We start from the raw sequence: 57,671 nt of genomic DNA on the forward strand, positions 1-57,671 counted from the left end.
GACTGTCGGGATGCAGATTCGTTGACCAAAGCTATCGTCAGGGATGCCCGAACACCCGCCGCAGGCGGGTTCCGGGGGGGGGCCCACCCCCCCCCCCCCCCCCCCCCACGAAATGATCAGGTAAGGGAATCAAGAAAGCGGGTGATCGCCGCGACCGTGGTGGGCGAGTGCTCCTCGAGGATGGAGAAGTGCTCACCGGGCACGTCCACGGCCTCGTGCGGCGTCGCCCAGTACGCCTGCCATCCGGTGGGGTCGTCCGGGTCGATGATGGTGCGCCGCAGCGGGTCGGCCGCCCGGACGAGCAGGGTCGGCGCCTCGACCGGCTTGGCCTGCCAGCCGTCGAAGATCTTCACGTAGGCGCCCATCGTGGTCAGGCTGGCGTCGCTCCAGACCATCTGGTAGCGCTCGACGCGGTCCAGCATTCCCGTGATCATCGCGGGCAGCCACCAGTCCGCCATGCCCTCGCGCACCGCGCTCTCCGGCGGGTAGCTGTCGACGAGGATCAGGCCGGCCGGCCGGACGCCCGCACTCTCCAGCTCGGCCGCCACCGCGTGGGCGACGACGCCACCCATCGAGCGCCCGACCAGGACGAACGGTGTGCCGTCACCCGCCAGCCTGGTCACCTCGCGCACGTGCGAGCCGATGTAGGTGGGCTCGTCCGCGGGCAGGTGGTCGTCCTCGGCATAGCCGGGGGAGGGCAGGACGAACACGTCCCGTTGGCCGCGCAGCAGCGTGCCGAGGCGGGCGTACTCGTGCGGTCCCGAGATCGCGCTCATCGCGGGGAAGCAGATCAGCCGGTGCCGGGCCGGCCCCTCGGCGAGCGCAAGCGTCGCCTTGGTGTGTGCGTCGCCGGCGGTGGCGTCGAAGGTGGGCCGCAGATGGGACGCGACGACCAGCAACTGTGCCGCCGCGCCGAACTGGTCGCGGGCGCACAGTGCCTGGTAGAGCGCGGACAGCGGCCCCTCCTGCGGCCCCACCACCCGGATCCCGGTAGCCCCCGCGTCCTGCGGCGTGCCGGGGCCGCCCGCTCCCGGCACCGTGCCTGCCGTGCCTGCCGGGACGGTCGGCGGTGCCGTGGCGAGCTGCTCGGCGAGGTAGGCGGCGAGATCCGCGGCGGTGGGATGGTCGAAGGTGAGCGTGGCCGGCAGCCGCAGCGCGGTGGCCGCGTTCAGCCGGTTGCGCAGCTCCACGGCGGTCAGCGAGTCCAGGCCGAGCTCGCCGAAGTCCCGGCCGGCCTCGATCGTCTCCACGCCGGAGTGCCCGAGGACGTTCGCGACCTGGGCCCGGACGTGGTCGAGCAGGACCGCCACCCGCTGGTCCGCGGTGGTGGCCCCGGCCAGCAGCCCGCGCAGCGCGGCGGCGTCCGCGTCGCCGCCCGCCGCCCGGTTCGCCGCGCCACCCCGGCGCCGCGCCGAGGGCCGGCCCGTGCGGACCAGGTCCCGCAGCAGCGCCGGGACCGGCACATCCGAGGCCGCCCGGGTCCGGATCCCGCCGAGGTCGAGCCCGGCGGGGACGACCAGGGGCTGGCCGAGGGCGCCGGCGGCGTCGAACAGCGCGAGTGCGTCGGCGGCCGGCAGGGCCCGCAGTCCGCTGCGCGCGATCCGGCGCTGGTCGGCCGCGCCGAGACCGGCCGTGAAGGAGCTGGTGTCCGCCCACAGACCCCAGGCGAGGCTGGTGGCGGGCAGTCCCAGGGCGTGCCGATGCTGGGCGAGGGCGTCGAGGAAGCTGTTGGCCGCCGTGTAGCTGGCCTGCCCCGGCCCGCCGGTGAGTCCGGCGACGGAACTGTAGAGGACGAACGCGCCCAGCGGCAGGTCGCGGGTGGCGTGGTGCAGGTTCCAGGCGCCGTCGACCTTCGGCGTGAGAACGGCACGCAGGCGCTCCGGGGTGATGCCGGTGAGGGCCGCGTCATCGCTGGTACCGGCGGCGTGGACGACGGCGGTCAGGGGATGGTCGGCGGGGATCGCCGCGACCAGCCGGGCCACGGCGTCCGGGTCGGCGAGATCGGCGGCGGTGATCGTGACCGTCGCGCCGAGTCCCTCGAGCTCACCGCGCAGCGCCTGCGCGTTCGGGTGGTCGGATCCCTGGCGGCTGGTCAGGTGCAGATGCCGGATGTGATGGTGGCCGACCAGGTGGCGGGCGAGATGCCCGGCCAGCGTCCCGAAGCCACCGGAGATCAGGACCGTGCCCGCGCGGTCGAGGTTCCAGCCCGCCTCGACGCCCGGCCCGGCGTCACCAGCCGTGGTGTCGCCAGCCGTCGTGGTGTCACTGGTCGTCGTGGTGTTACTGGTCGTCGTGGTGACGGGGACGAGTCGGGGTGTGCGGACGGTGCCGGCCCGCAGGGCGAGCTGCGGTTCGTCGAGGTCGACAGCGGCGGCGAGTGCCGCGGGCAGGGCGGCCGCGGAAGCGGGGTCGCGGTCGATGTCGACGAGCAGGATGCGGCCGGGGTGTTCCGCCTGGGCGCTGCGGACAAGTCCCCATACCGGCGCGGCGGACAGATCGACCTCCGTCGCCGCGGCCCCGGCGGAAGATCCGAGTACCTGCTCGCGTTCGTCCCCGACTCCCACCGCGCGAAAGGTGAGTACCCCAAGGCGGGTGGACTCCAGACGCGCGTCGGCCAGGTAGCTCCGCAGCAGAAGCAGCGTGTGCTCCGTCGTGGCCCGTGCGGCGCCAGCGACGTCGTGGTCGTCCCCGAGATCGTTCTCGGCGTCGTCCGGTCGACGCAGGCCGAGACCGTCTCCGCCGTAGCCGTTGTCCCCGCCGCCGTCCCCACCGTCGCTGGCACCGTCGCTGGCACCGGCACCGGCACCGGCACCGGCGCTGGCGGTGGCGCTGGCGGTGGCCGAGACGAGGACCAGGTCGGGGGCGGCCGTGCCGGACTCGAGGGCCGAGCCGAGGGCGGCAAGATCGGGGTAGGTGGTCACGGTGACGCCCTGGACGTCGGTGCTCTGGACGTCGGTGCTCTGGACATCCCCGCCGAGCACCGCCGGGAGCGCGGCGGCCGTCTCGTCGCCGACGACCGCCCAGGCGGATGCCGTCGGCGCGGGTGGGATCCGCCGCAGCGGCGGCCAGTTGAGCTGGTACAGGGAGTCCCGCCGGGCTCGACGGGACGCGGCGAGTTGCCTCGCGGAGACCACCCGGGCCAGCAGCGCGTCCACGGTGACCACCGGTGCGCCGGTGGGATCAGTGGCCCGCAGGGAGATCTCGTCGTTGCCCTGGACGCCTAGATGGACCCGCAGCTCGCGGGCGCCGGTGGCGTACAGGCGAACGCCGTTCCAGGCGAAGGGCAGCCGGCTGCTCCCGGCCGGCACGTCGGCCAGCCCGTGGAACACCGACAGGTGCACGGCCGCATCGAGCAGCGCCGGGTGCGCGCCGAAGTCCGCCGCCGGACCTGCCTGCCCCTCGGGCAGGACGATCTCGGCGTAGAGGTCGTTCCCATCGCGCCACGCTGCCCGCAGACCCTGGAAGGCGGGACCGTAGGCCAGCCCGGAGGCACGCAGGATGGCGTAGATCTCCTCGACCGGTTCGGCGACCGGTTCCGCCCCGGGCGGCGGCCAGGCGGCCTGGGCGCCCGGAGCCAGTCCGGCATCGCCGGTGCCGGTGCCGGTGCCGGCGCTGGTGGCGGCGATGCTGGTGGCGGTGGTCTCGCTGGCGGTGGGCTCGCCGTTGACGGTCGGACCGGTGATGAACAGCCCGCTGGCGTGCCGGGTCCACTCGGCGTCGGGCTCGTCCGCGTCCTGCGGCCGGGAATGGACGGCGACGGGACGGCGCCCGGTGTCGTCGAGCGCGCCGACGCTGACCTGCAGCGCCACGGCGCCGCGGGCGGGCAGGAGGAGCGGAGTCTCGAAGACGAGCTCCTCGAGCTCCGTGACGTCGAGCTCGTCTCCGGCGCGCAGAGCCAGCTCGACGAAGACCGTGCCGGGCACGAGCACGTTGCCCTGCACCACGTGGTCGGCGAGCCACGGCTGCGTCGCCAGGGAGATCCGTCCCGAGAGCACCACCCCGTCCTGGTCGGCGAGCCCCAGGGCCGCGCCGAGCAGGGGATGGCCCGCGGTGGCCAGGCCGAGCCCGGCGGCATCCCGCGCACCCGTGGCCGCCTCCTCAAGCCAGAAGCGCTGCCGCTGGAAGGGGTAGGTGGGCAGGGTGGCGGCGAGCGGACGGGGGTCGTGGCCGGCCTCGGTGGGCGGGGTGAGGCCGGTGCCGGTGGGCGTGTGGCCGTGGGCATGCAGGGTGGCGAGGGCGGCCGGCAGGGTGGAGGTGGCGGGCTGGTTACGTCGCAGCGTGGGGATGAGTGTCGGCGAGAGGACGTCGGCGCCGCGGCTGGAGTCGCCCGAGCCGCTGGGGTTGCCCGTGTTATCCGTGTTACCCGTGTTACCCGTGTTGCTGGGGTTGTCTGTGTTGCTGGTGTTGCCATGATCGGACTGGCCGGCGCGGGCGGGCACGGGGGCCCGGGTGGTGAGGATCTGGGTGGCGAGGCTGGTCAGTGTGGTGTCGGGGCCGAGCTCCAGGTAGGTGGTGACGCCGAGGTCGGCGAGGGTGGTCACGCCCGCGGCGAAGCGGACGGTGCGCCGGACGTGCTCGGCCCAGTAGTCAGGGGTGGTCAGCTGCTCGGGGGTGGCGGGCGTGCCGGTCAGGTTGGAGATGATCGGGATGGTGGGGGAGTGGTAGGTGACGGTCGCGGCCGTGGTGTGGAAGTCGTCGAGGATGGGGTCGGTCAGCGGGCTGTGGAAGGCGTGGCTGACGGTGAGGTGACGGGTCCTGGTGCCGGCGGCGGTGGCGGCCTCGGCGAGGGCGTCCAGGGTGGCGCGGGGGCCGGCGAGGACGGTGTTCGACGGGCTGTTGACCGCGGCGAGGTCGATCTGGCCGAGGTCGAGCTCGGGGCGTCGCCGGCCGAGCTCCTCGACGAGCGCGCGGGTGGTGGCCTCGTCGGCGTGGACGGTGAGCATGCCGCCGCCGGCGGGAAGGCTGCCGAGCAGGCGGGCGCGGGTGGCGACGAGCCGGGCCGCGTCGGCCAGGGTGAACACCCCGGCGAGGTGAGCGGCGGTGATCTCGCCGAGGCTGTGGCCGATCAGGTGGTCCGGGGTGATGCCGTGGAACGCCAGGGTCCGGTAGAGCGCCACCTGCAGTGCGAACAGGGTGGGCTGGGTCCACTCGGTCTGATGGATCAGCTCGGCGTCGGGGCTGTCGGGTTCGGCGTGCAGCACCGAGAGTAGCGGCTGGTCCAGGTACGGGTCGAGCTCGGCGGCGACCTCGTCGAGCGCGGCCTGGTAGACCGGGTGGGTCAGGTAGAGGCCGTGGCCCATGCGGGGGCGCTGGCTGCCCTGGCCGGAGAACAGGAAGGCCAGTGGTCCGCCGGTCTCGGTCCCGGTGATCACGTCCTGGTGGCGCCGGCCGTCGGCGAGTGCGTCGAGGGCGTCGAGCAGGCCGGTCTGGTCGGTGGCCAGGGCGACGGCACGGTGTGGGAAGACGGTGCGGGTCGCGAGCGCCGCCGCCAGCAGCTCGATCCGGATGTGGTCGTCGACGGGTTCGTCGACGGCGGGCCGGTCGGGTCGGGTGTCACGCAGGTGGCTGGCCAGTCGTCGGGCCTGGTCGTGCAGCGCGGGTACGGAGCGCGCCGACAGCGGTACGAGCACCGGCGTCTCCGCGACGTTCGCCGCGGCCGGGCCGACGCCCGTGGCCGGGTCGGAATCCGCGGTGGTCGGGTCGCCGGTTGCCGTGGTCAGGCCGGGTACCGCGGGGGCCTGCTCCAGGATGATGTGGGCGTTGGTGCCGCTGACTCCGAACGCCGAGATCCCGATCCGCCGGGGAGCGTCCGTCTGTGGCCAGGGGCGGCCCTCGCGGAGCAGTTCGACGCTGCCAGCCGTCCAGTCGACGTGGGGGGTCGGCTCGTCGATGTGCAGGGTGCGGGGCAGAAAGCCGTGGCGCAGGGCGAACACGGCCTTGATCGCGCCCGCCGCTCCGGCGGCGGCCTGGGTGTGGCCGATGTTGGACTTCAGGCTGCCCAGCCACAGGGGTCTGTCGGCGGGCCGGGCCTGCCCGTAGGTGGCGAGGATGGCCTGCGCCTCGATCGGATCGCCGAGCGAGGTGCCGGTGCCGTGCGCCTCGACCGCGTCGACGTCACCCGGGGCGAGCCGGGCGCTGGCGAGGGCGGCGCGGATGACGCGTTGCTGGGCGGGTCCGTTGGGGGCGGTCAGGCCGTTGGAGGCGCCGTCGGAGTTGACGGCGCTGCCCCGCAGCACGGCGAGGACGGGGTGCCCGGCCCGCTGGGCGTCGCTGAGCCGCTCGACGAGCAGCACGCCGATGCCCTCGGACCAGCCGGTGCCGTCCGCCGTGGCGGCGAATGCCTTGCACCGTCCGTCCGCGGACAGGCCACGCTGGCGGGAGAACTCGACGAACGGCGCCGGTGACGACATCACCGCGACCCCGCTGGCCAGCGCCAGATCGGCCTCGCCGCTGCGCAGGGCCTGGGCGGCCAGGTGCAGGGCGACGAGCGCGGACGAGCAGGCGGTGTCGACGGTGACCGACGGTCCCTCGAAGCCGAACGTGTAGGACACCCGGCCGGACAGCACACTGCCGAGCGTGCCGAGGGCCGTGTAGGCCTCCAGCTCGTCGGGGATCTGGTGCAGGCGGGAGGCGTAGTCCTGCCCGGCGATGCCGGCGAACACGGCGGTGCGGCTGCCGCGCAGGGTGGTCGGGTCGATGCCGGCCCGCTCGAACGCCTCCCAGCTCGTCTCCAGCAGCAGCCGCTGCTGCGGGTCGATGGCCACCGCCTCGCGGGGGGAGATGCCGAAGAACTCCGGGTCGAACTCGGCGGCGTCGTGCAGGAAACCGCCGTGCCGGGTGTAGGACTTGCCGGGCGCGCCCGGGTCGGGATCGTAGAGGTCGTCGACCGCCCAGCCGCGGTCGGTGGGGAACTCGCTGATCGCGTCCCGTTCATCGACGACCAGGTCCCACAGGTCCTCCGGGGTGCGCACGGCGCCGGGCAGCCGGCAGGCCATGCTCACGATCGCGATCGGCTCCCGCCGGCTGGACTCGACCTCACGCAGGCGCTTCTGCGCCGCGCGCGCGTCACCGAGCGCCCGCTTGAGGTATTCGCGAAGCTTGGCGTCATCGGCCATGGCCAGTGGCTCCCTTGCGGAGTGTGGGCGGAAAGGGCAGCGGAAGGGCAGCGGAAGGGCGAGGCGGGCGAGCGCGGTCAGAGGGACTCGGTGCTGTTGTTGTCGACCAGGGCGAACAGCTCGTCGTCGCTGGCCGAGTCGAGGTCGAGCGGGCCGTCGAGGGTGTCGTCGACGGACAGCTCGGCGCCGCCGCCGACATCCCCCCACCGGTCGAGCAGCGCCCGCAGCCGCAGGACGGCCCGCGCGGTGTCGCTGTTGTCGCCGCCGGTGGCTTCCAGCGCCGCTTCGAGCTGGTCCAGGGCCCGCGAGGGGGACGAGACGCGCCCTGAGCCGTCAGGGGAGGCGGCGGAACCCAGCTCTTCGGCGAGGAACGCGGCGATCGCGACGGGCGTCGGATGGTCGAACACCAGGGTGGCCGGCAGGGTGAGCCCGGTCGCGGTGTTCAGCCGATTGCGCAGGTCGACGGCGGTCAGCGAGGTGAGTCCCAGGTCACGGAAGGCGCGGGTGGCGCCGACCGTCGCCGGGCTGTCGTACCCGAGTACCACCGCCGTCTCGGCCCGCACGACGTCGAGCAGCAGCTCGTCGCGTTCGGCCGGGTCCAGCGAAGCGAGCCGTTCGGCCAGGCTCGGCCCCGTGGCGGCGGCGCTCAGTCCCGCCAGCGCCGCCGTCGTGGCCGCGCTGGCGACGAGCTCGCCGTCGACCACCCGCAGCGGCGTCGCCTCCAGCCAGTAGCGGCGGCGCTGGAAGGCGTACGTCGGCAGGCTGACCTGTCGCCGTACCGGGTGCCGTGCCCCGGAGTCGAGTGCTGTGCCGCCGAGTTCTGTGCCGCCGAGTGTTGTGGTGCCGAGTGTGGTGGTGCCGGGTGTCTCGCCGACGAGAACGGTCTGCCAGTCGACCGGCGCGCCCCGCACCCAGGCCTCGGCGAGTGCCCGGTGGAACGTGGCCAGCCCGCCGGCGTCGCGTCGCAGCGTTTCGGCGATCGCGAGCGTGTCGATGGTCTCGGCCAGGGCCGTGGTGAGGCCGGGATGCGGGCTGATCTCGAGGAACAGGTCGTGGCCGGCGCCGTGCAGCGCCCGGGCGGCGGGTTCGAACAGGACGGGCTGGCGCAGGTTGGCGTACCAGTAGTCGGCGGTCAGGTCCGCGGCATCGATCCAGTCACCGGTGACGGTGGACAGCATGGGGATGGCCGCCGGCCGCGGTGTGATCTCGCCGAGAGCGGCGATCAGGTCGGCGCGGATCGCCTCGACGTGCGGCGAGTGCGAGGCGTAGGTGACGGGCAGCGCGCGGGTGCGGACATCCTCGGCGCGCACCTCGCTGAGCAGAGCGGTCAGCTCGGCCGCGTCCCCGGCGACGATGGTGGTCGCCGGGCTGTTGACCGCCGCCACCGACAGGCCCGGGGTGAGCCGCGTCGTGATCTCCGCGGCGGGCAGGTTGATCGAGGCCATCGCGCCCGGGGTGCCGATCGTGGTGATCGCCCGGCTGCGAAGGGCGACGATGCGGGCGGCGTCGTCGAGGGTGAGGGCGCCGGCGATGTGCGCGGCGGCGATCTCACCCTGGCTGTGGCCGACGACGGCGCTGGGGGTGACGCCGTGGTGTTGCCAGAGCCGCGCCAGCGCGACCAGCATCGCGAACAGGGCCGGCTGAACGACGTCCACCCGGTCCAGGCCGGGCGCGTCCGGCCGTTCGTGCAGGACGTCGAGCAGGTTCCAGTCGGTGTGCGGCGCGAGGGCGGCGGCGACCGCTTCGATGTGCTCGGCGAAGACGGGGCTCGCGGCGAGCAGCTCGCGGGCCATCCCCGGCCACTGGCTGCCCTGGCCGGGGAACACGAACACGGTGGACGCCGAGGTGTCGGCGACGCCGCGCACCACCCGGGCGCTCGCCGACGCGTCGGCCAGCGAGCGCGCCGCCTGATGCAGGCCGTCGTGGTCGGCGGCGAGCAGCACGGCGCGCTGCTCGAACCGGGTGCGACGGGTGAGCGCGTCCCCGATGTCCGCCGGGTCGAGCCCCGCCGCGTCGTCCGAGCTGGCGAAGGCGGCCAGCCGGTCGGCCTGTGCGCGCAGCGCGTCCGGGGTGCGTGCCGAGAGGATCCACGGGATGGACCTGTCGCCGCCGGCCGTCCCCGGGTCGGGGCGGCCCGCGTCTGCCTCGGCGGGTGCGGTCGGGGCCGGCGCGGCTGGACCCTGTTCGATGTTGGGGCCCTGCTCGATGATGACGTGAGCGTTGGTGCCGCTGATCCCGAAGGAGGAGACCGCGGCCCGGCGCGGGCGGCCGGTGTCCGGCCAGGCCTGGGCGCTGGTCAGCAGCGCGACGGCGCCGGCGGACCAGTCGACGTGCGGGCTGGGCCGCTCGGCGTGCAGGGTCGGCGGAAGGGTGGCGTGCGCCAGGGCGAGGACGGTCTTGATGATGCCGGCGGTGCCGGCGGCGGCCTGGGTGTGGCCGACGTTGGACTTGAGGCTGCCCAGCCAGACCGGCTGATCGGCGGGCCGGTCCTGGCCGTAGGTGGCGAGGATGGCCTGCGCCTCGATCGGGTCGCCGAGCGGCGTGCCGGTGCCGTGCGCCTCGACGGCGTCGACGTCGGCGGGGGTGAGCCCGGCCGCGGTCAGCGCGGTGCGGATGACGCGCTGCTGGGCGGGCCCGTTGGGGGCGGTCAGGCCGTTGGACGCGCCATCCTGGTTCACGGCGCTGCCCCGGACGACGGCGAGCACCCGATGGCCCTTGGCGCGGGCGTCACTGAGCCGTTCGAGCAGGATCATGGTGGCGCCTTCGGCCCAGCCGGTGCCGTCGGCGTCGGCGGAGAAGGCCTTGCACCGGCCGTCGGGGGCGAGGCCCCGCTGGCGGGAGAAGTCGATGAACGCCGCCGGGGAGGCCATCAGCGCGACGCCGCCGGCCAGGGCCAGATCGGTCTCGCCGCCGCGCAGGGCCTGGGCCGCCAGGTGCACGGCGACCAGCGACGACGAGCAGGCGGTGTCGATGGTGACCGACGGCCCCTCGAACCCGAACGTGTAGGAGATCCGGCCGGTGGCGATCGCCCCGGCGTTGCCGTTGCCGAGATGCCCTTCCAACTCCGCCGGCACCGCATACACCCGCTGCAGGTAGTCGTGGTACATCACGCCGGCGTAGACGCCGGTGTTCGAGCCGCGTAGCGCGGTCGGGTCGATGCCCGCGCGTTCGATGGCCTCCCAGGAGATCTCGAGCAGCAGCCGCTGCTGTGGGTCGGTGGCCAGCGCGTCGCGGGGGGCGAGGCCGAAGAACTCGGCGTCGAAGTCGGCGGCGTCGTGCAGGAAGCCGCCGTGGCGGGTGTAGGACCGGCCGGTCGCGTCCGGATCCGGGTCGTACAGTTCCTCGACGTCCCAGCCGCGGTTCACCGGGAACTCGCTGATCGCGTCGGTGCCGCTGGCGACCAGCTCCCAGAGCTGCTCGGGGGTGCTGACGCCGCCGGGTAGCCGGCAGGCCATTCCCACGATCGCGATCGGCTCGTCGTCGCGAGGCCGCGCCCGGCGGGTCGCCTCGCCGTCCGCGCGGGCCGGCGAGGCCCCGAGCAGTTCGGTGCGCAGCAGGTCGGCGACGGCGGCGGGGTTCGGATGATCGAAGGTGAGGGTGGCGGGCAGCCGCAGGCCGCTGGCCTCGTTCAGCCGGTTGCGCAGCTCGATGGCGGTCAGCGAGTCCAGCCCGAGGGTGGAGAAGGCCCGGTCGGCCGGCACCGCGGCGGGGCCGGCGTGCCCGAGGACCCCGGCCACCTCGGTCCGCACCAGCTCGACCAGCAGTGCCGTCGCCTCCGCCGCGGCGAGGCCCGAGAGCCGGCCCGCCAGCGCGGATGTGCCCGCGGACCGCCTGGGCGCCCCGGCCGCCACCGCGCGCCGGGCCGGGGGGACCAGGCCGCGCAGCAACGGCAGGACGCCGTGCCGGGCCGCCCGGGCGCGCAGGGCCGCGAGGTCCAGATGCACGGGGGCGAGCACGGCGTCGGCGGGCTGGGCGCCCGCCTCGTCGAACAGGCGCAGGCCGGTCTCGGTGGTCAGCGGGCGCACGCCGGCGCGCGAAATGCGCCCGAGATCGGTGTCGCCGAGGGCGGCGGTGAGGGTGCTGGTGTCGTGCCAGAGGCCCCAGGCGAGGCTTGTGGCGGGGAGGTGGTGGGTGTGGCGGTGGTGGGCGAGGGCGTCGAGGAAGGTGTTGGCGGCGGCGTAGTTGGCTTGGCCGGCGTTGCCGGTGAGGCCGGCCAGGGAGCTGTAGAGGATGAAGGCGCGCACGGTGGTGAGGTCGCGGGTGGCTTCGTGCAGGTTCCAGGCGCCGTCGATCTTGGGGGCGAGTACGGTGTCGAGCCGGTCGGGTGTGAGCCCGGCGAGGGTGGTGTCGTGGGTGGTGCCGGCGGTGTGGATGACGGCGGTGAGCGGGTGCGCGGGCGGGATGGCGGCGAGCGACGCGGCGAGGGCGTCGCGGTCGGTGATGTCGGTGGCGGCGAGGGTGACGCTGGCCCCGAGCGCCGCGAGTTCGGCGCGGACCAGGCCCGCGTCCGGGTGGTCGGGGCCCTGGCGGCTGACCAGGTGCAGGTGGCGGGCGCCGTGGCGGGTGACGAGGTGGCGGGCCAGATGACGGGCCAGGGTGCCCAGCCCGCCGGTGATGAGCACAGTGCCGTCCGGATCGAGGTCCCAGCCGGCCGCGGGGGTGGACCTGTCGGCGTGTCCAGCGTCGCCGGCGAGGACGGCGTCTTCGGCGATGGTCAGCCGTGGCGCGTGGGCGACTCCCGCCCGGATGGCCACCTGCGGTTCGTCACCGCTTCGCGCCGCGGTGACGGCGCCGGGCAGAGCGGCGAGGCTGGCCGGGTCGTCGTCGGTGTCGACGAGCAGGAAGCGTCCCGGGTTCTCCGTGGCAGCGGTGCGCACCAGGCCGGTGAGGGCGGCGGTGGTGAGATCCACCGCCTCGCCGGCAACGCTCACCGCGCCCCCCGTGACCACGACGAGGGTCGCGTCCTGCCAGTCGTTGTCGCCCAGCCAGTCCTGGAGCAGTGCCAGGACATCGGCCGTGGTGCCGCGGGCCAAGGCCGGGATCTCGGCCGCGCTGGACGATCGGGGTGCCACGGGCGCCAGCACGATCTCCGGTGCCCGCTGCGCGGCTGTGCGCCGCAGCGCCGGCAGGTCAGGCGCGGACAGCACCTCGACGCCCGCCTCGCCCAGCCCGGTGGCCAGAGAGGCAGCGAGCGTGGTGCCGAACACGGTGGTCAGCGCCGTGGCCGGCGCACCCACATCCTCGCCCAGCACCGCCCAGCTCACCCCGGATCCGGCCGTCTCGCCCGCGGGCCTGGACGTCGATGTGGACGCGGACGGTAGCGGCGACCAGGCGAGCTGGTAGAGGGCGTCGGGCCGCGCGCCGGCCGCGCCGTCGCGCCGGTGCGCCGCCACCTGCGCGCCGGACACCAGCCGGGACACCAGGGAGTCGACCGTGATGACGGGGCTGCCCGCCGGGTCGGTGGCGTGCAGGGAGACCTCGTCCGGCCCGCGCAGGGCGAGGCGGACGCGCAGGGCCGCCGCGCCGGTGGCGTGCAGGCGTACGCCGGTCCAGGCGAACGGCAGTCGGCTGTGGCCGTCCGGCACGTCCGGCAGGCGGTGCAGCGCGGCCGCGTGGAGGGCGGCGTCGAGCAGGGCCGGGTGAATGCCGAAGCCGGCCGCGGCGGCGCCGGTCCCGGTGTCTGCGTCTGTGCCGTCAGCCAGGCTGATCTCGGCGTAGAGGGTGTCGCCGTCCCGCCAGGCGGCACGCAGGCCCTGGAAGACGGGGCCGTAGGCGAGGCCGGACGCGGCGAGAGTGTCATAACCGGCGTCGAGATCCACCGCGACCGTTCCCTCGGGCGGCCAGACCTCGGAGTCGCCGGGCGGCCAGGCTCCGGACGCACCCGCCCCCGTTGTGGGGGTGGGCAGCGGGGGCGGGGCGGACCACAACGCGCCGACGGCGTGCCGGATCCAGGTCTCGGTCACCGATCCGGTGTGGATCCCCACCGGGTCCGCGACGTCGTCGGCCAGCAGGTCACCCTCCGGCTGCTCGCCGTCCGATCGGGACGGCGCACCGCCGTCCAGGCGCGAATGGGCACCGCCGTCCAGGCGCGAGGGCGCACCGCCGTCCAGGCGCGAATGCACACTGACGGGACGGCGACCGGACTCGTCCGGGGCACCGACGGTGACCTGGATCGCCACCGTCGCCCGCTCGGGTAGCACCAGCGGCGTCTCGACGACGAGGTCGTCGAGCAGGTCGGCGCCGAGCTCGTCGCCGGCCCGCAGCGCGAGCTCGACGTACGCGGTGCCGGGCAGTACGACCGAGCCGTGCACCGTGTGGTCGGCGAGCCAGGGGGAGGTGGCCAGCGACAGCTGGCCGGTCAGCACCACGGTGTCCTCGGCGGCGAGCCGGACGGTGGCCGCGAGCAGCGGATGGCCGGCCGCGCGCAGGCCCGCCCGGGATAGGTCGCCGGTGCCACGCACGGTGCTGTCCAGCCAGAAGCGCTGGTGCTGGAACGGGTAGGTCGGCAGGTCGGCGGCGAGGCGCCGCGCTGCCTGGCCGTCGGCTTCCGTGGCGCCGGTGGTGCCGGTGTCGGCGGTGTCGGCGGTGTCGGCGGAGTCGTTGTGCACGCGAGCGGCGGGGAGAGTGAGGGTGGTGCCGGTGGGCGTGTGGCCATGGACGTGCAGGGCGGCCAGGGCGGCGGCCAGCGTCGTGGTCGCGGGCAGCGAACGGCGCAGGGTTGGGATGGTGATCGGAGCACCGGCGCGGGCCGGGTCGGCGGCACTGGCCGGGCCGACGGCGCCGTCCGGGCTGACGCCGGGGGAGGCGTCGCGGGCGAGGGTCTGGGTGGTCAGGGTGGTCAGGCTGGTATCCGGGCCGAGCTCGAGGTACGTGGTCACCCCGAGGTCGGCGAGGGCGGTGACACCGTCGGCGAACCGGACGGCGTGGCGGAGATGGTCGGTCCAGTAGTCCGCCGAGGTGAGCTGGTCGGCGGAGGCGAGCGTTCCCGTCACGTTGCTGATCACCGGGATGGTGGGGGCCTGGTAGGCGACGGCCGCCGCGGCGGCGTGGAAGTCGGCCAGGATCGGGGTGGTCAGCGCGCTGTGGAAGGCGTGGCTGACGGTAAGCCGCCGCGTTCTGATCCCGCGGACGGTGGCGGCCTCGGCCAGGAGATCGAGGGCGCCGACGGGCCCGGCGAGAACAGTGTTGTCGGGGCTGTTGACGGCCGCCACATCCACGTCACGGAGGCCGGCGTCGGCAGGGCCGGCGTCAGCGGGGCCGATGTCAGCAGGGCCGGAAGGCCGGGCGCCGTTGTCGGCCGGGGTGCTGTGCCCAGCCCGGACGACCTCACCCAGGAGCTCGCGGGTGGTCGACTCGTCGGCGTGCACCGTGAGCATCCCGCCGCCGGCGGGCAGGCTGCCGAGCAGCCGCGCCCGGGTGGCGACCAGCCGGGCCGCGTCGGGCAGGCTGAGCACGCCGGCGACGTGGGCCGCGGTGATCTCCCCGAGCGAGTGGCCGATCAGGTAGGCCGGGGTGACCCCGTGCGAGACGACCGTGCGGTAGAGGGCGACCTGCAGGGCGAACAGGGTCGGCTGGGTCCAGCGGGTGTGGTGGATCAGGTCGGCGTCGGGCCCGTCCGGATCGGCGTGCAGCACGGACAGCAGCGGCCGGTCGAGATGCGGATCGAGCGCGGCGGCGACCTCGTCCAGGGCGGCCCGGTAGACCGGGTGGGTGGCGTGGAGGCCCTCGCCCATCCGGGGGCGCTGGCTGCCCTGGCCGGAGAACAGGAACGCGAGCGGTCCGCCGGTGGCCGTCGCGGTGATGACCCGGGCGTCGGCTCGTCCGTCGGCGAGTCGGTCCAGCGCGGCCAGCAGCTCGTCGGGTTCGGTGGCAAGGGCGACGGCGCGGTGGGTGAACGTGGTCCGGGTCGCCAGGGCCGCCGCCAGCCGGCGCACCGCGCGCTCGTCCGGCCCGCCGTCCGCCAGCCCGCCGTCGCCCGGGTCGGTCAGTCGGGTCCGGGGCCGGGACCGCAGGTGGCTGGCGAGCTGGCGGGCCTGCTCGCGTAGCACCTCGGCGGAGCGGGCCGACAGCGCCACCAGCGCCGGTCCGGCGAGCGTGGTGCCGCCGGCGCTCTGCCCCGCGGTCGGCTCGGCGGCCGGCGCTGTCGGCGCCGGAGCCTGTTCCAGGATGACGTGGGCGTTCGTGCCGCTGACGCCGAACGCGGAGACACCGGCGCGGCGCGGTTCGCCCGTCTGCGGCCAGGCCCGGGTCGCGGTGAGCACCGCGACCTCACCGACGGACCAGTCCACCCGCGTCGACGGCTCGTCGACGTGCAGGGTCGGCGGCAACTCACCGGCCCGGATCGCCTCGACGATCTTGATGATGCCGGCGGCACCGGCGGCGGCCTGGGTGTGGCCGATGTTCGACTTGACCGAGCCGAGGTAGAGCGGTCGGCCGGCCGGCCGGTTGCGGCCGTAGGTGGTCAGCAGTGCGTGCGCCTCGATGGGGTCGCCCAGCGACGTGCCGGTGCCGTGGGCCTCAACCGCGTCGACCTGCGTGGGGCGCAGGCGGGCGGCGGCGAGAGCGGCGCGGATGACGCGTTGCTGCGAGGGCCCGTTGGGGGCGGTCAGGCCGTTGGAGGCACCATCGGAGTTGACGGCTGTGCCGCGGACGATGGCGAGGACGGGGTGTCCGTTGCGCTGGGCGTCGCCCAGCCGCTCGACGAGCAGCACCCCGGCGCCTTCCGCCCAGCTGGTGCCGTCAGCGGCGGAGGAGAACGCCTTGCATCGCCCGTCGGGGGCGAGTCCACGCTGGCGGGAGAACTCGATGAACGCGGCGGGCGAGGACATCACCGTCACCCCGCCGGCGAGCGCCAGATCGGCCTCGCCGCCCCGCAGGGCCTGGGCGGCCAGGTGCAGGGCGACGAGCGCGGACGAGCAGGCGGTGTCGACGGTGACCGACGGTCCCTCGAAGCCGAACGTGTAGGAGACCCGGCCGGACAGCACACTGCCGAGGCTGCCCAGGCCCAGGTATGCCTCGAGTTCGGGCGGCGGGGTCGCCCCGGGGGCCTTGACCCCGGCGGCGTAGTCCTGCCCGTTCGTCCCGGCGAACACGGCGGTGCGGCTGCCACGCAGGGTGGTCGGGTCGATGCCAGCCCGCTCGAACGCCTCCCAGCTCGTCTCCAGCAGCAGCCGCTGCTGCGGGTCGATGGCCAGCGCCTCGCGGGGGGAGATGCCGAAGAACTCGGCGTCGAAACCGCCCGCGTCGGCCAGGAAGCCACCGTGGCGGGCGTAGGACTTCCCGGTCGCGTCAGGGTCGGGGTCGTACAGCTCGTCGACGTTCCAGCCGCGGTCGGAGGGGAACTCGTCGATCGCGTCCCGTCCGGAGCGCACCAGCTCCCACAGGTCCGCCGCGGAGCGCACCCCGCCGGGAAAGCGGCAGGCCATGCCCACGATCGCCAGCGGCTCGTGCCGGGCCTCGCGGGAGACCCGAAGCTGCTCGCGGGTCTCGTGCAGCTCGGCGGTGACCCGCCGGAGGAGGTACCGGATCTGGTCGTCGCTCATGGTCCACCTGCTTTCGTCGGGTCGGGCGTCGGCGAGGGTCAGGAGATGCCGAGGGTCTTGCCGATGAAGTCGATGAGTTCGGCGTCGGAGGCGTCGGAGAGCTCCGCGGCCACCGCCGGTTCGGCCGGCGCGTCCGCGGGGGTGCGCAACCGGGCGAGCAGGTCCTGCAGCCGGTCCACCGCCGCGGACCGGTCCGGTCCGGTGACCAGAGCGGCGTCGAGCGCCACTTCCAGCCGGTCGATCTCGGTGAGCACCACGGACAGGCCGGTCGGTTCGGCCGGGACCAGCTCGTCGAGCAGGAAGTCCGTCAGGGCCGACGCGGACGGATAGTCGAAGATCAGGCTGACCGGCAGGGGCAGCCCGGTCTCCCCGATCAGCAGGTTGCGCAGGTTCACGGCGGCGAGCGAGTCGAACCCCTGGTCGCGGAACCCGCGGTCGACGTCGACCTGGTCCGGTCGGGCCAGTCCCTGCACCGCCGCGACGTGGCCGCGCACGAGGGTCAGTAGCTCCACCCGGCGCTGCGTGCCATCCAGTCCGGCGAGCCGGGCGGCGAGGTCCGGTCGGGCCGTCCCGGCGCCGTCCGTTCCAACGGTGGCTGCCCGTGCGGCCTGCGCGGCCCGTTCCGCGGCCACGACAGGCAGGTCGTGGACCAGCGGATGCGGGCGTGCCCGGTAGAACGCCGACCAGTCGGCGTCGAGGACGGCGAGGTGCGTCTCGTCGTGGTCCAGCGCGCCGGCCAGCGCGCGCAGCGCCGGCTCGGGGTCCATCCCGCGCAGGCCGTAGCGGGCGAGGGTCCGCTGGGCGGCTTCGTCCGCGAGGCCTTCGCCGGTCCACTGCCCCCAGGCGATCGAGGTGCCGGGCAGGCCGGCAGCCCGGCGGTGATGGGCGAGGGCGTCCAGGTAGGCGTTGCCCGGTGCGTAGTTGCCCTGGCCCGGGACACCCGCGGATCCGGCGATCGAGGAGAACAGCACGAACGCGTCCAGGTCGGTGCCGGCGGTCAGCTCGTGCAGGTTGCGGGCACCGTCCACCTTGACGCGCAGCACGGCGTCGATCTGCGCCGGCGTCAGCTCGGCGAGCAGGCCGTCCTCGACCACGGCCGCGGTGTGCACGACCGCGCGCAGGGGCAGCCGCGGCGGGAGCCCGTCGAGCAGCCGGGAGAGCGCGTCGCGGTCCGCGACGTCGACGGCCGCGATCGTCACCTGGGCGCCCAGTTCCTCCAGCTGCGCGGTGAGCTCGGCGGCGCCCGGCGCCTCGGGTCCACGTCGGCTGGTCAGCAGCAGGTGCGGTGTGCCGGCCTGCGCGAGCCACCGGGCGACATGCTGGCCGAGCGCCCCCGTGCCGCCGGTGACGAGCACAGTGCCGCGCGGCGCCCAGCTCCGGGGCTCCGTTTCCGCCGACGGTGTTCCCGGGGATGCCGGCTCAGCGGCGGGCTCCAGCCGGCGGGCCAGGAGCCCACTGGGACGGATGGCCAGCTCCGACTCGCCGGTCTCGCCGCGCAGGGCCGCGGCGAGCTGGTCGGCGGTGTGCGGGCCGGGCTGCTCGGGCAGATCGACCAGGCCGCCCCACTGGTCCGGATGCTCCACCGCCGCGATCGCGCCGAATCCCCACAGCAGCGCCTCGGCGGGCCGGATGACCGTGTCCGCGGCGGAGGCGGCCACGGCCGCGCCGGTCACGACCCACAGCGGCACGGCCAGGCCGGAACCTGGGCCGGAACCTGGGCCGGAACCGTGGCCGACATCGAGCAGGGCCTGCAGCAGCGCGACGGTCGCCGCGAACCCGGACGGGGTCGACGGGGCCTGCGGGAGCGGCGTGTCATCGAGGGAGAGCAGCGAAAGCACCCCCGCGAGCGGCTCGCCCGCGGGTTCGGGCGCCCCCGGCACCCGCTGTGCTGCGTGCCCCTCGTGCGCGCCCGGTGCCAGACGGCCGAGTTCGGCGGCGAGACTGGCGCGGTCGGCGGCGGACGGGTCCACCGCCAGGATGCGGACCTCGACATCCTCGTGCGTCAGCGCCTGGCGGGCGAGGTCGACCCGCGGGTGGTCGCGGTGCCGCGCGGGCACCACCACCAGCCAGGAGCCGGCGCGTCGGGGGGCGTCGGCATCGGGGCGCCGAAAGGCCGCGGCAGCCTCATCCGGGTCCGGGGCGTCGAGGGGCACCGGTCGCCAGGTGAGCCGGTAGCGCCAGGAGTTCGCGGTCGTGTCGACGACCCGGCGGTTCCACCACGAGCCCAGCGCCGGCAGCACGGTGGCGAGCGCGGTCTGGTCGCCCGGATCGGAGATCCCCAGCGTGCCGGCGAGCGTCGCGGCGTCCGCGCGTCCGACGGCGGCCCAGAACTCGGCGCCGACCGCTTCCGACGGGCTCGCCGCCGCCGGTGGTGCGGGCAGCGCGGGAACCTCCGGCCGGTCCTCCAGCCAGTAGCGCTGCCGCTGGAACGCGTAGGTGGGCAGCGTGGCGGCGAGGTGGCGGGGATGCAGCCCGAAACGGTCACGCCCAGCGGCGTCGCCCTGGTCCCGCGGGCCGCTCTGGTCGTCCGCCGACGGCGTGAGAGTGGTGCTCGTCGGGGTGTGACCGTGGACGTGCAGGGTGGCGAGCGCGGTGGCGAGCGTGACGGCGGACGGATGGCGGCGGCGCAGCGTGGGAATGACCGTCGCCCCACCGCGGCGACTGCCGGTGCTGTCCCCGCCGGTGCTGTCCCTGGTGGCGTCGTCCCGGCTGGCGAGGGTCTGGGTGGTGAGGGTGGTGAGGGTGGTGTCGGGGCCGAGTTCGAGGTAGGTGGTGACGCCGAGCTCGGCGAGGGTGGTGACGCCTGCGGCGAACCGGACGGTGTGCCGCACGTGGCGGATCCAGTAACCCGGCGAGGTGAGCTGCTCGGGGGTGGCGAGCGCGCCGGTGAGGTTGGAGATGATCGGGATGGTGGGGGCGTGGTAGGTGACCGAGCCCGCGGTCGCAAGGAAATCGTCGAGGATGGGCTCGGTCAGCGGGCTGTGGAACGCGTGGCTGACGGTCAGGTGACGGGTGCGCAGCCCGCGGGCGGTAGCGGCGTCGGCGAGGGCGTCCAGCGTGGTCCGGGGCCCGGCGAGCACGGTGTTCGTGGGGCTGTTGAGCGCGGCGATGTCCACCGCGCCGATGCCGTCGAGCCAGGGATGGTCGTCGAGGAGCGCGCGGGTGGTGGGTTCGTCGGCGTGGACGCTGAGCATGGCCCCGCCGTCCGGTAGCGAGCCGAGCAGCCGGGCGCGGGTGGCGACGAGCAGGGCCGCGTCGGGCAGTGCCAGGACACCGGCGAGGTGGGCGGCGGTGATCTCGCCCAGGCTGTGGCCGATCAGGTAGTCCGGGGCGATGCCGTGGAAGGCCAGGGTGCGGTGCAGCGCGACCTGGAAGGCGAACAGGGTCGGCTGGGTCCAGGCGGTCTGGTGGATGAGAGCGGCGTCGGGGCCGTGTGGGTCGGCGTGCAGGACCGACAGCAGCGGCCGGTCGAGATGCGGATCGAACGCGGCGGCGACCTCGTCCAGGGCCGCGGTGTAGACGGGATGCGTGGTGTACAGGCCGTGGCCCATGCCGGGGTACTGGCTGCCCTGACCGGAGAACAGGAACGCCAGCGGCCCGCCGGACCCGACGACGGCGCCGGTGACCACCCCGGCCGAAGGCTGTCCCTGCGCGAGCGCGTCGAGCGTGTCGAGCAGACTGGCCTCGTCGGACGCGAGGGCGACCGCGCGGTGGGCGAAGGCGGTCCGGGTCGCCAGGGCCTGCGCGAGCCGTTCGACGGCGAGGCGTCCCGAGGTCCCCTCGGTCACCGCACGCAGGTGTATGGCCAGCCGCCGGGCCTGTCCGCGCAGCGCCGGCCCGGACCTGGCCGACAGCGGCACCAGAACCGGTGCCGCCACCAGATCGCCGGGCGACGGCTGCGACGGCTGCGACGGCTGCGCCGCCGGGACGGGAACGTCCGCGTCGAGCTCGTCCGACCCGGAGTGGTCGGGAGCCTGCTCGAGGATGACATGGGCGTTGGTGCCGCTGATCCCGAAGGAGGACACGGCGGCGCGCCGGGGGCGGCCGGTCTGTGGCCATGGCTGGTTCTCGGTGAGCAGCGTGACCGCGCCGTCGGACCAGTCCACGTGCGGAGTCGGCACGTCGGCGTGCAGCGTCGACGGCAGGGTGGCGTGGTGCAGAGCGAGGACGGTCTTGATGATGCCGGCGGTGCCGGCGGCGGCCTGGGTGTGGCCGATGTTGGACTTGAGGCTGCCCAGCCAGACCGGCTGATCGGCGGGCCGGTCCTGGCCGTAGGTGGCGAGGATGGCCTGCGCCTCGATCGGGTCGCCGAGCGGCGTGCCGGTGCCGTGCGCCTCGACCGCGTCGACGTCGGCCGCCCCGAGCCCGGAGTCGGCCAGCGCGGTGCGGATGACACGCTGCTGGGCGGGCCCGTTCGGAGCGGTCAGGCCGTTGGAGGCGCCATCCTGGTTCACGGCACTGCCCCGCACGACGGCGAGGATCGGATGGTTGCGGGCCCGGGCGTCACCGAGGCGCTCCAGCAGGAGCATGCTGGCGCCCTCGGCCCAGCCGGTGCCATCGGCGTGGGCGGAGAAGGCCTTGCACCGGCCGTCGGGGGCCAGGCCCCGCTGGCGGGAGAACTCCACGAACTCGGTGGGCGTGGCCATCACCGCGACGCCGCCGGCCAGCGCCAGGTCGGCTTCGCCGCTGCGCAGGGCCGCCGCGGCGAGGTGCACGGCGACCAGCGAGGACGAGCACGCCGTGTCGATGGTGACCGCCGGGCCCTCGAAGCCGAACGTGTACGCGACCCGGCCGGACGCGACGCTGCCGGCCACCCCGGTCCCCAGATATCCCTCCAGGTCCGGTGGAACGGCGCGCAGCTTCGTCCCGTAGTCGTGGTACATCACGCCGACGTAGACGCCGGTGGTGGAGCCGCGCAGGTCGGTGGGGTCGATGCCGGCGCGTTCGATGGCCTCCCAGGCGGTCTCCAGCAGCAGACGCTGCTGCGGATCGGTGGCCAGCGCCTCGCGCGGCGTGATGCCGAAGAACTCGGCGTCGAAGTCGGCGGCGTCGTGCAGGAAGCCGCCGTGGCGGGTGTAGGAGTGGCCGCTCGCGTCCGGGTCCGGGTCGTACAGGCCGACGAGGTCCCAGCCACGGTTGGTCGGGAACGTGGAGATCGCGTCTGTTCCGGACACGACCAGCTCCCAGAGCTGCTCCGGGGTGCTGACGCCGCCGGGTAGCCGGCAGGCCATCCCGACGATCGCGATCAGGTCGTCGTCGGTCCCCGGTGCGCCGGAGCCGCCGGCCTCGCCGGTGGTGCTGGCGGCGGCGCCGGGTGCGTTCCTGGCAGCACGGCCGTTCCTGCCAGCGCGGCCGTTCCTGCCAGCGCGGCCGTTCTTGGCGGCACGGTCGTCCTGGGCAGCGCGGTCGTCCTGGGCAGCGCGGTCGTCCTGGGCGGCGCGGTGGCCGCCCGTGGCGGTCGCGGTGTCGGCGAGGCTGTGGTCGAGCAGGCGGGCGAGCGCGCCCAGGTTGGGATGGTCGAAGGTCAGGGTGGCGGGCAGCCGCAGGCCGGTGGCCGCGTTCAGCCGGTTGCGCAGCTCGATCGCGGTCAGCGAATCCAGGCCGACGGTGCTGAAGGCCCGGTCCTCGGCGATGCTCTCGTCCGCGGCGCTGCCCAGGACCGCGGCGAGTTCGGCACGTACGAAGGCGAGGACAGCGGCATACCGGTCGTCGGCGTCCAGGCCCGCGAGCCGCCCGGCGAGGTCCGACCCGGACAGGGCCGAGGCCGGGTCCGCGGCCCCTGCCGCCCCGGCCGTGGCCGCCGCGCGTCGAACCGGGCGGACGAGGACGCGCAGCAGCGGGGGAATCCCGTGCTCGGCCGCGCGGGCCCGGACGGCGGCGAGGTCCAGGGGCACGGCGGCGAGGACGGCCTCGGCGCGCCGCGCGGCGCTGTCGAACAGGGCGAGGCCCTGCTCGGTGGTCAGAGCACGGATGCCCGTGCGGGCAAGGCGCGCCCGGTCGGTGTCGCCGAGGGCGGCGGTGAGGGTGCTGGTGTCGTGCCAGAGGCCCCAGGCGAGGCTTGTGGCGGGGAGGTGGTGGGTGTGGCGGTGGTGGGCGAGGGCGTCGAGGAAGGTGTTGGCGGCGGCGTAGTTGGCTTGGCCGGCGTTGCCGGTGAGGCCGGCCAGGGAGCTGTAGAGGATGAAGGCGCGCACGGTGGTGAGGTCGCGGGTGGCTTCGTGCAGGTTCCAGGCGCCGTCGATCTTGGGAGCGAGGACGGGTGCCAGCCGGTCGGGCGTGAGCGTGGTGAGAGTGGTGTCGTCGAGGACACCGGCGGTGTGGATGACGGCGGTGAGCGGGTGCGCGGGCGGGATGGCGGCGAGCAACGCGGCGAGCTCGTCGCGGTCGGTGATGTCGGTCGCGGTGATGGTGACGGTCGCGCCGAGGGCCGCGAGCTCCGCGTGCAGCGCGCGGGCCGCATCGTGCTGGGGGCCTTGGCGGCTGGTCAGGTGCAGGTGACGGACGCCGTGTCGGGAGACGAGGTGGCGGGCGAGGTGGCGGCCGAGGGTACCCAGGCCGCCGGTCACGAGCACGGTGCCGTCCGAGTCGATCCCCCACCCCCCCGCGCGGTTGGCGTAGGTCGGGCCGTCAACCCCGCGGTCCCCGGCCGCCCGGGTCAGGCGCGGGGTGTGGGCGGTGCCGGCGCGGACGGCGAGCTGGGGCTCGTCGGTGGCGAGGGCGGTGGCGAGCAGGTCGGGCAGCGCGTCGGCGGATGCCTGCTCCTCGTCGAGGTCGACGAGCAGGATTCGGTCGGGGTTCTCGCTCTGGGCGGTGCGGACGAGACCCCACAGCGGCGCGGCGGCCAGGTCGACGTCCTCGCCCGCCACACTGACCGCCCCCGAGGTCACGACCGCGAGGGTCGAGTCGGCGAAGCGGGGATCGGCGAGCCAGGCCTGGAGGAGACCGAGGGATTCGGTCAGAACCGCCCGTGCTCGCGCCGGTGGCTCCGGTAGCCGCGCCGGCCCGGTCGGCCCGGTCGACCCGGCCAGGGGCGCGACGAGCACCAGACTCGGCGCTTCGGAGCCCGCGTCGACGCGGGCCGCGAGGTCGGCGAGGTCGGCGACGACGTCCACGTCGTGATCGCCGGCGCGGAGGGCGGCTTCGAGGAGATCTCGTTGGTCACCGCCCGGCACGCCCACCAGCGCCCATCGGCCCCGGCCCGATCCGTCCGGGCTGGCCGCCGCGGTTCCGGCCGCCGGCACGGCAGCGTTCAGGGGCGGCCAGGACAACGCGAACAGGGCGTCCGGGCTACCGGTTCCGGCCGCCTGGATCTGGTCGAAGCTCACCGGGCGCAGTGCCAGCTCAGCGACGGAGATCACCGGTGTGCCGGCCGTGTCCCAGCCGACCAGGGAGATCCGGTCCGGCCCGGAGCTGTCCGAGCCGGTGACCCGTAGCCGAACCCGCAGTGTCGCCGCGCCGGTGGCGTGCAGGCGCACTGCGCGCCAGACGAACGGCAACCGGGCGACGGTCACGCCGGCAACCTGCCGGCCGTTCTGGTTGGCAGCCGCCCGTCCGGCGTCATGCTGTCCGGCGTCGTGCTGGTCTCCGTCGTGCTGGTGGGCATCGTGCTGGTGGATGGCGGGCAGGCCGATGAGGTGCAGGGCGGCGTCGAGCAGGGCGGGATGCAGGCCGAAGGCGCCGGCGTCGCCCGCGGTGTCGGCGGGCAGGCTGACCTCGGCGAACAGGTCCTCGCCGTGCCGCCAGGCGGCCCGCAGCCCATGGAAGGCCGGCCCATAGCTGAGCCCGGTGGCGGCGAACCGGTCGTACAGGGCGTCGGTGGTCAGCGCGACCGCACCCTCGGGCGGCCACACGCCGGCCGGGGAGACTCCGGCCCAGGTCTCCTCGTGCACCCCGATCGGTGCCGGCGACGCAGCCGGCGACTCGGCCGACGGCTGCGCCGACGATCCGGACTGGGCCCCGAGATGGGCCTCGAGCTGGGAGCCGTGTTGGGTCCCGAGCTGGGGGCTGTGCTGGGACCCGGACCCCGGGTCGGAGTCGAGCAGCACACCGTGGGCGTGGCGGGTCCAGTCCGCCTCCGACACGTCCGGGTTCCCGTCCCCGTCCGGGTGGCCATCGGCGTGCCACGGGTGGGTGAGCCGGGAGTGCACGCTCACCGGATGGCGCCCGCTCCGGTCCGCGGCACCGACGCGGACCTGCACCTGGGCCCCGCCGCGCTCCGGCAGGATCAGCGGCGCCTCGATGACCAGCTCCTCGAGGACATCGGCCCCGGCCTCGTCGCCGGCCCGGACCGCGAGCTCCACCAGCGCCGTTCCGGGCACGACCACGGAGCCGAAGACGACATGGTCGGCGAGCCATGGGTGGGTGCGCAGCGAAATCAGCCCGGTCAGGACCGATCCGTCCGCGTCCGCGAGTCGCAGCGTCGTCGCGAGCAGCGGGTGGCCCGCCGGGTGCAGCCCCAGCCCGCTGACGTCCCCGGCTGCGGTGGACGAGCCTTCCAGCCAGAACCGGCGGCGGGTGAACGCGTAGGTGGGCAGGTCGATGTGCCCGCCGGCGCGTGGCATGCAGGTGACGGCGGCGTCGAACCGGGCACCGCGGACGTGCGCCTGGGCCAGCGACGTGAGGAAGGTGGTGAGGCCGTCCTCCCCGCGCCGCAGTGACTCCACCACGGCGACCGGGCCAGCGAGCTCGGGAACGCTCTCGGCGATCTCGGTGACTGCCGCCGTGAGGATGGGGTGCGGGCTGATCTCGAGGAACAGGTCGTGGCCGGCATCGAGCAGGGCGCGGACGGCGGGTTCGAACTGGACCGGCTGGCGCAGGTTGGCGTACCAGTAGTCAGCGGTCAGCTCGGCGGCGTCGACCCAGTCGGCGGTGACGGTGGAAAGGATCGGGATGTCGGCCGGTCGTGGGTTGATCTCCCCCAGGGCGGCGAACACCTCGTCGCGGACCGCCTCGACGTGGGGCGAATGCGAGGCATAGCTGATCGGTATCCGACGGGTGCTGATCCCCTCGGCGCGCAGCTCCGCGGTGAACGCCTCGAGCACCGCCTGGCCCCCGGCGACCGCGGTGCTCGTCGGGCTGTTGCGCACGGCGATGTGCAGGCCACCCGCGCCGTCGCGGAACCGGGCCAGCCGGGTCTGCAACTCCTCGGCGGACAGCCGCACCGACACCAGACCGCTCCCGGCCGGGATGGTGTTCAGGACCCGGCCGCGCAGGGCGACGATGCGGGCGGCGTCCTCGAGGCTGAGGGCGCCGGCGATGTGCGCGGCGGCGATCTCGCCCTGGCTGTGGCCGACGACGGCCTTTGGGTGAACGCCGTGGTGCTGCCAGAGCCGCGCCAAGGCGACGAAGACCGCGAACAGGGCGGGTTGGACGATATCGTCCCGGTCGAGGGGTGGCGCGCCCGGCTCGTCCCGCAGGACGTCGAACAGATCCCAGTCGGTGTGCGGCCGCAGCGCGGCGGCGACGGCCGCGAGGTGCTCGGCGAAGACGGGGCTTGCGGCGAGCAGCCCGCGGGCCATCCCCGGCCACTGACTGCCCTGCCCGGGGAAGACGAACACGGTGGTCGCGCTGGTGTCGGCGACGCCGCGCACGATCCGCGCACCGCTCGCACCGCTCGGCGCGGTCGGTGCGTCGGGGCCGGCCAGCGTGGCCAGCCCGGCCCGGAAACCCGGCAGGTCTTCGGCGACGATCACCGCCCGGTGCTCAAGCGCTGCCCGGCGGGCGGTGAGCGAGTACCCGATGTCGCCCAGGTCGAGGCCAGGACGGGCCTCGACGAACGCGCCGAGCCGCGCCGCCTGCGCCCGCAGCGCGTCCGCCGTCCGTGCCGAGACCACCCACGGCAGCACCGTCGACCCGCCCAGCCCGAGCGTCCCCTCCCGCTCCCCGGACGCTGCCGGCGGCAGCGTTGGCGGGATGGCGGGGGTGCCGGTGCCGGTGCCGGTGCCCCTGGGGGTGGGGGTGGGGTGTTCGAGGATGAGGTGGGCGTTGGTGCCGCTGATGCCGAAGGCTGAGACGGCGGCGCGGCGTGGGCGGTCGTCGGCGGTGGTGGGCCAGTCGGTGGGTTCGGTGAGCAGGGCGACGTTGCCGGTGGTCCAGTCGACGTGGGGGCTGGGCGCGTCGAGGTGCAGCGTTCGGGGCAGTCGGCCGTGGTCCATCGCGCTGATCAGCTTGATGATGCCGGCGACGCCGGCGGCGGCCTGGGTGTGGCCGATGTTGGATTTGATCGAGCCGAGGTGCAGGGGTCGGTGGTCGGGGCGGTTCTGGCCGTAGGTGGCGAGGATGGCCTGGGCTTCGATGGGGTCGCCGAGGGCGGTGCCGGTGCCGTGGGCTTCGACGGCGTCGATGTCGGTGGGGGTGAGTCCGGCGGCGGTGAGGGCGGCGCGGATGACCCTTTGCTGCGACGGCCCGTTCGGCGCGGTGAGCTGGCTGGACTGCCCGTCCGAGTTCACCGCGCTGCCGCGGATCAGGGCGAGGACCCGGTGCCCGCGCCGGTGGGCGTCGGAGAGCCGTTCCAGCACGAGCAGGCCCGCGCCCTCTCCCCAGGCCGTCCCGTCGGCGGCGGCGGCGAACGGCTTGCATCGGCCGTCCGGGGCGAGGCCGCGCTGGCGGGAGAACTCGACGAACATGCCAGGGGAGGACATGACGGTGACCCCGCCGGCGAGCGCGAGGTCGCACTCGCCGGCGCGCAGTGCCTGGCCGGCCAGGTGGATCGCGACCAGTGACGAGGAGCAGGCGGTGTCGACGGTGACCGCCGGTCCCTCCAGCCCCAGCGTGTACGCGACCCGCCCGGAGGCGACCGAGGTCATGCTGCCGGTCAGGACATAACCGCCGTAGCCGTCCGGTGCGTCGGCCAGCCGGGTGCCGTAATCGTGCGGGGTGACGCCGGCGAACACCCCGGTGGAGCTGCCGCGCAGCGAGGTCGGGTCGATGCCGGCCCGCTCCAGCGCCTCCCACGCTGTCTCCAGCAGCAGGCGCTGCTGCGGGTCGATGGCGAGCGCCTCCCGTGGGGAGATCCCGAAGAACTCGGCGTCGAAGGTGTCCGCGTCGTGCAGGAAGCCGCCCTCGCGGGCGTAGGTGTGGCCGACCCGGTCGGGGTCGGCGTCATAGAGGCCGTCGACATCCCAGCCGCGGTTGGTGGGGAAGGGGGTGATCGCGTCCCGTTCGCCGTCGACGAGTTCCCACAGCTGCTCGGGTGAGCTCACGGCGCCCGGATAGCGGCAGCCGATCCCGACGATCGCGATCGGTTCCCGCCGGGAAGCCTCGGTCTCCCGCAGCCGTGCGCGGGTCTGGTGCAGGTCCGCGGCGACCCGGTTGAGGTATTCGCGAAGCTTCTGTTCGTTCGCCATTGCTCAGCCTTCTCGGGACGCGGGGGCAAAGGACGCGGGCACAGCGGACGCGCTGGCAAGGGTCGCGGAGGGAGGTGACGCGGGGGCGGGGCAGGGCGCGGGACGGCGGGTCATGCCAGCCCCAGCTCGCGGTCGATGAGGTCGAAGATCTCGTCATCGTCGGCGCTGCTGATCTGCGCGCTGAACCCGTCGGTGTCGTCGACGCTGTCGGCGTCGTCGAGCGCGATCGGGAAACCGTCGACCGTCATCTGGGCCGGACCGTCGGTCGTGGTCCTGGGTGCGGTTGTCGGGAGGAACGTGGCTGCCGCCGGGGTGTCGGGCGTAGCGGTGGATGCCGCGGGAAGCGCCGCGGGAAAAAGGGTGTCCCGCAGATGGGTGGCGAGCAGCGTTGGTGTCGGATGGTCGAACAGCAGGGTGGTCGACAGGTGCGTGCCGGTCTCCCTGGTCAGCCGGTTGCGCAGCTCGATCGCGCTCAGCGAGTCGAACGCGGACTCCAGGAATCCCCGGTCGGGACGGATCGCCGCGGCCGAGGTGTGCCCGAGGATCTCGGCCGCGGTGGTGCGCACCAGCGTCAGCAGGCTGCGGTGCTGCTCCTCGGCGGGTCGCCCGCGCAGTCGCTCGACCAGCGCGTCCGCCCGGTTCCGCGCCGGTGCGCCGTTGCCCGTGGCCGGCGTGCCGGCTGCCCCCAGCCCGTCATCGTGGCTGGTGCGCGGCCCGGAACCTGGCGCCGCACCACGCAGGGCTGCGGCGCGCAGCCCGTCCCACAGCGGGCTGGTGGCAGGTCCCCCCGTCCCGCTGCGGTCGGGGGGCCGCAGCCGCGCCGGGATGAGCAGCGCCTCGGCACCGGCAGCAGGGACGACGCCGGCATCCAGGACGCGGTCGAACAGCGCGAGACCCTCGGCGGTGGACATCGGCGCGATGCCGGCCCGGGCCATGCGGGCCTGGTCGGCCGCGGACAGGTGCCCGGCCATCCCACCCGCCTCGGCCCAGTGCCCCCAGGCCAGCGAGACGGCGGGCAGGCCGGCCGCGCGCCGGTGCTGGGCCAGGGCGTCGAGGAACGTGTTCGCCGCGGTGTAGTTGGCCTGGCCGGCGGATCCGAGCAGGCCGGTGACCGAGGAGAACAGCACGAACGCGGCGAGGTCCAGCCCCTCGGTCGCCACGTGGAGCTGCCACGCGCCATCCACCTTCGGCCGCAGGACGGTGTGCAGCGTGGCCGGGTCGAGGGAGGTCAGTACGGCGTCGGCGAGCACGCCGCCGGTGTGCACGACCGCGGTGAGCGGATGGTCCGCGGGCACGGCCGCGAGCAGGCGCCGCACGTCGCTCGGCTCGCTGACGTCGGCCGCGAGGACCGTGACATCCGCGCCCGCCGCGAGCAGCTGGGTGGCCAGTTCCCCGGCGCCCGGCGCGTCGGGGCCGCGGCGACTGGCCAGCAGCAGGTGCCGCACCCCGTGGTGGGAGACCAGCCGGCGAGCGGCGAGCGCGCCGAGGCTGCCCGTCCCGCCGGTGACCAGCACTGTGCCCGTCGGGTCGAGCGGCCGCGGCAAGGTGAGCACGAGTTTGCCGGTGTGTCGGGCCAGGCTGAGCTGGCGCAACGCCTGACCGGCGTGCCGGACGTCGAAGCTCGCTGTCGGCAGGGGCGTGAGCGCGCCGGTGGCGAACAGGTCGGTGAGGTCGGCGAGCATCGCGCCGACCCGCTCGGGATCCACGTCGAACAGGTCGAACGCCTGGTAGGTGGTGCCGGGGTGCTCGGCTGCGACCGTGGCCGGATCGCGCTGGTCGGTCTTGCCCATCTCGATGAAGCGCCCGCCGGTCGTCAGCAGCCGCAGCGAGGCGTCGGTGAAGTCCCCGGCCAGGGCGTTGAGTACCACGTCGACCCCGCGCCCGCCGGTCGCGGCGCGGACGGTGTCGGCGAACTCCAGGGTCCGCGAGGACGCGATGTGGGCGTCGTCGAGGCCGTGGTCCCGCAGGACCGGCCACTTCGCCGGGCTCGCCGTCCCGAACACCTCGGCCCCCCGCTGCCGGGCAAGCTGGACGGCCGCCTGCCCGACCCCGCCGGTGGCGGCGTGGATGAGTACTCTCTCGCCGGCCCGAAGCCCGGCCAGCCCCACCAGGCCGTGATATGCCGTGAGGAACGCGACTGGTGTGCCCGCCGCCTGGCCGAACGTCCAGCCAGGCGGGATCACGGTCAGCAGCCGGCGGTCGGTCACCGCCAGCGGGCCGAGGGTGCCCTGGATCAGACCCATCACCCGGTCGCCGGGCGCGAGGTCCCGCACCGCCGTCCCGATCTCGACGACGACGCCGGCACCCTCCGCGCCGATGCGTGCCCCGCCCGGGTACATGCCCAGGCTGATCAGCACGTCGCGGAAGTTCAGGCCTGCCGCGCGCAGGGCGACCCGCACCTCGCGTGGACCCAGCCGCCGGTGGGCGTCCGGTTCGGGCAGCAGCGCCAGGTTGTCCAGGGAGCCGGCTGCGGTGACGTCGAGCCGCCAGGCGTCCACCCCCGCCGGCGGCGCCAGGGCGCCGGCGGGGGTGGACGCGTCACCGGGGGAGCCGTCAACCGGAACAAGCCGTGGATGGCGGATCTCCCCGTCGCGCACCGCCAGCTCGCTGTGCTCCGCCTCCTGGGCGCCCAGCAGGGCCAGCGCACGGGCCACAGCCGGTGACGAGCCGAGGTCGCGGTCGAGGTCGCGGTTGAGGTCGAGGTCGAGGTCGAGCAGCGCAAGCCGGCCGGGATGCTCCGCGCGGGCGCTGCGGACCAGACCCCACACCCCCGCCGCAGCCAGGTCCAGGACGTCCTCGCCGGGACCTGCGGCGATGGCCCGTTCGGTCACGAGGACCAGACGGGACGCGGCGAACCGGTCGTCGGTCAGCCAGTCGCGCAGCAGGCGCAGGGCCGCCGCGAGAGCCGTGTGCGTCGCCGGCACCACCCCCGGCTCGGGCAGCCGCGACCCCTGCCCGCCCGAAAGCCGATGGACGATCAGCCGGGGCAGCGAGCCGTCGGCATCCAGCACCGCTCGCAACGCGTCCAGGCCGGAGATCTCCACGGCATCGGCGGCGACAGCCCGAGTGACATCGGCGGCGACATCGAAAGCGACATTCGCGGTGGCATCGCCGACGACATCGACGATGCCGGCCAGGGCATTCCTCGCCGGGCGATCCGCGGCGTCGGATGTCTGGGGCGCCGTCTCGTCGGCGGGAGCGTCCAGCACCGGCCATTCCAGCCGGAACAACCCGTTCCCGGCCGTGGCGCGCGGCGCCACGGCCCGAAGCCCGGCCTCGACGAGCGTCTGGGTGGCCACCGGGCGCAGGGTCAGACCGCCGACCGTGGCGACGGGTGTGTCGTTCGGGTCGGTCAGGGTGAGCGTGACCGTGTCCGCGCCGACCGGGCAGACCCGGACCCGCAGCTCGGTGGCGCCGCGGGCCGCCCCCGTCACATCACGCCAGGCGAAGGGCAGACGGATCTGTTCCGCGCCCACCGCGGCGGCCAGCTGCGGCGTCTGCGTTCCAGGGGTCGGCTGCGGTGTCGGTGTTCCGCCAGCTGGCTGTGCCGCGGCGGCCGGCTGTGGTGTCGTGGCTGCCTGTGCCGTCGTGGCCGGTGACAGCAGCCCGACGACCGCGTGCAGCGCCGCGTCGAACAACGCCGGATGGATCGCGAACCGGCCCGCCTGCCCCCCGGGGCCTTCCGCTGCCGCCGGCAGTCGCACCTCGGCCAGGATCTCCTCGCCCGATCGCCACGCCGCCCGAAGTCCGCGGAACGCGGGCCCGTACTGATAGCCATCGGCGCTCAGCCGCGGGTAGAGGCCGCTGACGTCGACCGGGACAGCGTCGGGGGGCGGCCACAGGCCTTCGCCGTGCGCTGATCCGGCCGCGCCCGCTTGGCTCACCGCGCCCGCCTCGTCCGTCTCGTCCGTCGCATCCGCTGCGATGCCCGCAGTCACTGCGTCGGCCGTGCTTGTCGCGGGTGTGCGGGGCTGCGGCAGGCGAAGGGAGGCGGCGGTCTCGGTGGTGCGCAGCGAACCGGTCGCGTGGCGCTGCCACGGAGACGGCGTGCCCGCCTCGCCGTCTCCCGGGCGTGCGTCGGCCGGACGCGAGTAGATCGTCACCGGGCGTCGCGGGCCGTCGCCAGCCGGTTCGGCCGGTCCCACCAGCACCTGCAGGTCGGTCGAGCCCTCGGTCGACAGAACCAGGGGGGTGATCAGCACGAGCTCCTCGACCCGGCCGGCGCCAGCCCGCAGCCCCGCGGTGAGGGCGAGGTCGACGAACGCGGTCCCCGGCAGCAGCACCAGGGCGCCCGTCACCGGATCTCCTACCGCATGGTCCGCCAGCCACGGCAGCGCGGCCGGGTCCAGGCTTCCGGTGAACGCCAGACTGCCATCGGCGAGCTCGACGGACCCGGTCAGCAGCGGGTGGTCGGCGCTCGTCTCGCCGGCCGTGGCGCGGGATGCGCCGCCTGCCGGTACAGGAGCCACCAGCCAGTGGCGTTGCCGCTGGAACGGGTAGGTGGGCAGCGCGGTCGGGCGGACCGGATGGCCGCCGAACGCCGCCGCCCAGTCCAGGCTCGGCACGGCGCCCTCCACGTGCAGGCGGGCCAGCGCGGCCGTGACCGTGCGCGTCTCGGGGCGCTTGGCGCGCAGCAATGCGACGACCGTGGGCGCGGTTGCGGGCGCGCCGGCGAGTGCCGGATCGGCTTGCTCGCCCGGGGTCTGCTCGGCCTGGATGCGTTCGGCCAGAGTCTGTTCGGCCAGCGCCGCGAGCACCGCGTCCGGCCCAAGCTCGACGAACGCGGTGACGCCCTGCGCGGCGAGGGTGCGTATGCCATCACCGAAGCGGACGGTCCCGCGCAGGTGGCGCACCCAGTAGTCGGGATCGGTCAGCTCGGCGTCGGTCGCGACCAGACCGGTGACGTTGGAGACGATCGGGATCGTCGGCGGGTGCAGGGCCAGGGTGCCCAGCACCCGGCGGTACTCGTCGAGGACCGGGTCCAGGTGCGCGCTGTGGAAGGCGTGGCTGACCCGCAGCCGGCGCACCCGTCGCCCCTCCTGCTGCCACCGGTGGGAGAGCTCGTCGACCGCCTCGGCGTCACCGGAGAGCACGACCGAGCGCGGACCGTTGACCGCGGCGAGGTCCACCGCCGCCCCGGCCGGCCCGGCGTGCGCGAGCAGCGCGGCGACCTCGGCCTCGGTGCCCTCCAGCACCGCCATCGCGCCCAGGGCGGGGACCGCCTGCATCAGCCGCCCCCGCGCCGCCACCAGGGCGGCCGCGTCGGGCAGGCCGAGCACTCCCGAGAGATGCGCGGCGGTCAGTTCGCCCACCGAGTGCCCAAGGAACCGGTCGGGGCGCAGGCCGAACGATTCCACCAGCCGGTAGAGCGCCACCTCAAGGGCGAACAACGCCGGCTGGGTGTAGGCGGTCGCGTCGAGGTCCGCCGCCGCGGCCGAACCCGGCTCGGCGAACAGCAGCTCGCGTACCGGCCGGCCGAGCGCCGGGTCAAGATACTCGGCGACCTCGTCGAGCGCCGTCGCGAACACCCCGAAGGTTGAATACAGCTCCCGGCCGGCCCCGGGCCGCTGGCTGCCCTGCCCGGTGAACAGGAACGCGACCCGCCCCGGAGGTGTGTCGGCCACGCCGCTGACGACCTGCGCGGCCGGGTCACCCACGGCCACGGCCCGGATTCCGTCGAGCTGTTCGTCGGGGCCGGCGCCGAGCACGACTGCCCGATGTGCCAGTACCGCCCGGGTGGTGGCCAGCGCGTACCCGATGTCCGCAACCGACGGTCGGGCGGGCGGCGGTGCCTGCGCCGCGGTCGTGACCCGTTCGACGAGCCGGCCCGCGACCGCGCGCAGCGCGGCCTCAGAGTGGCCGCTGAGCACCCAGGGCAGCACCGGCCCGCTCCCGCCTGCCAGCCCGCTCCCGCCTGCCGGCCCGCTCCCGCCTGCCGGCCCGCGCTGCGTGCCGCTCACAGCGCCCGTCGTCTCGGCAGCGCCAGCCGTCTCGAGGCCGCCAGCCGTTACCTCGAGGATGAGGTGGGCGTTGGTGCCGCTGATGCCGAAGGCTGAGACGGCGGCGCGGCGTGGGCGGTCGTCGGTGGTGGTGGTGGTGGGCCAGTCGGTGGGTTCGGTGAGCAGGGCGACGTTGCCGGTGGTCCAGTCGACGTGAGGGGAGGGCTCGTCGATGTGCAGGGACCTGGGCAGCCGGCCGTGCCGCAGCGCCTCGACCATCTTGATCACACCGGTGACGCCGGCGGCGGCCTGGGTGTGGCCGATGTTGGATTTGATCGAGCCGAGGTGCAGGGGTCGGTGGTCGGGGCGGTTCTGGCCGTAGGTGGCGAGGATGGCCTGGGCTTCGATGGGGTCGCCGAGGGCGGTGCCGGTGCCGTGGGCTTCGACGGCGTCGATGTCGGTGGGGGTGAGGCCGGCGGCGGTGAGGGCGGCGCGGATGACCCTTTGCTGCGACGGCCCGTTCGGCGCGGTAAGGCCGTTCGAGGCACCATCGGAGTTCACCGCGCTGCCCCGTATGACGGCGAGGATCTGGTGGCCGCGGCGCCGAGCGTCGGAGAGCCGCTCGAGCAGCACCATGCCGACGCCCTCGGACCAGGCCGTCCCGTCGGCGGCGGCGGCGAACGGTTTGCACCGGCCGTCCGGGGCGAGGCCGCGCTGGCGGGAGAACTCGGTGAACATGCCCGGCGTCGGCATGACGGCCACGCCGCCGGCGAGCGCGAGGTCGCACTCGCCGCCGCGCAGTGCCTGGCCGGCCAGGTGGATCGCGACCAGTGACGAGGAGCAGGCGGTGTCGACGGTGACCGCCGGTCCCTCCAGCCCCAGCGTGTACGCGACCCGCCCGGAGGCGACCGAGGTCATGCTGCCGGTCAGGACATAACCGCCGTAGCCGTCCGGTGCGTCGGCCAGCCGGGTGCCGTAATCGTGCGGGGTGACGCCGGCGAACACCCCGGTGGAGCTGCCGCGCAGCGAGGTCGGGTCGATGCCGGCCCGCTCCAGCGCCTCCCACGCCGTCTCCAGCAGCAGGCGCTGCTGCGGGTCCATCGCGGCGGCCTCCCGTGGGGAGATCCCGAAGAACTCGGCGTCGAAGGTGTCCGCGTCGTACAGGAAGCCACCCTCGCGGGTGTAGGACGTTCCCGGACGGCGAAGCTCCGGGTCGTGTAGCGCGGCCAGGTCCCAGCCCCGGTTCGTCGGGAACGGCCCGACCGCGTCCACCTCCGCGACGAGCAGGTTCCAGAGTTCCTCGGGGGTGCGGGCGTCGCCGGGCCAGCGTCCGGCCGTCGCCACGATCGCGATCGGCTCGTCCCGTCCCTGTGCCGCGCCGTCGGGCCCGGCTCCGGTTCCGGTTCCGGCGGCGCGGCCGGGCGCGCCCGCGGTGCCCATGGCCGTGTCGGCGGTGCCGGCGAGGGCACTGTGCAGATGGGCGGCGAGGCGGCGCGGGGTCGGATGATCGAAGGTCACCGCGCCAGGCAGTGCCACCCCGGTCGCCGCCGCCAGCCGGTCGCGGAACTCCACCGCGCTCACCGAGTCGAAGCCGAGGTCCTTGAATGTCCGGTCGGGGTTCACCCCGCCGGCGGCGTGACCGAGCACGATCGACAGGGTCGACCCGATGACGTCGAGCAGCACCCGCTCCGCTTCGGCTCTCGCCACTGCTGCCAGCCGCCCGCTCGGCCCCGCCAGCCCGCCCGGCCCGGGCAGCTGCGCGGGGATGGACGTCTGCGAGGTGGACCCGTTGCGGGTGGAGGCGAGTAGCCGCTCGCCTTCCCGGCCGTCCCGGATGTGCCTGCCCGTCTCGGCGTCCCCGTGGGCGACGCCCTCGATGTTCTGGAGATCTTCGAGGTTCGGAAGACCAAGGATGAAGGGCCGCCGCTGGAACGGGTAGGTGGGCAGCGCCACCCGACGCGCCCCGGCCGGGAACGAGACCGCCCAGTCGACCTCGACCCCGGCGACGTGTGCCTCGGCCACCGACCGCAGCAGTCGACGTGCCCCGCCGTCGTCGCGGCGCAGCGTGGCGACCGCCGTCACCGGCACGCCCACGGCCTCGGCCGTGGCGCGGATGCCGCCGATGAGAACCGGATGCGGGCTGGCCTCGATGAACGTGCGGTGGCCGGCGGCGAGGGCGGCGCGGACGGCTTCCTCGAAGCGGACCGTCCGGCGCAGGTTGGTGTACCAGTATCCGGCGTCCAGGCCGGCGGTGTCGTAGGCCGCTCCGGTGACGGTGGAGAAGAAGGTGAGTTCGGTGGCCCGCGGGCGCACGAGGCTCAGCCGCTCCAGTAGCGCGTCGTGTAGCTGCTCCACCTGCGGGGAATGCGAGGCGTAGTCGACCGGAACGCGGCGGACGTCCACTCCCTCGGCGGTGTACCGCGCGAGCAGGGCGTCGAGCGCCGCCGGGTCGCCCGCGACGACGGTGGACGAGGGGCCGTTGATCGCCGCCACGGCCAGCAGCCCGCTCTCGCCATCCGGCCGCGTCGCGTCGATCCGGTCGAGCACGGTGGCGGCTGGCAGCGGAACCGACGCCATCGCCCCGGCCTCGGCCAGCCCCGCGAGCACGCGGCTGCGCCGGGCGACGACCGCCGCGGCGTCCGCCAGGGACAGTCCGCCGGCCACCCAGGCGGCGGCGATCTCGCCCTGGGAGTGGCCGATCACCGCGTCCGGACGGACCCCGAAGGAGCGCCACAGCTGCGCGAGCCCGGTCATCACCGCGAACAGGGCCGGCTGCACCACGTCCACCCGGTCGAGGGACGGCGCGTCCGCGGCACCGGACAGCACGTCGATCAGCGACCAGTCGACGTGCGGCGCGAGCGCGTCGGCGCAGGCGGCGATGTGCGTCGCGAACACCGGCGCGGTCGCGAGAAGGTCGCGCGCCATCCCGGCCCACTGCGATCCCTGGCCCGGCAGGACGAGGACGACCCCGCCGCCCGGCCTGCCCGCGCCGATCGACCCGCCCGCGCCGATCGGCAGGCCGGTCACCAGCTCGCCGGCCTGCCCGCCGTCGCGCAGCGCGGCCAGCCCGCCGAGCAGCTCCGCGGGCCCGGCACCCACGACGACCGCCCGTCGTTCGAAGGACGTGCGGGTCGTGGCCAGCGAGAACCCGATGTCGGCGGCGCTGGCGTCCGGCCGGCCGGCCAGCAGGTCGTGCAGCCGGCCGGCCTGGGCCCGCAGCGCGGCGTCGGTGCGGGCCGACAGCGGCCACACCACCGGCGACGTCGCGGTGGCCGCCGGTTCCGCGATGGGGGCCGGGTCCAAGGCGGGGGCCGGGTCCAGGTCGGGCGCCGCACCGACGATGAGATGGCAGTTGGTGCCGCCCATCCCGAACGAGCTGACGCCGGCCAGAGGCGGGCGGTCCGCGACGGGCCAGGGACCGTGCTCGGTGTGGACCCGCAGCCGCAGCTCGTCGAAGGCGATGTCGGGGTTGGGGAGGGCGAAGTTCAGGCTGGCGGGCAGTTCCCGGTGGGCGATCGCCAGCACGGTCCGGAGCAGTCCGACGATGCCGCTGGCCCCCTCGAGATGACCGACGTACGTCTTCGCCGAGCCGACCAGCAGCGGTGCGTCGGCCGGCCGGGCGACGCCGTAGGCCGCGCCCAGTGCCGCGGCCTCGATCGGATCGCCCACCTTCGTGCCGGTTCCGTGCAGCTCCACGTACTGGATCTCGCCCGGGTCGACGCCCGCCGCCCGCACCGCCTCGCGGATCACCCGGGCCTGGGCGTCGGGGCTGGGCCGGGTCAGCCCGTCGGTCGCGCCGTCGCTGTTGACCGCGCCGCCGTGGATCACCGCGTGCACCCGGTCGCCGTCCGCCAGCGCGGCGGCGAGCGGCTTGAGCACGACCAGCCCGCCGCCCTCGCCGCGCACATAGCCGTCGGCCCGCGCGTCGAAGGTGTAGCACCGGCCCGCGGCGGACAGCGCGCCGAACCGCTCGGCGGCCACGGTGCTCTCGGGCGCCAGGTTGAGCTGCACCCCACCCGCGAGCGCCAGGTCGCACTCGCCGCGGCGCAGGCTCTCCACCGCAAGGTGCACCGCGACCAGGGACGATGCCTGTGCGGCGTCGACCGTGAGGCTGGGCCCGTGCAGATCCAGGGCGTAGGAGACGCGGTTGGCGATGATCCCGCGGTTCTGCCCGGTCAGCGTGTGCCGGGTGATCGTGTCCGGGCCGGACCGCGCCACCGCGGTGGCGTGGTCACCGGCGATCGCTCCGACGAAGACGCCGGTGCGGCTGCCGGCGAGGTCCCCGGGCCGCTGCCCGGCGGCCTCGACCGCCTCCCAGGCGAGCTCCAGGACCAGGCGCTGCTGCGGGTCGAGCTCGGCGGCCTCACGGGGCGCGATTCCGAAGAACTCCGGGTCGAAGCCGTAGACGTCGTCCAGGTGCGCGGCGGACGTCGCCCCGATCCGGCGGGGCACGGCCGGGCCGCGGCCGATCGCGTCCTGCCCCGAGCGCAGCAGGTCCCAGAACGCCGTCGGATCAGGCGCTGACGGCAGTCGGCAGGCCAGCCCGACCACCGCTACCGGCTCGGCGTACAACGGCGCCGGGCCGGTTCCGTCCGTTTCCTGCGTTGATCCACTGCGCATCGCTGACCGCTCCTCGTCGTGAACCTTCAGAGCTCGATGTCGCTCTGGCGAAGTGCACACTTCTCGGGGTGCGATTCAGCGTAGATGGACCGACTGTGGGATCGCTTTGGAGCCGCTAAAGGCTCGGTTTGGTGTTGCCAAGTGATGGCAGTATCTCTTCCTGGTGAGTGGAGAACTCGGCCCCGGACCGCCTGGAAATGCTACGGTCAGTCCGCCCCCGCCCCCTGTCCGTCAGCGCTTGGGACGGCGATTCCGGAGGAGCGCATGCAGTTTTTCTCGTTCCATCTCATGCCGTGGCCGTACCTGCCGGCCGACTACACCGAATCCGCCTGGATAACGGTTCCGAACAAGCTCTATGACCCGCCGCGCGGGCATGACCTGTACAACCGTTATCTCGACGAGCTGGAGTACGCCGAGCAGGTTGGCTTCGACGGTCTCGTCGTCAACGAACACCACCAGACCGCCTACGGTTCGATGCCGAGCCCCAACCTGTTCGCCGCCATGCTCGCCCGCCGGACGTCCCGCGCGAAGATCGCGGTGATCGGCAACGCGCTGCCGCTGTACCACCCGCCGACCAGGGTGGCCGAGGAGTTCGCCGTCCTCGACGTCGTCACCGGTGGTCGGCTGATCGCCGGCATGGTGGTCGGCGGAGGCCCAGAGTACTACTCGTCCGGGATCAATCCGGCCCAGGCTCGCGGCCGGTTCAACGAAGCCCTCGACCTGGTTCTCCAGGCCTGGACCCGGCCGGGCCCGTTCGAGTTCCACGGTGAGTACTACCAGATTCCCCGGGTCAACACGTGGCCCCGGCCGCTGCAGCAGCCGCACCCGCCGGTGTGGATTCCCGGAATGGGGTCGCGGGAGACGATGGAGCTGGTGGCCGCCCGGGGATTCTCCTACGTCGGGTTGCCGTTCTTCCACATCTCGGTCTTTGAGCGGAACTACGCAGAGTTCCGGCGGATCTGGCTGGAGGCCGGCCGGGAACCGGCACCGGAGAACCTCGGCCTTCTGCTGCCGATCTACGTGGCGGAGACGGATGCGGCCGCCCGTGCGGAGTACGAGGAACACCTGTGGTACTTCGCACGCCGGTTGCTCAACGGAGTGCAGATCGCGCCACCGGGATATCAGAGCGTCGCCTCGGCGGTGAAGCTCATGGGGAACGCGCCGAAGTACCTGTTGAACGTGTCCGACTGGGAGACGGTGGAGGCCGGGTCGTACGCGATCGTCGGCAGCCCGGACACCGTCACCGAAAAGCTCATCGATCACATTCGGCGGCTGGGGGTGGGTAACCTGCTCGGCCTGTTCCAGCTGGGTTCCCTGCCGGCCGACCTGACCCGGGCCAACCTGACGTTGTTCGCCGAACAGGTGATGCCCCGGCTGCGCAAGGAGTTCGCGGCCGGTGTGTCCTGGCCGGAGGTGACGGCATGACGCAGGCTGCCAGTGTCTCCTCAGTTGCCAGTGTCTCCTCGGTTGCCAGTGCTTCCTCGGCGGCCGGCTCCCCGCACCACGGCGAGTGGGGCAGCCTCGACGTCGACGGCATCCGCATCCGTGTGTTCCGGCAGGGGTCCGGCGTACCACTGGTCTACCTGCACTCGCCGTTCGGCGAGGTGGGTGCGCTCGCGGTGTTCGCGGACCTGGCGGAGGCGGGCTTTCAGGTGCTGGCACCCGAGCTGCCGGGGTTCGGGCAGTCGGACCCGGTGACGAGCTGGCGGGGGGTCGCCGACGTCGTGTTCACCGTCCGGCGGATCCTGGACGGGCTGGGGGTGGAGCGGGCCGTCGTGGTGGGCAGCTCGCTGGGCGGCTGGCTCGCCGCGGAGCTCGCCGTCTGGTTCCCCGAGCGCGTCCGGGCGCTTGCCCTGCTCGCCCCGGTCGGCCTCCGGGTGGCGGACGACCCGGTCTTCCCCATCTTCGGCGCGGAGGACGACGTGCTGCTGCCGCGCCTGCTGGCCCGCCCCGCCGAGTTCTCGGCGTATCTCGCCCCCGCCCTGGCCTGGCCCGTGACCCACGACGGCGACGGGAGCGGCGGGGAAGCCGGCGAGGACGGCGGGGCTGGCGAAGGCGGTGGGGCTGGCGAGGCGGTCGCCCCTGATCCGCTGGCGCTGCCCCTGCACCTGTTCCGGGCGATGGAGGCAACGGCGCGCATCGGCTGGAACCCCTACCTGCACGATCCCGCCCTCGCCGGCAGACTCACCCTGGTCGGGGCACCGACGCTGGTGGTCCGCGGCGAACTCGACGGCATCCTGCCCGCCGCCCACGCGGCGGCCTACACCGCGGCCATCCCGGGCGCGCGACGGGTGGAACTCGCCGACTGCGCGCATCTGCCAGCACTCGAGCAGCCCGCCGAAGTCGCACAGCTGGTGGCCACCATCACCAGATCGGCGAAAGCAGCGTCACCGTGAGTGCAAGGCAAGCCGGAGGATCTCCTCCTCGTTGAGTGCGCTGCTATGGGCCGTCAGACAGGTGGCCACGCGGATCCTTGCGTTCGTCGGCGGCGTAGAACGTTCCGCCTTCGAAACTGCCGAAGTCGGTGGGGGCGAGTTCCGCGCGGCCACCATCCGCTCGACCGCGGCGAGTTGCGCGGGGCGGTGATCCGGGTGAATAGCTGCCGCCGCGCCACTGTAGGAGGTCACTACAGGGGGATGTTGCCGTGCTGGCCGCGGCGGGCGGGGGCGGCGGCGAGGGCCTCGGCGATGCGGCGGCGGGACTCGCGGGGCTCGATGACGGCGTCGATGACGCCGATCGAGACCCCCCGGTCGACCCCGCCCGCGGTGCGGGTGTGCTCGTCGACGAGCCGGCTGCGCAGCGCGGGCAGCTCGTCCTCGGCCGCGGCGGCGAGGGCCCGCCGGTGCAGGATGTTGACCGCGGCCTCGGCCCCCATCACCGCTACCTCGGCCTCGGGCCAGGCCAGCACGGCGCTGGCACCGAGTGACCGCGAGTTCATCGCGATGTACGCCCCGCCGAACGACTTGCGGGTCACCAGTGTCACCCGCGGCACGGTCGCCTCCGCGAACGCGTACAGCAGCTTGGCCCCGCGGCGCACCACACCTTCCCATTCCTGCTGGACACCGGGTAGGTAGCCGGGGACGTCCACGAGCACGACCAGCGGGACGCCGAACGAGTCGCACATCCGCACGAACCGGGAGATCTTCTCGGCGCTCAGGGAGTCGAGGCAACCGCCTTTGCGGATCGGGTTGTTCGCGATGACGCCGACCGGCCGGCCGTAGAGGCGGCCGAGGCCGACGACGGCGTTCGGCGCCCAGCGTGCCTGCAGCTCCTCGAACGGATGCGGCCCCTCATCGAGTAGCCGCAGCACCAACGGTCGTACGTCGTAGGCCCGCCGCGGCCGCTCGGGCAGCAGGCTGCGCGGATCGGGTCGCCGGTCCTCGTCGTCCGAGCGGGCGGTGTGGTCCGAGCGGGCGGCGTCCCCCGGGCTGGCGGTGTCGCCCGGGCCGGCGGTGCGGTCCAGGCCAAGGTCGTGCTCGAGTGCGGCGAGGCTCGCGTCCGTGGCGGAGAATCCGTTCCCGCCGGTGAGCAGGCCGGTGATCCGCCGGGCTCGCGCCAGCGCGTCGCTCTCGGAGCTGGCCAGGACATGCACGACGCCGGAGCGCCGGCCGTGTGCCTCAGCGCCGCCAAGTCCCGCCATGTCGATCTGCTCACCGGTGACACTGCGCACGACGTCCGGACCGGTCACGAAGACCTTGCCCTCCGGAGCCATGATGACGACGTCGGTCAGCGCCGGCCCGTAGGCCGCCCCGCCCGCCGCCGGGCCCAACACCACCGAGATCTGCGGGATGCGGCCGGAGGCATGGATCATCGCCGCGAAGATGCGGCCGATGCCGTCGAGCGAGGCGACCCCCTCCGTGAGGTTCGCCCCGCCGGAGTGCCACAGCCCGATGACCGGCCGCGCCAGGCGTACCGCCTCCTCGATGGCGGCGACGATCTCCGCCGCGCCGGTCGCGCCGAGTGCCCCGCCCATCCGGGTCCCGTCCGTGCAGAAGGCGACGGCCACCTCGCCGTCGACGCGCCCGTGACCGGTAACGACCCTGCTGCCGGGGGCCGTCGGGTAACGGACGAGACTGCCCGGATCGAACAGGTGCGAAAGTCTGCGTTCCGGACTGCGAACGTCCTGTTCCGGGACGCTTACCCGCACCGGTGCGCTGCTCGCTGCCTCCGCCATGATGCCCCTTCCCACCCGTGGCCGACCCGCGTGGGCTGGGCCGGGCTGGACTGTCGCGGGGCGCGGCGTGTGGGCCCGTCCCGCGGTGCCGGGTCGTGCAGTCGACGGCACCAATGATGGCGAGACGGCCTTTCGTTTCCCTTGTGGAACGCTCAAACCGCTGGTCGGTCGGGGCGCGGGAGGTTCAGAGCGGGAAACGCAGGGCGTCGGCCGCCTCGGCGGGTGTCGCCTGGTTCCAGAGCCGTTCGAGGTTGGCCATCGAGGACAACGACCGCGATTCGGCCCGGTCAAGGTAGAGCGTGCCGTGCAGATGGTCGGTCTCGTGCTGGGCGATCCGGGCCGGCCAGCCGGCCAGCTCGTGGCGGTGGGGCACGCCGTGGCGGTCGAGCAGGTCGAGGCGGACGCGGTGATGGCGGGACACGACCGCCGCGTAGCCGACGACGCTCAGGCATCCTTCGTAGAAGGCGCGCCGAGCGGTCCCGATCGGGGTGAGCACCGGGTTGATCAGCTCGAGTGTGGCCAGCGGTGGGCGTTCCCGCACCTCGGCGAGCTCGGCCGGGACGGTGGCGGGATCCTCGATCACGGCCAGGGCGAGGGGAATGCCGATCTGCGGTGCGGCCAGCCCCACTCCGCGGTCGGGCAGATGCTCGCGCATCGCGTCGAGCAGGCGGTGTAGCAGCCCGTCGGCCAGCTGGCCGTCGTAGCGTGCCGCCGGGCGGCGCAGCACGGGTTCACCCGCCTGGACGATCGACCACGGCCGTGGCGCGGAGAGCACCGCCTCGACGAGTTCCGTCAGGTGGTTGTCGGGTGCGGCGTCGGGCACGGCGTCGCCCCGCTGATCCGTCCAGGTTGTCACCGACCCATTTCACCATCCGCCCCGGCGTCGGCTCTCACCATCCGTCGCGGGATCGGCCGCACCCGCTGCCCCGGCGGCGTCGCCGCGTCAACTAGCTGTTGACGCGAGCGGATCGTCAATCTATGGTTGACGCATGAGCGAGCCCGTGAACACGACCCGCACCATCCGTCTGGATGACCTGATCGACTCGATCCGGTCCGCGCACACCGACGCCCTCGAGCGGTTGTCCAACGCCGTCCTGATCGCCGATCACCTCGGTGAGGTCGCCGACCACCTGATCGGCCACTTCGTCGACCAGGCCCGCCGCTCCGGCGCCTCGTGGACGGACATCGGGCGCAGCCTCGGCGTGACCAAGCAGGCGGCGCAGCAGCGGTTCGTCCCGAAGGCTTCCGGCGACGCGGTGGATCTCAGCAGCGGTGCCGCTCCCTTCGGCCGCTACACCGATCGTGCCCGCAAGGTCGTCGTGGCCGCGCAGAGCGCCGCGCGGGCGGCGGGCAACGACCGCATCACCCCCGTCCACTTCGCCCTCGGGCTGCTGGACCAGCCCGAGGGCCTCGCCGTGCGCGCGATCCAGAACCAGGCGGTCGAGCTCGACACCCTCCGCGAGACGGCCGCCGCCGCGCTGCCGGCGCGGGCGGACGCCGTTCCCGACCTCATTCCGTTCGACGCCGCCGCGAAGAAGGTGGTCGAGCTGACCACCCGGGAGGCGCTGCGGCTGGGACACAACTATGTCGGGACGGAGCACATCCTGCTCGCATTGCTCGCTTACGAGGACGGCACCGGAGTGCTCAGCGGGCTCGGTCTGGAGCAGCCGGCGGTCGAGTCCTACGTCCGCACGACGCTCGCCGCCTTCGTCCGCGACTCCGGCACCAGCTGAGCCGGCCGCGCCGGGAAGCCGGCCTGGCTCGGCCGGTTCTTCGGGCCCGCGCGGATGCGGGAGGATCACCGTATGACCGAGCGATCCGTCCCGTCTCCCGGGCCTGCGACCGATTCCCCCGAACCCGGGTCCGGGGCCGAGTCCCCGTCCCCCTCAGACACCGAGCCCTCCTCAGCCGGGGTCCTTCCTGGCGGCACCGGCGGTCCGTCGGGTGCCGGTCTGGCGTCGGGTAACTCACCACCGGCCGTCGGCGGTGAGCCGCCGTGGGGGGCGGTGGGCGCCCGCAACCCCGACTGGCTGCCGTGGGTACGGGAGCTGTACTCCATCGCCCAGTCCGGCCTGACCTACTGCCGGGACCCGTACGACCTGGAGCGGTTCGAGCAGTTGCACCAGCTCACCGGGCAGATCGCGGCCTGGTGCGCGGCGGTCACGGTGCCGGCGGCGCAGGGCATCTTCGCCGGCGAGACCGGCTACCGCACCCCCAAGGTGGACGTGCGCGGGGTGCTCTTCGACGAGGACCGGATCCTGCTCGTCCGAGAGAAGTCGGACGGTGGCTGGGCGCTGCCCGGTGGCTGGGCGGATGTCGGCCTCACCCCGTCCGAGGCGGTGGTCAAGGAGATCCGCGAGGAGGCCGGGCTCGACGCCGAGCCCGTCCGGTTGCTCGGCGTCCTCGACAAGCGCCGTCATGCCCATCCGCCCTATCCCAACGACACCTACAAGATCTTCATCCGATGCCGGGTGGTGGGTGGGGCGGCGCGCGGTGGCCTGGAGACGTCGGAGGTCGGCTGGTTCCCCCGCGACGGGCTGCCACCGCTGTCCGCGCAGCGCAACACCGCCGCCCAGCTGGTGATGATGTTCGCCTTCCTCGACGACCCGGCCGCCCCCGCCCTGTTCGACTGACCCGCGGCGGTGTTCGTCGGCGGTGTTCGTCGGCATTTTCGTCCGGCGGTGTGCTCAGCTGTCGAACAGCCCGCTGGCCCAGAAGTCCTTGGCGTCGCGCACACCCGGCGGGATCGCGAACACCGCGCTCGAGGTGTGCTGGATGTACTCGTTGAGCGCGTCCGAGCGGGCGAGACGACGCTGGACCGGGATGAACCCGGTGCGCGGGTCCCGCTGGAAGGCGATGAAGAACAGGCCCGCGTCGAGCTGCCCGGTCTCCTGGCTGACGCCGTCGGTGTACGAGTAGCCACGACGCAGGATCGTGGCACCGTTGTTCGTCGCGGGCGCGGCGAGGCGGATGTGCGCGTCCTCGGGCACCACGAGCTCGCCGTCGGCGCCGCGGGCGGCCAGCGGCACCGCGTCGAACTCCTCGGCGGCACCCAGCGGCGCGCCGGACACCTTCGCCCGGCCGAAGACGTTCTCCTGGTCGAGCAGATAATCGCGGTCCCACGCCTCCAGCAGCATGCGGATGCGGCGGGTGACGGCGTAGGTGCCGCCGCGCATCCAGGCCTGATCGCTGTCATCGCCGACCCAGACGAACCGGTCCAGGCGGGCGGTGTCCTCCCGCTTGATGTTGTTGGTGCCGTCCTTGAAGCCCATCAGGTTACGCGGGGTCGCCTGGCTGCTGCTGGTGGTGCTGGTCCGGCCGAAACCGAGCTGGAACCAGCGCAGCACGGCGGTGCCCTGGGCGAGACGGCGCAGGTTTCGCACGGCGTGGAAGGCCACCTGCGGATCGTCCGCACAGGCCTGGACGCACAGGTCGCCGTGGCTGCGCTGCGGGTCGAGGTTGTCGCGGGGCATCGCCGGGATCTCGGCGAGCGCCGCTGGGCGACGTGCGGCCAGGCCGAACCGGGCGTCGAACAGGCTCGGCCCGACCCCGAAGGTGATCGTCAGATTGCCGGCGGTGAGTCCGATCGCCTCCCCGGTGTCCCGCGGTGGCGACTGGGGTGCGGCGTCGTCGTTGGCGACGGCCTGGCCCGCGGTCATCCGGGCCGCGGCCGCGCTCCACTCCACCAGCAGTTCGCGCAACGCGTCGCGCTGCACGCCGGCGGACACGTCGAAGGCGGCGAAGGCGAGCCGGTCCTGGGCGTCGGTGATGATCCCGGCCTGCCGCGGCCCGTGGAAGGGCACCCTTCCCGGCAAGGACGAGGACGATGACGAGGAGGAGTAAGCCGGCGACGATCCGTCGTCGGAGCAGCCCGCGACCGTCGCGACGCCGGCCGCCCCCGCTCCGGCCAGGCCAGCGGCGCTGAACAGGGCGCGGCGCCGGGACAGGGTGAACCGCTCGGCCATGACGCTCTCCTTCTCCTGCGGGTCCGGGTATTCACACGCCCTTGGCCCTGACGGCGGTGCTAACTGACGGCGGTGTTAGCTGACGGCGGTGTTAGCTGACGAGGGTGTTAGCTGACGACGACGCCCGCCACCTGGGACAGCGGCTCGGCGAGTGCGTCCACGGCCTGGGACAGGGCGCGACGCTGGGACTCGGTCACCGTGTCATAGGCAACGTAGCCATCACCCTTCTTGTACGGCTCGAGCGCCTTGTACATCGCGGTGAACTGGGTGCGCACCGTGGTGGCGAGTTTGGGGTCGAGCGTCTTGAGGGCCGGCTCCAGCAGGGTGAACGCCTTGTCGGCGCCGTCGATGTTGCCCTGCATGTCGACCAGGTCGAGCTTCGAGTACCGCTCCTCCTCGCCGGTGATCTTCGACTGGCCGACCTCGTTGAGCAGCTCGGTGGCGCCGTTGGCGATCTGCGCCGGCTGGAAGGAGACGGTCGCCACCAGCGTGTTGAGCTTGCCGACGTCGGTGTTGAGCTGGTCGGCGATCGGGCTCATGCCGGCGAGCGACCTGTCGGCGAAGATGGCCTTCTCCAACCGGTGGAAACCAGTCCACTTCGACACGTCGGGCTCGTCGTCGATGCGGGCGTCGATCGCCGGGTCGAGGTCACCGAAGGACTCGGCGACCGGCTCGATCGCCTCGTAGTCAAGCCGCGGCGCCGGGTACAGCTTGGCGGCCTGGTCCAGGTCCGAGGCCTTCACCGCGGAGACGAACGCACCGGTGTTCCGCACCAGGTCCGCGACCTGCTGGCGGACGTAGGTGGCGTATCCGGTGGTGGCGGTCCTGAGGTCGGCGGTGACCTGTGGGCTCAGTGTCGCGGCCGCGGCGCTCGCCGCGGCGGTCACGGTGAAGTCCACCCTCTCCGGACCGGAGCCGCCCGGACAGTACAGCTGGTACTTGCCGGCCCTGACATTCAGCGAGAACGTTCCGGAAAGTCCGGGCGCGATGTTCTCCTTCTCACCGAGGATGGTGTCCCCCTTCATAAGTTCGGCCTCGGTGACCGCACCCGCATCCTTGTTTGTCACCGTGAAGGTGGTCGGGCCCGCCGGAATGCTCGAAACGCTGGGCGAACAACCCTTGGAGGTCAGAGTGACGGTGACGGACTGCTTCTCGCCTGCTCCTGAATCACCGGAACTGCCGGAGTCACTTCCCCCGCATGCGACGGCGCCCGTCGCGATCACAATGGCGATGGCGCTGTACGCGACTGGTGCGCGACGCACGTAGTGCCCCTATCTCTTTCGTGGCTGTTGTTATGATCCACATCCGTGGGAACGGGTGCTCCTGTCGGTCGGATCCCGTCCGAGACCGGACCCCGACCGGCCGTCAGGTGTCCGCCTGGGCGGCCGCGCTGCGAGCGGGCTCGCCGTCCGCCGCGACCGGGGTCGGGGTGGATGCCCGCGCGGCTGGGCGGTGGCCCGCGGGCCAGGTGACGTACAGCAGCAACGGGACCAGGTACACGAGCCACGCGACGACCTCGGCGACGACCGGGCGGGGCTGCAGCCCGAGCACGCCGGTCAGCACGCTGGCCAGCACCGTGCCGGGCCGCACCAGCCAGGACAGATCGAACGTGCGTCCCTGGCCCGCGTCCAGCCAGCCCGCCTCGTGCCCGGTGTGCGCGGCGGTGGCCAACAGGCCCGCGGCGATCACGACCAGCACGATGCCGGTGATCCGGAAGAAGCGCGACAGGTTGATCCGCACCCCGCCGCGGTAGATCGCGAAGCCGATGGCCACCGCCACCAGCACTCCGAGCAGCGCCCCACCGCCGGCTGTGGACGGGGAGGTGCTCGCGTTGAAGGCGGCGATCAGGAAGACCGCGGTCTCGAACCCCTCCCGCAGCACGGCGAGGAACGCCATCAGCACCAGCGCCCGGGTGGAGCCCTTCTCCAGGGCCGACTCGGTGGCCGACTCCAGCGCGGCGCGCAGGTCGCGCGAGTTCCGGCGCATCCAGACGATCATGTAGGTGACCATGGCCACGGCGATGAGCCCGATGACCGTCTCCAGGCCTTCCTGCTCACGCTGCGGAAGTTCGTGGTCAAGCACATGCAGCCCGACACCGACCGCGGCGCACAGCACGAGGGCGAGAGCGACGCCGAACCAGACCTGGCGCAGCGCGTCCCGCCGCTCACGCTGGCGAAGGAAGGCGGCGACGATCCCGACGATCAATGCGGCCTCCAGGCCCTCGCGGAGCCCGATCACAAATGTGGGGAGCACCTGGCCTCCGTTCGATGTCGCCGTAGTTACTGTCGCCCGCCGTCACGGGATGGCCCGTCAGCAGTGAGGATTTGCGGTTAGCCTCAGCTAAGTTAGGGCAACCTAATGGCGTTGGCAAGGCATTCTTCGGTGGCCTTCGCTGCGGTCACGGCCGTGCTCTCGCGGTTGCTGTGGGTGGCCTCGCGGCACCCTGATGCAGGGAGCGCTTGGTCGGAGACGGTGCGTCAGCCGCCGGATGGATCGGCCGCGGGTTGTTCCCTGATCACCTCCGCGGCCCGGAGTCGACATCCTGGGCCGGCCGTCCGTCGGCATCGTTCGCCCGCCGCTGCGCACGCCCTTGTTGTGCTCGAGCGCGCGGCGGAACGTAGGGGCGGAGCCCGGGTGTCGCATGGGTCACGCGGGCGCCCGCAGCGGGCGCAGGGACGTCCGGTCGCCGGTTACGAAACCGTGGTTGCGTAGAAACTGAGCAATCTGTTCCGCAGATGCAGATCAAAGCCGGCGATCTACGCCGTTGGTGAGGATTCACCCCTCCGCTTCGGTGTGTGCGTGTCCGGTGGTGCGGTGTTCTCGCCGGGTCGCCGGACTCCGGCAGCGGTGACGCTCGGGCCATCTGCCGGCGGCGACGGGTAATGGCGGGCCGCCGCCGCGGGTGCGGCCTGGTGAGATCTGCAGATGTCAGCGAAATGAACCCGTTGTCTCGTGCATTACTGGCGCTTCCCGTCTTCACATGAGCGCGCGTATCCTCCGCCGGTATACGGTGGAGAATCGGTGGCGGGGCAGCGCATTTCGTGGTCGGGTAACGAGGATGCGGCCGCTCGTGCAGTCGTCTTCGTGGACGTGGTCTGGCCGTCAGTCCTGCGCCAGGCGATGATGTACGCAAATGAAGATCGTGGGAGTCCCAGGATGACGGGCGGACATGGATCTCATGACGGAGTGCGATTCGGTGGACGCTGGCGGCGCGGATCAGGGGTGGAGTTGGAACATCCCGGGGGTGGAGGTGTGCCTACTGTGACCGAGTCGAGCTCGAGCGGAACGCTCCCGCCGATGGCGCGGCCCTTCGCCGCCGCGGGCGCCCTTTTCTTCGATGAGGCGGAACGTGTCCTGCTCGTCGAGCCGTCCTACAAGCCTGGATGGGACATTCCGGGCGGTTTCGTCGAGCCCGGGGAGTCGCCCTACGCCGCCTGCATGCGGGAGGTCGAGGAGGAGCTGGGCATCACGCCGCCTATCGGCGAACTGCTGGCCGTCGACTGGGCGCCACGCCCGCGGGACGGCTGGCTGGAGGGCGAGATGCTGTTGTTCGTCTTCGACGGCGGTCTGCTGCCGGATGACTGGCGCGCGCGCATCCGCCTGGACATGGACGAGCTGGTCAACTTCGCGTTCGTCCCGCTGGGGGAGGTGGATGGCCTGCTGCCGCCGCTGCACGCCCGGCGGGTCACCGCTGCCGCCCGGTTGCGGGGAACCCCGTCCCGCGTGGGCTACCTCGAGTACGGCGACCAGCGTCCGCCGTCACCCACCTCTGTTCCCGGAGGCATCGTTCCAGCTGGATGACCTCTGCTGCGGGTGACCTTCACCCATGGGAAGGTCACCCGGCGGTTCTCGGGACTCTGTGGAACCATTTCGGTGCCTGGAGTTACGGAGACGGGCGCGTTCCTCGTCCGGCCACGGCTCGCGACGCGTCCCGGCGGAGGGGGAGCCGCGTGCGCAGATATCTGGTGGAGGGAATCGGCACATTCGTCCTGGTCTTTGGCGGTGTGGGGACGGCGGTGCTGGCTGGCGTCGTGGTGGGCAACGTGGGGATCGCCCTGGCCTTCGGGCTGTCCCTCCTGGTGTTGGTCTATGTGATCGGCCCGGTCTCCGGCTGCCATGTGAATCCGGCGGTCACCCTGGGTCTGCTGCTGTGCCGCAAGATCCAGCCTCGGCATGCGGCCGGCTATGTGGTCGCCCAGTGCGTCGGTGGCATCATCGCGGCGGGCACCGTGTGGCTGCTCGCCGACTCCGGCCCGTTCGGCTACTCGGCCAGTCAGCGGGGGCTGGGAGCCAACGGCTACGGCCTGCACTCGCCCGGCGGCTTCGGCCTCGGCGGGGTCCTGCTCGTCGAGGTGCTGCTCACCGCACTGCTGGTGTTCACTGTGCTCGGGGCGACCGACGTGCGGGCGCCGTTCGGGTTCGCGGGCCTCGCGATCGGCCTGGTGCTCACCCTGTGCCATCTGATCAGCATCCCGATGGACGGGACGTCGGTGAACCCGGCCCGCTCGCTCGGCCCGGCCGTGTTCGTCGGCGGCTGGGCGCTGGGGCAGCTCTGGATGTTCATCGTGGCGCCGGCGCTCGGCGCGGCGTTGGCTGCCGCCATCTACCTGGGCCTGCGCCCGGGTCCGCAGGTCAGCGCGTCCACCGCGGAACGTGACCTGCCGCAGGAGTCGCTGAGCCGGATCGCCCAGGAGACCGCCCGCCTCATTCGCGGCGGAGTCGAGTAGGCGGCACCGTCGAGCGGGTACCGCCGTTGGCCAGGTGCCGCTGTTGGCCAGGCGCTGCCGTCTACCAGGCGCGTGATGACGCGGACCTGACACGGCCCCGGCGGGTATGTCGCCCGCCGGGGCCGTGAGCTGTGCTTGCCGGTGTTCGTGCCGGACCGGCGTGGGTCAGGGCGTGGGCTCGTTGGCATCCCGTCGACGCAGCTGCCGTACCGGTTGGTCGGGTACGGCGCCGCCCACGGCGGCCGGAATGCCGGTGGTCACCGCGCCCTGCGGGCTGAGGTCGTCCGGCTCATCCCCGGCCTCCACCGAGATCCGCGGCAGGATGCGGTCCAGCCAGGACGGCAGCCACCAGTTCGCCCGGCCGAACACGTGCATCAGCGCCGGGACGAGCACGGTGCGGATGATGAAGGCGTCGATGAGGATCGCGCCCGCCAGCGCCAGCCCGAACATCTTGATCACCCGCTCGTCGCCGAGGATGAACGAGGCGAACACGAAGGTCATGATCGCACCCGCCGCCGAGATGACCCGGCCGGTCTCGGCCTGCCCGAGCGAGACGGCGAGCCGGTTGTCGCGCCGTCTCGTCCACTCCTCGTACATGCGGCTGACCAGGAATACCTCGTAGTCCATGGACAGCCCGAACAGGATCGCGAACAGCATGACCGGGACGAACGCCTCGATCGGCCCGCCGGTCGTCGCGAACGCCGAGGCCCCCCAGCCCCACTGGAAGACCGCGACGACGACGCCGAGCGCCGCGCCGACGGACAGCAGGTTCATCACCGAGGCGGTCAGCGGGACCAGCAGGCTGCGGAACACCACGATGAGTAGGAGGAAGGCGAGCACCACGACGACGCCGATGAACAGGGGCAGCTTGCCGGAGAGCACGTCGGCGAAATCCTCGAACACCGCCGTGATGCCGCCCAGGTAGATGCCGGTGTTCGTCCGGTCCGCCTGCGGGATCACGTCGTCACGCAGGTGTTTCAGGAGCGTGGACGTCTCCTTGGCCTGCGGGCTGGTCGTCGGGTAGAGCGTGGCGATCGCGGCCTCGCCGTTCGGGCTGCGCCGCGGCTCGGTCACCGAGGAGACCCCCGGGGTCGCCCGGGCGGCCCGCACGACCGCGTCGAGCGTGGCGGTGTCCTGCGGCCCGTGGATCTCCGCGACGATGGAGAACGGGCCGTTGAAGCCGGGGCCGAAGCCCTCGGCGAGCAGGTCGTAGCCACGCTTGGTGGTCTTGGAGGTCGGGTTGTTGCCCTGGTCGGAGGAGCCCAGGCGCATGGACAGGAACGGAACGGCGATCAGCAGGATCACCGCGGCGCTGACCACGGCCAGCACCCGTGGGCGGGACTGGACGAACGACGCCCAGCGCCACCACACCCCGGTGGTGCTCTCGTGCATCGGGCCCTGCTCGGCGAGGCGGCGCCGATCACGACGGCTGAGCACCCGCATGCCGTAGAAGCCCAGCAGCGCGGGGAGCAGGGTGACCGCCGCTGCCATCGTCATCGCGACGCTCACCGCCGCCGCGATCGCGACGCCGTACAGGAAGCTCACCCCGAGGGCGAACATCCCCAGCAGGGCGATGCAGACCGTGATGCCGGCGAACAGCACCGCCCGCCCGGACGTGTTCACCGCGATGACCGCGGCCTCCTCCGGGGAGCGCCCGGCTCGCAGGCCGATGCGGTGCCGGTTCACGATGAACAGGGCGTAGTCGATGCCGACGCCGAGGCCGATCAGCGTGGAGAGGATCGGGCTGAACTCGGCGATGGTGAGGCCATGCGAGGCCAGCACGATCACGGAGCTGCTCACCCCGAGCGCCATGATCGCAGTGATCAGCGGCAGCGTCACGGCCAGCAGCGAACCGAAGGCAAGGAACAGCACGATCGCCGCCGCGATGATGCCGATCAGCTCGCTGTAGCTCTGCTCCTGCTGCTCGACGATCGCCGGGACCTGGCCGGTGGTCTCGACCTGCAGCGAGGCCGAGTCATAGCCGCGGGCGGTGTCGACGAACGTCTGGATGTCGTCCTTGGGCAGGTCGTTGCCCTGCTCGTCGAAGTCGACGGCGACGAACGCCGTGCGCTTGTCGGAGCTGATCTGACCTGTGGCCTTCTGCTCGAAGGGGCCGGTAACCTCGGCGACATGCGGGGTCCTGGCGACCTTGGCGAGCATCTCGGTCACAGGCCCGCGCAGCGCCGGATCGGTCAGGGGGGCGCCGGAGCGGCTGTGCAGGACGATGGTGGCGCTGTCGCCGGACGCGGCGGGGAAGTCCCGCTGAAGCAGGTCGATAGCCTTCTGCGAGTCGGTTCCGGGCAGGGAGAAGCTGTCCCGATAGGCGCTGCCGGAGACCCTGGAGAGCACCCCCAGGCCGACGAGCGCGATGATCCACAAGAGCAGGACAGGCCGGCGGTGCCTGAAGCACCATCGGGCGAGCGTTGCCACGATTGCTACCCTTCGGGCGAACTTACCGGTCGTTTAGTAGGTCGGAAGCAGGGTAACATCCGGGCTTAATCCGTCGGAGGGTGGACCGAGATGGTCGAGCAGCCGTCGCCCGGCCCGTTGGCGATATCACTCGAACCGTCGGAGACTCGGGTGCGGAGAGCGACATCAGCTTCACAAACGCGAACGCCCGCGCAGACGAAGGTGCCGGGGGACGCGAAGTCGCCGGGGGACGCACGACCGCCCGGAGACACCCGGTCACGCATCCTGGCCGTTGCCGTCACGCTGTTCGGTGAGCAGGGGTACGCGGGTACCTCGGTGCGGGATATCTCCGAGCGTCTCGGGCTGACCAAGGCGGCGCTCTATTACCACTTCCCGTCGAAGGAGACCATCCTCGACGCGCTGCTCGAGCCGTTCATGCTCGAGCTCGGGCGGCTGGCCGATCTGATCCGGCAGTCCCCGCCGCCGAGCCCCGAGACGCTGATCGAACGGATCGCCGAGGTGATGACCGGCCCCGGCGGGGTGCTGCTTGTCCTGGTGGACGACCCGTCGGTCATCCATCGCCGCATCGGCCGGCAGGACCTGGTCACGCTGCAGCGCCTGCTGGTGCAGGCGCTGGCCGGCCCGAACCCGTCGGGCGCGCGGCTGCTGCGCGCCCACTGCGCGATCGGCGCGCTGAAGGCCGGGGTCATGGGACGAGCGCTCGAGCAGGCGATCGCGCAGGTCGCCGCCACGCAACCGCTGGCCTCCGCGCCGCTCACGGGCGCCACGGTGGACTCGCCCCCCTGCTCGGGTCCGACGGCCATGGCGGTGCGTGCCGTGCTGGCCCGGATGCAGCACGAATCGGGGGAGCTGGTCACCGCCGCGGAACGCCGGGAGATCGTGGCCGCCGCGCTCGCCGCGCTGGGCAGCGAGCCGCCCGTGGACGCACCCGACCAGCCCGCCTGAGCATGTGGCGCCGATCCGGAATACGGAGCGCGACGTTCGTCGGTCCGAAATGGCCGGGGTAACCACCCGGGGTAGACCATCCGTCGGATGAAGCCCGGACCGACCCGTACCGAATATCGGTGATCGGGTGGATCGACTGAGTATCCGTTCGGGGACCCCCAGGTTGGAGTTGGCCACCGAACGTGCCGGCATCGTCGTGGCCTTCGCCACGTTCGCGGCGCGGTGTGCGTGATGTGGAGTCATGTGTCGGATATCACGGGCACCCTCCTATACCGAACCTGGGCATCTCCACTGCGTACCAGGAAATGCCGCTTTCGGGGAAGTTTGTGCCGGACGGTAAGCTGTTGTCGTGTGGAGGATGGATCGGCGTTCGGAGGATGCCCGGCTGGCTTGTCCCCGCCCGCGTCGACCTGCTTGCCGAGGCGTGCGGCGGCCTTCCGAATGAGCGTTGCTTCGGTCTGGCGCCGGATGTCCGGCGAGATCGGGCCGGGCTGGTGGCGACTCGCCGTCCGCTGCGGCGGAGGGCCTGTGCTGCCCGGACGGGCCGGTCCGGCGGTGGTCCGGACGGGCGTGTGACGGGGCGGAATTTCGTCACCCGCAATGCCGTGAGAAATCACCGCAACGTTCGGTCAATGATGTGGCCGGTATCTTCTTAAGGAGATCCCGAATCCATACCCGCGCATGTGAAACGGGTTGCGTACCAGACGTTGAGAGCGGGCAACCTACACGGGAGGGACGGCCGCCTGACCGGGAGTGTGATATGGAGTCCGGAGCCACGCAGGGGCTCCACCCGCCTGATGTCGCCCATCTGACCATGGACGATCCGCCCATGGGACGGTGGAATGGAGGAGGCAGTGGACGCGCTCATGCGGCGCTGCCACGCACCGTGGTCCGGAGTCCGACGGTTGATAACCAGTAGCTGTTCCGGTCGGTCGGGTCCTGGTAGCGGGACCACCGTGACGGTCCGGCGGATGAGTTCGTGTGATCGGACCACCTCGCGACGCGGGGCGAGATGAGTGGGGAAAGTAGTAGGTGACGTGCAACCAGTGCCCGCGGGGGAGAACTGCGTGAAAGGAACGACCGGAAGTGGTGTGTCGTGAGCACACGGTCCCGGCCTGCTTTCCGTGACGGAGGGTTGACCGTTCTCACCAATCGGGTCACGCGTACCAGCGCGGCCCAGCCGGCTTGGCCGCCGCGGACGGCGGTCGTCACCGGCGCCTCGAGCGGCATCGGCCGGGAGGCGGCCCTGTTGCTGGCTGCCGGTGGCTGCCGTTCGTTGCTGGTCGGCCGCAACGGCGCCGCCCTGGACGAAGTTGCGGCTGCCACGGAGAGTCATCGCATCTCGGTCGACCTGGCCACCACCGGGGCGGAGGCCACTGTCGCCTCTCGCGCCAGCGAACTGCTCGGGGACGTGGATCTGCTGGTGTGCTCGGCGGGGCTCGGTGCGGCGGGCCCCTTCGACGCAATGTCCCAGGAGGCGATCGCGCAACTCGTCGCAGTCAACGTCCTGTCGCCAATGGCGCTGGTCAGGTCCATGCTACCGGCCATGCTCGATCGTGGGCAGGGCCGCATCCTGATCGTCGGCAGCATCGCTGGTGCGCTCGGCGTGCGCGGCGAGGTCGCCTATTCCGCCACCAAGGCGGCGATGGTGGGCTTCACCGACGCGCTGCGGGCCGAGATCGGTCGACGAGGCATCTCGGTGACGCTCTGTGTCCCTGGTGTGGTGGATACTCCTTTTTTCCACCGACGCGGAGCGCCATACGTGCGCCGCTGGCCGCGCCCGATCCCGCCGGCGCTCGTCGCCGAGCGGATGCTCGCGGCCACCGGGCGGGGCCGGGCCGAGGTCTGGGTGCCCGGCTGGTTGCGGGGCGCCGTCCGAGTCCACGACGCGGCCCCGTCGCTGTACCGGGGACTGGCCGGTGTCTTCGGATGATCCGGCCCGGCCGCCCTGCTATCCGGCGTTTTGTTCCGTTCCGGCTGACCACCCGGTCGACTATCGGCGCTGACCCTCGGTAGTCCGAGTCGCGGCGCCGCTCACAGCGTCCGCGCAGTCCCGATCCGGCACACCGCGCCCGGAGTGCGGACCGTCATCGAAGGAGAGGCGTATGACCGCCATCGACGCCCCAACCGGACCACCCCGCACGCCTGCGCCGACGGGCACGACGGGACTGTCCACGTCCGCCGACCAGCTGCTGCTCGCCGCGCCGGCCGAGAACTTTCCGGTCTCCCCGATCGTTCTGCCCGCGGCCGTGCGCACGCACTTCAACGCGCTGTACGCCTACTGCCGCTTCGTCGACAACCTCGGCGACGAAGCGGCCGGTGACCGTCTCGCCCTGCTGGACCGGCTCGACGCCGACCTCGCGCGGATCTGGGCCGGTGCGGAGCCGGAACTGCCCGTGCTGCGCCGGCTCGCCCCGACGGTGCGGGCCTGCGACCTGCCGGCCGAGCCGTTCGAGCGGCTCGTCGAGGCCAATCGGCAGGATCAGCTCGTCACCCGGTACGAGACGTTCGACGACCTGGTCCGCTACTGCACGTTGTCGGCCGATCCGGTCGGCCGGATGGTGCTCGGTGTGTTCGGCCTGGCGACCCCCGACCGCGTCGTGCTCTCCGACCGGGTCTGCACCGCGCTGCAGCTGGTCGAGCACTGGCAGGACGTCGCCGAGGACCTCGCCGCCGGGCGGATCTACCTGCCCCTGGAGGACCTTGACGCGTTCGGGGTGACCGAGGACGACCTGCGGGCGCCGCGCGCCGGTCGGGCCGTGCGTCACCTGATGGCCTTCGAGGTCACCCGGGCGCGCACCGTGATCGACGAGGGTGCTCCGCTGGTGTCGATGGTGCCGGGCCGGCTTCGCCTGGCCCTCGCCGGCTTCGT

Annotated in this window: 19 protein-coding genes (1 of these 19 running past the window's edge); 9 read left to right on the forward strand and 10 right to left on the reverse strand. The window is 73.4% G+C overall.

Annotation, left to right across the window (positions count from 1 at the left end):
• Nucleotides 1-116 precede the first annotated feature (116 nt).
• The 4 genes from MXD95_RS28605 to MXD95_RS19115 all read right to left on the reverse strand — a co-directional run bounded on the left by MXD95_RS28605 (nucleotide 117) and on the right by MXD95_RS19115 (nucleotide 38,558).
• On the reverse strand, nucleotides 117-7,115 hold the full coding sequence (locus MXD95_RS28605) for a type I polyketide synthase (RefSeq protein ID WP_285223678.1): 6,999 nt from the start codon (nucleotides 7,113-7,115) through the stop codon (nucleotides 117-119).
• Between the two features lie 77 nt (nucleotides 7,116-7,192).
• Nucleotides 7,193-16,657 carry a type I polyketide synthase gene (locus MXD95_RS19095; RefSeq protein WP_250642030.1) on the reverse strand — a complete coding sequence of 3,155 codons (9,465 nt, stop codon included), beginning with the start codon at nucleotides 16,655-16,657 and terminating at the stop codon, nucleotides 7,193-7,195.
• Between the two features lie 38 nt (nucleotides 16,658-16,695).
• On the reverse strand, nucleotides 16,696-27,999 hold the full coding sequence (locus MXD95_RS28610; RefSeq protein ID WP_285223679.1) for a type I polyketide synthase: 11,304 nt from the start codon (nucleotides 27,997-27,999) through the stop codon (nucleotides 16,696-16,698).
• Nucleotides 28,000-28,109: 110 nt separating this feature from the next.
• The gene (locus MXD95_RS19115; protein ID WP_250642031.1) at nucleotides 28,110-38,558 is read right to left on the reverse strand and encodes a type I polyketide synthase; all 10,449 of its coding nucleotides are present in this window, start codon (nucleotides 38,556-38,558) and stop codon (nucleotides 28,110-28,112) included.
• A gap of 264 nt (nucleotides 38,559-38,822) precedes the next feature.
• Between MXD95_RS19115 and MXD95_RS19120 the strand changes: the two genes are divergently transcribed.
• Nucleotides 38,823-39,983, forward strand: coding sequence for an LLM class flavin-dependent oxidoreductase (locus MXD95_RS19120; RefSeq protein ID WP_250642032.1), 1,161 nt, complete (start codon nucleotides 38,823-38,825; stop codon nucleotides 39,981-39,983).
• A complete protein-coding gene (locus MXD95_RS19125) occupies nucleotides 39,980-40,954 on the forward strand; it encodes an alpha/beta fold hydrolase (protein ID WP_250642033.1) in 975 nt (324 codons plus the stop codon). Before MXD95_RS19120 ends, MXD95_RS19125 begins: the two co-directional genes overlap by 4 nt.
• Nucleotides 40,955-41,184: 230 nt before the next feature.
• On the opposite strand, the gene MXD95_RS19130 is transcribed toward MXD95_RS19125, so the two are convergent.
• Together MXD95_RS19130 and MXD95_RS19135 are read right to left on the reverse strand one after the other, a co-directional pair.
• Nucleotides 41,185-42,732, reverse strand: a complete 1,548-nt coding sequence (locus tag MXD95_RS19130) for an acyl-CoA carboxylase subunit beta (RefSeq protein WP_250642034.1) — start codon at nucleotides 42,730-42,732, stop codon at nucleotides 41,185-41,187.
• A gap of 184 nt (nucleotides 42,733-42,916) precedes the next feature.
• Nucleotides 42,917-43,588, reverse strand: coding sequence for a peptide deformylase (locus tag MXD95_RS19135; protein ID WP_250642035.1), 672 nt, complete (start codon nucleotides 43,586-43,588; stop codon nucleotides 42,917-42,919).
• Between the two features lie 133 nt (nucleotides 43,589-43,721).
• On the opposite strand from MXD95_RS19135, the gene MXD95_RS19140 reads away from it, so the two are divergent.
• Together MXD95_RS19140 and MXD95_RS19145 are read left to right on the forward strand one after the other, a co-directional pair.
• On the forward strand, nucleotides 43,722-44,465 hold the full coding sequence (locus MXD95_RS19140) for a Clp protease N-terminal domain-containing protein (RefSeq protein WP_250642036.1): 744 nt from the start codon (nucleotides 43,722-43,724) through the stop codon (nucleotides 44,463-44,465).
• 72 nt (nucleotides 44,466-44,537) lie between these two features.
• Entirely contained in the window at nucleotides 44,538-45,365 is an 828-nt protein-coding gene (locus MXD95_RS19145; RefSeq protein ID WP_250642037.1) for an NUDIX hydrolase, read from the forward strand.
• A 54-nt stretch (nucleotides 45,366-45,419) separates the two neighbouring features.
• On the opposite strand, the gene efeB is transcribed toward MXD95_RS19145, so the two are convergent.
• The 3 genes from efeB to efeU form a co-directional block, all read right to left on the reverse strand.
• Nucleotides 45,420-46,697 carry an iron uptake transporter deferrochelatase/peroxidase subunit gene (efeB, locus tag MXD95_RS19150; protein ID WP_250642038.1) on the reverse strand — a complete coding sequence of 426 codons (1,278 nt, stop codon included), beginning with the start codon at nucleotides 46,695-46,697 and terminating at the stop codon, nucleotides 45,420-45,422.
• 107 nt (nucleotides 46,698-46,804) lie between these two features.
• A complete protein-coding gene (efeO, locus tag MXD95_RS19155) occupies nucleotides 46,805-47,959 on the reverse strand; it encodes an iron uptake system protein EfeO (RefSeq protein ID WP_250642039.1) in 1,155 nt (384 codons plus the stop codon).
• A 103-nt stretch (nucleotides 47,960-48,062) separates the two neighbouring features.
• Complete coding sequence (gene efeU, locus MXD95_RS19160) at nucleotides 48,063-48,950, reverse strand: iron uptake transporter permease EfeU (RefSeq protein WP_250642040.1); 888 nt, start codon at nucleotides 48,948-48,950, stop codon at nucleotides 48,063-48,065.
• A gap of 1,008 nt (nucleotides 48,951-49,958) precedes the next feature.
• Between efeU and MXD95_RS19165 the strand changes: the two genes are divergently transcribed.
• Nucleotides 49,959-50,498, forward strand: coding sequence for an NUDIX domain-containing protein (locus MXD95_RS19165; protein WP_250642041.1), 540 nt, complete (start codon nucleotides 49,959-49,961; stop codon nucleotides 50,496-50,498).
• 149 nt (nucleotides 50,499-50,647) lie between these two features.
• The gene (locus MXD95_RS19170) at nucleotides 50,648-51,424 is read left to right on the forward strand and encodes an aquaporin (protein WP_250642042.1); all 777 of its coding nucleotides are present in this window, start codon (nucleotides 50,648-50,650) and stop codon (nucleotides 51,422-51,424) included.
• A 165-nt stretch (nucleotides 51,425-51,589) separates the two neighbouring features.
• Here the strand turns inward: MXD95_RS19170 and MXD95_RS19175 are convergent, their stop codons facing one another.
• A complete protein-coding gene (locus MXD95_RS19175; protein ID WP_250642043.1) occupies nucleotides 51,590-53,854 on the reverse strand; it encodes an MMPL family transporter in 2,265 nt (754 codons plus the stop codon).
• Nucleotides 53,855-54,055: 201 nt separating this feature from the next.
• On the opposite strand from MXD95_RS19175, the gene MXD95_RS19180 reads away from it, so the two are divergent.
• The 3 genes from MXD95_RS19180 to hpnC all read left to right on the forward strand — a co-directional run.
• Complete coding sequence (locus MXD95_RS19180) at nucleotides 54,056-54,799, forward strand: TetR/AcrR family transcriptional regulator (RefSeq protein WP_250642044.1); 744 nt, start codon at nucleotides 54,056-54,058, stop codon at nucleotides 54,797-54,799.
• A 1,096-nt stretch (nucleotides 54,800-55,895) separates the two neighbouring features.
• A complete protein-coding gene (locus MXD95_RS19185; protein ID WP_250642045.1) occupies nucleotides 55,896-56,732 on the forward strand; it encodes an SDR family NAD(P)-dependent oxidoreductase in 837 nt (278 codons plus the stop codon).
• Nucleotides 56,733-56,904: 172 nt separating this feature from the next.
• Nucleotides 56,905-57,671: part of a squalene synthase HpnC coding region (gene hpnC, locus MXD95_RS19190; protein ID WP_250642046.1), annotated on the forward strand (this coding region is incomplete at its 3' end). Its footprint extends 200 nt past the window's final position; the window shows 767 of its 967 annotated nt.

The sequence above is a fragment of the Frankia sp. AiPa1 genome (genome assembly GCF_023243075.1).
Taxonomy (GTDB): Bacteria; Actinomycetota; Actinomycetes; order Frankiales; family Frankiaceae; genus Frankia.

Coding starts and splice junctions, on each gene's coding strand:
- MXD95_RS28605 (WP_285223678.1), bottom strand. CDS start 7,115: ATGGCCGATGACGCCAAGCTTCGCGAATACCTCAAGCGGGCGCTCGGT.
- MXD95_RS19120 (WP_250642032.1), top strand. CDS start 38,823: ATGCAGTTTTTCTCGTTCCATCTCATGCCGTGGCCGTACCTGCCGGCC.
- MXD95_RS19125 (WP_250642033.1), top strand. CDS start 39,980: ATGACGCAGGCTGCCAGTGTCTCCTCAGTTGCCAGTGTCTCCTCGGTT.
- MXD95_RS19140 (WP_250642036.1), top strand. CDS start 43,722: ATGAGCGAGCCCGTGAACACGACCCGCACCATCCGTCTGGATGACCTG.
- MXD95_RS19130 (WP_250642034.1), bottom strand. CDS start 42,732: ATGGCGGAGGCAGCGAGCAGCGCACCGGTGCGGGTAAGCGTCCCGGAA.
- MXD95_RS19115 (WP_250642031.1), bottom strand. CDS start 38,558: ATGCGCAGTGGATCAACGCAGGAAACGGACGGAACCGGCCCGGCGCCG.
- MXD95_RS28610 (WP_285223679.1), bottom strand. CDS start 27,999: ATGGCGAACGAACAGAAGCTTCGCGAATACCTCAACCGGGTCGCCGCG.
- efeB (WP_250642038.1), bottom strand. CDS start 46,697: ATGGCCGAGCGGTTCACCCTGTCCCGGCGCCGCGCCCTGTTCAGCGCC.
- MXD95_RS19095 (WP_250642030.1), bottom strand. CDS start 16,657: ATGAGCGACGACCAGATCCGGTACCTCCTCCGGCGGGTCACCGCCGAG.
- MXD95_RS19145 (WP_250642037.1), top strand. CDS start 44,538: ATGACCGAGCGATCCGTCCCGTCTCCCGGGCCTGCGACCGATTCCCCC.